Source organism: Pseudarthrobacter sp. NPDC058196 (genome assembly GCF_042882685.1).
Classification (GTDB): domain Bacteria; phylum Actinomycetota; class Actinomycetes; order Actinomycetales; family Micrococcaceae; genus Arthrobacter.
In genome coordinates, this window is record NZ_JBHVVN010000010.1 from 1 (window position 1) to 57090 (window position 57090).

49 protein-coding genes, 1 tRNA gene, 1 rRNA gene and 1 riboswitch (1 of these 52 only partly in view) are annotated in these 57090 nt (G+C 66.0%); of the genes, 30 read left to right on the forward strand and 21 right to left on the reverse strand.

Features of this window, described 5'->3' with window-relative positions:
* Positions 1-90, forward strand: a 5S ribosomal RNA gene (rrf, locus tag ACFVVC_RS15010); the annotation flags it as partial.
* Positions 91-308: 218 nt separating this feature from the next.
* The gene (locus ACFVVC_RS15015) at positions 309-812 is read left to right on the forward strand and encodes a hypothetical protein (RefSeq protein ID WP_387454767.1); all 504 of its coding nucleotides are present in this window, start codon (positions 309-311) and stop codon (positions 810-812) included.
* Here ACFVVC_RS15015 and ACFVVC_RS15020 read toward each other — a convergent pair.
* Positions 809-1849, reverse strand: coding sequence for a LacI family DNA-binding transcriptional regulator (locus ACFVVC_RS15020; protein WP_387454770.1), 1041 nt, complete (start codon positions 1847-1849; stop codon positions 809-811). The genes ACFVVC_RS15015 and ACFVVC_RS15020 overlap by 4 nt on opposite strands.
* Positions 1850-1851: 2 nt before the next feature.
* Positions 1852-3594, reverse strand: coding sequence for a glycoside hydrolase family 13 protein (locus ACFVVC_RS15025; RefSeq protein WP_387454773.1), 1743 nt, complete (start codon positions 3592-3594; stop codon positions 1852-1854).
* Positions 3595-3744: 150 nt separating this feature from the next.
* On the opposite strand from ACFVVC_RS15025, the gene ACFVVC_RS15030 reads away from it, so the two are divergent.
* Positions 3745-5142 carry an FAD-binding oxidoreductase gene (locus ACFVVC_RS15030; RefSeq protein WP_387454776.1) on the forward strand — a complete coding sequence of 466 codons (1398 nt, stop codon included), beginning with the start codon at positions 3745-3747 and terminating at the stop codon, positions 5140-5142.
* 3 nt (positions 5143-5145) lie between these two features.
* On the opposite strand, the gene ACFVVC_RS15035 is transcribed toward ACFVVC_RS15030, so the two are convergent.
* From ACFVVC_RS15035 to ACFVVC_RS15050, 4 genes are all read right to left on the reverse strand, one after another.
* Positions 5146-6564, reverse strand: a complete 1419-nt coding sequence (locus ACFVVC_RS15035) for a DUF4032 domain-containing protein (RefSeq protein WP_387454780.1) — start codon at positions 6562-6564, stop codon at positions 5146-5148.
* A 182-nt stretch (positions 6565-6746) separates the two neighbouring features.
* A complete protein-coding gene (locus ACFVVC_RS15040) occupies positions 6747-7829 on the reverse strand; it encodes an ABC transporter ATP-binding protein (protein ID WP_018762103.1) in 1083 nt (360 codons plus the stop codon).
* Positions 7830-8048: 219 nt separating this feature from the next.
* Positions 8049-8885 carry a trehalose-phosphatase gene (gene otsB, locus ACFVVC_RS15045; RefSeq protein ID WP_387454784.1) on the reverse strand — a complete coding sequence of 279 codons (837 nt, stop codon included), beginning with the start codon at positions 8883-8885 and terminating at the stop codon, positions 8049-8051.
* Positions 8875-10374 (reverse strand): trehalose-6-phosphate synthase, encoded by a 1500-nt coding sequence (locus tag ACFVVC_RS15050; RefSeq protein ID WP_387454787.1) that lies wholly within the window; start codon positions 10372-10374, stop codon positions 8875-8877. The genes otsB and ACFVVC_RS15050 overlap by 11 nt, the downstream gene beginning before the upstream one ends.
* A gap of 178 nt (positions 10375-10552) precedes the next feature.
* On the opposite strand from ACFVVC_RS15050, the gene ACFVVC_RS15055 reads away from it, so the two are divergent.
* From ACFVVC_RS15055 to ACFVVC_RS15075, 5 genes are all read left to right on the forward strand, one after another.
* Positions 10553-11440, forward strand: coding sequence for a DsbA family protein (locus ACFVVC_RS15055; protein ID WP_387454790.1), 888 nt, complete (start codon positions 10553-10555; stop codon positions 11438-11440).
* Positions 11441-11591: 151 nt separating this feature from the next.
* Positions 11592-11665, forward strand: a tRNA-Thr gene (locus ACFVVC_RS15060).
* Positions 11666-11784: 119 nt separating this feature from the next.
* Complete coding sequence (locus ACFVVC_RS15065; RefSeq protein ID WP_387454793.1) at positions 11785-12210, forward strand: ChaB family protein; 426 nt, start codon at positions 11785-11787, stop codon at positions 12208-12210.
* An 84-nt stretch (positions 12211-12294) separates the two neighbouring features.
* The gene (locus ACFVVC_RS15070) at positions 12295-14466 is read left to right on the forward strand and encodes an elongation factor G-like protein EF-G2 (protein ID WP_387454796.1); all 2172 of its coding nucleotides are present in this window, start codon (positions 12295-12297) and stop codon (positions 14464-14466) included.
* Between the two features lie 42 nt (positions 14467-14508).
* Positions 14509-15762 carry an MFS transporter gene (locus ACFVVC_RS15075; RefSeq protein WP_387454798.1) on the forward strand — a complete coding sequence of 418 codons (1254 nt, stop codon included), beginning with the start codon at positions 14509-14511 and terminating at the stop codon, positions 15760-15762.
* Positions 15763-15865: 103 nt separating this feature from the next.
* On the opposite strand, the gene mmsB is transcribed toward ACFVVC_RS15075, so the two are convergent.
* The 3 genes from mmsB to chvE form a co-directional block, all read right to left on the reverse strand.
* Positions 15866-17146: a multiple monosaccharide ABC transporter permease gene (mmsB, locus tag ACFVVC_RS15080; RefSeq protein WP_387454801.1), complete on the reverse strand. Its 1281-nt coding sequence runs from the start codon at positions 17144-17146 to the stop codon at positions 15866-15868.
* A 4-nt stretch (positions 17147-17150) separates the two neighbouring features.
* Positions 17151-18680, reverse strand: coding sequence for a multiple monosaccharide ABC transporter ATP-binding protein (mmsA, locus tag ACFVVC_RS15085; RefSeq protein ID WP_387454804.1), 1530 nt, complete (start codon positions 18678-18680; stop codon positions 17151-17153).
* Between the two features lie 108 nt (positions 18681-18788).
* Positions 18789-19916 (reverse strand): multiple monosaccharide ABC transporter substrate-binding protein, encoded by a 1128-nt coding sequence (gene chvE / locus ACFVVC_RS15090; RefSeq protein ID WP_387454806.1) that lies wholly within the window; start codon positions 19914-19916, stop codon positions 18789-18791.
* A gap of 270 nt (positions 19917-20186) precedes the next feature.
* Between chvE and araB the strand changes: the two genes are divergently transcribed.
* The 6 genes from araB (at position 20187) to ACFVVC_RS15120 (ending at position 25917) form a co-directional block, all read left to right on the forward strand.
* Positions 20187-21935: a ribulokinase gene (gene araB, locus ACFVVC_RS15095; RefSeq protein ID WP_387454809.1), complete on the forward strand. Its 1749-nt coding sequence runs from the start codon at positions 20187-20189 to the stop codon at positions 21933-21935.
* Positions 21932-22660 (forward strand): L-ribulose-5-phosphate 4-epimerase, encoded by a 729-nt coding sequence (locus ACFVVC_RS15100; protein WP_387454811.1) that lies wholly within the window; start codon positions 21932-21934, stop codon positions 22658-22660. Before araB ends, ACFVVC_RS15100 begins: the two co-directional genes overlap by 4 nt.
* A 28-nt stretch (positions 22661-22688) precedes the next feature.
* On the forward strand, positions 22689-24209 hold the full coding sequence (araA, locus tag ACFVVC_RS15105; RefSeq protein ID WP_387454814.1) for an L-arabinose isomerase: 1521 nt from the start codon (positions 22689-22691) through the stop codon (positions 24207-24209).
* Positions 24210-24213: 4 nt separating this feature from the next.
* A complete protein-coding gene (locus ACFVVC_RS15110) occupies positions 24214-25236 on the forward strand; it encodes a LacI family DNA-binding transcriptional regulator (RefSeq protein WP_387454817.1) in 1023 nt (340 codons plus the stop codon).
* A gap of 81 nt (positions 25237-25317) precedes the next feature.
* Positions 25318-25509 carry a hypothetical protein gene (locus ACFVVC_RS15115; RefSeq protein WP_387454820.1) on the forward strand — a complete coding sequence of 64 codons (192 nt, stop codon included), beginning with the start codon at positions 25318-25320 and terminating at the stop codon, positions 25507-25509.
* 105 nt (positions 25510-25614) lie between these two features.
* Positions 25615-25917 (forward strand): DUF4193 domain-containing protein, encoded by a 303-nt coding sequence (locus tag ACFVVC_RS15120; RefSeq protein ID WP_018762118.1) that lies wholly within the window; start codon positions 25615-25617, stop codon positions 25915-25917.
* Between the two features lie 140 nt (positions 25918-26057).
* On the opposite strand, the gene ACFVVC_RS15125 is transcribed toward ACFVVC_RS15120, so the two are convergent.
* Complete coding sequence (locus ACFVVC_RS15125) at positions 26058-27614, reverse strand: APC family permease (RefSeq protein WP_387454823.1); 1557 nt, start codon at positions 27612-27614, stop codon at positions 26058-26060.
* 221 nt (positions 27615-27835) lie between these two features.
* On the opposite strand from ACFVVC_RS15125, the gene ACFVVC_RS15130 reads away from it, so the two are divergent.
* The gene (locus ACFVVC_RS15130) at positions 27836-28315 is read left to right on the forward strand and encodes a Dps family protein (RefSeq protein ID WP_387454826.1); all 480 of its coding nucleotides are present in this window, start codon (positions 27836-27838) and stop codon (positions 28313-28315) included.
* Positions 28316-28398: 83 nt separating this feature from the next.
* Here ACFVVC_RS15130 and ACFVVC_RS15135 read toward each other — a convergent pair whose 3' ends face one another.
* Entirely contained in the window at positions 28399-29958 is a 1560-nt protein-coding gene (locus tag ACFVVC_RS15135) for an MFS transporter (protein WP_387454829.1), read from the reverse strand.
* 83 nt (positions 29959-30041) lie between these two features.
* Here ACFVVC_RS15135 and ACFVVC_RS15140 point away from each other — a divergent pair, with 83 nt between their 5' ends.
* From ACFVVC_RS15140 to ACFVVC_RS15155, 4 genes are all read left to right on the forward strand, one after another.
* Positions 30042-30578: a TetR/AcrR family transcriptional regulator gene (locus ACFVVC_RS15140; protein ID WP_387454832.1), complete on the forward strand. Its 537-nt coding sequence runs from the start codon at positions 30042-30044 to the stop codon at positions 30576-30578.
* A 110-nt stretch (positions 30579-30688) separates the two neighbouring features.
* Positions 30689-30785, forward strand: a riboswitch (glycine riboswitch).
* Positions 30786-30973: 188 nt separating this feature from the next.
* Positions 30974-33820: an aminomethyl-transferring glycine dehydrogenase gene (gene gcvP / locus ACFVVC_RS15145; protein ID WP_387454835.1), complete on the forward strand. Its 2847-nt coding sequence runs from the start codon at positions 30974-30976 to the stop codon at positions 33818-33820.
* A 71-nt stretch (positions 33821-33891) separates the two neighbouring features.
* On the forward strand, positions 33892-35040 hold the full coding sequence (gene gcvT / locus ACFVVC_RS15150; RefSeq protein ID WP_387454838.1) for a glycine cleavage system aminomethyltransferase GcvT: 1149 nt from the start codon (positions 33892-33894) through the stop codon (positions 35038-35040).
* Positions 35041-35110: 70 nt separating this feature from the next.
* Complete coding sequence (locus ACFVVC_RS15155; RefSeq protein WP_387454841.1) at positions 35111-36550, forward strand: L-serine ammonia-lyase; 1440 nt, start codon at positions 35111-35113, stop codon at positions 36548-36550.
* A 37-nt stretch (positions 36551-36587) separates the two neighbouring features.
* Here ACFVVC_RS15155 and ACFVVC_RS15160 read toward each other — a convergent pair whose 3' ends face one another.
* Complete coding sequence (locus tag ACFVVC_RS15160) at positions 36588-37130, reverse strand: TspO/MBR family protein (RefSeq protein WP_387454844.1); 543 nt, start codon at positions 37128-37130, stop codon at positions 36588-36590.
* 120 nt (positions 37131-37250) lie between these two features.
* On the opposite strand from ACFVVC_RS15160, the gene ACFVVC_RS15165 reads away from it, so the two are divergent.
* The 3 genes from ACFVVC_RS15165 to ACFVVC_RS15175 all read left to right on the forward strand — a co-directional run bounded on the left by ACFVVC_RS15165 (position 37251) and on the right by ACFVVC_RS15175 (position 41352).
* Positions 37251-38384 carry a lipid II:glycine glycyltransferase FemX gene (locus ACFVVC_RS15165; RefSeq protein ID WP_387454847.1) on the forward strand — a complete coding sequence of 378 codons (1134 nt, stop codon included), beginning with the start codon at positions 37251-37253 and terminating at the stop codon, positions 38382-38384.
* A 129-nt stretch (positions 38385-38513) separates the two neighbouring features.
* On the forward strand, positions 38514-39830 hold the full coding sequence (locus ACFVVC_RS15170) for a peptidoglycan bridge formation glycyltransferase FemA/FemB family protein (RefSeq protein WP_387454850.1): 1317 nt from the start codon (positions 38514-38516) through the stop codon (positions 39828-39830).
* 34 nt (positions 39831-39864) lie between these two features.
* The gene (locus tag ACFVVC_RS15175; protein WP_387454853.1) at positions 39865-41352 is read left to right on the forward strand and encodes a threonine/serine exporter ThrE family protein; all 1488 of its coding nucleotides are present in this window, start codon (positions 39865-39867) and stop codon (positions 41350-41352) included.
* On the opposite strand, the gene ACFVVC_RS15180 is transcribed toward ACFVVC_RS15175, so the two are convergent.
* Complete coding sequence (locus ACFVVC_RS15180) at positions 41349-42188, reverse strand: siderophore-interacting protein (protein WP_387454855.1); 840 nt, start codon at positions 42186-42188, stop codon at positions 41349-41351. The genes ACFVVC_RS15175 and ACFVVC_RS15180 overlap by 4 nt on opposite strands.
* A gap of 9 nt (positions 42189-42197) precedes the next feature.
* Positions 42198-42974, reverse strand: coding sequence for a uracil-DNA glycosylase (locus tag ACFVVC_RS15185; RefSeq protein ID WP_387454858.1), 777 nt, complete (start codon positions 42972-42974; stop codon positions 42198-42200).
* 129 nt (positions 42975-43103) lie between these two features.
* Here ACFVVC_RS15185 and ACFVVC_RS15190 point away from each other — a divergent pair, with 129 nt between their 5' ends.
* From ACFVVC_RS15190 to groL, 5 genes are all read left to right on the forward strand, one after another.
* Complete coding sequence (locus tag ACFVVC_RS15190) at positions 43104-43433, forward strand: DUF3263 domain-containing protein (RefSeq protein ID WP_387454861.1); 330 nt, start codon at positions 43104-43106, stop codon at positions 43431-43433.
* Positions 43434-43484: 51 nt separating this feature from the next.
* Complete coding sequence (locus tag ACFVVC_RS15195; protein ID WP_387454865.1) at positions 43485-44114, forward strand: LytR C-terminal domain-containing protein; 630 nt, start codon at positions 43485-43487, stop codon at positions 44112-44114.
* Positions 44115-44276: 162 nt separating this feature from the next.
* Positions 44277-44483 carry a cold-shock protein gene (locus tag ACFVVC_RS15200; RefSeq protein ID WP_123059240.1) on the forward strand — a complete coding sequence of 69 codons (207 nt, stop codon included), beginning with the start codon at positions 44277-44279 and terminating at the stop codon, positions 44481-44483.
* 5 nt (positions 44484-44488) lie between these two features.
* Positions 44489-45745: an ABC transporter substrate-binding protein gene (locus tag ACFVVC_RS15205; protein ID WP_387454868.1), complete on the forward strand. Its 1257-nt coding sequence runs from the start codon at positions 44489-44491 to the stop codon at positions 45743-45745.
* A gap of 289 nt (positions 45746-46034) precedes the next feature.
* A complete protein-coding gene (groL, locus tag ACFVVC_RS15210; protein WP_018762136.1) occupies positions 46035-47669 on the forward strand; it encodes a chaperonin GroEL in 1635 nt (544 codons plus the stop codon).
* 83 nt (positions 47670-47752) lie between these two features.
* On the opposite strand, the gene ACFVVC_RS15215 is transcribed toward groL, so the two are convergent.
* Positions 47753-49063 carry an ABC transporter substrate-binding protein gene (locus ACFVVC_RS15215; protein ID WP_387454871.1) on the reverse strand — a complete coding sequence of 437 codons (1311 nt, stop codon included), beginning with the start codon at positions 49061-49063 and terminating at the stop codon, positions 47753-47755.
* Between the two features lie 272 nt (positions 49064-49335).
* Between ACFVVC_RS15215 and ACFVVC_RS15220 the strand changes: the two genes are divergently transcribed.
* Entirely contained in the window at positions 49336-50454 is a 1119-nt protein-coding gene (locus ACFVVC_RS15220; RefSeq protein WP_387454874.1) for an RNase H family protein, read from the forward strand.
* Positions 50455-50458: 4 nt separating this feature from the next.
* On the opposite strand, the gene ACFVVC_RS15225 is transcribed toward ACFVVC_RS15220, so the two are convergent.
* The 4 genes from ACFVVC_RS15225 to ACFVVC_RS15240 all read right to left on the reverse strand — a co-directional run bounded on the left by ACFVVC_RS15225 (position 50459) and on the right by ACFVVC_RS15240 (position 53649).
* A complete protein-coding gene (locus tag ACFVVC_RS15225) occupies positions 50459-50746 on the reverse strand; it encodes a WXG100 family type VII secretion target (protein ID WP_387454877.1) in 288 nt (95 codons plus the stop codon).
* 101 nt (positions 50747-50847) lie between these two features.
* Complete coding sequence (locus ACFVVC_RS15230) at positions 50848-52362, reverse strand: sensor histidine kinase (protein WP_387454880.1); 1515 nt, start codon at positions 52360-52362, stop codon at positions 50848-50850.
* Positions 52363-52364: 2 nt separating this feature from the next.
* Positions 52365-53075 carry a response regulator transcription factor gene (locus ACFVVC_RS15235; protein ID WP_387454883.1) on the reverse strand — a complete coding sequence of 237 codons (711 nt, stop codon included), beginning with the start codon at positions 53073-53075 and terminating at the stop codon, positions 52365-52367.
* Positions 53076-53148: 73 nt separating this feature from the next.
* A complete protein-coding gene (locus tag ACFVVC_RS15240; RefSeq protein WP_387454886.1) occupies positions 53149-53649 on the reverse strand; it encodes a DUF427 domain-containing protein in 501 nt (166 codons plus the stop codon).
* A gap of 164 nt (positions 53650-53813) precedes the next feature.
* On the opposite strand from ACFVVC_RS15240, the gene ACFVVC_RS15245 reads away from it, so the two are divergent.
* Both ACFVVC_RS15245 and ACFVVC_RS15250 read left to right on the forward strand, forming a co-directional pair.
* Positions 53814-54071 carry a hypothetical protein gene (locus tag ACFVVC_RS15245; RefSeq protein WP_387454889.1) on the forward strand — a complete coding sequence of 86 codons (258 nt, stop codon included), beginning with the start codon at positions 53814-53816 and terminating at the stop codon, positions 54069-54071.
* A 5-nt stretch (positions 54072-54076) separates the two neighbouring features.
* Entirely contained in the window at positions 54077-54943 is an 867-nt protein-coding gene (locus tag ACFVVC_RS15250; RefSeq protein WP_387454892.1) for an FHA domain-containing protein, read from the forward strand.
* A gap of 21 nt (positions 54944-54964) precedes the next feature.
* On the opposite strand, the gene ACFVVC_RS15255 is transcribed toward ACFVVC_RS15250, so the two are convergent.
* Positions 54965-56611 carry a DNA repair helicase XPB gene (locus tag ACFVVC_RS15255; protein ID WP_387454895.1) on the reverse strand — a complete coding sequence of 549 codons (1647 nt, stop codon included), beginning with the start codon at positions 56609-56611 and terminating at the stop codon, positions 54965-54967.
* A gap of 13 nt (positions 56612-56624) precedes the next feature.
* Positions 56625-57090: the end of a helicase-associated domain-containing protein gene (locus ACFVVC_RS15260; protein WP_387454898.1), read on the reverse strand. Its footprint extends 2012 nt past the window's final position; 466 of the gene's 2478 nt are visible here — the last part of the coding sequence; the start codon falls outside the window, past its right edge; its stop codon occupies positions 56625-56627.

Here is a 57090-nt window from a genome sequence, read left to right on the forward strand (position 1 = left end):
CCCGGTCCCATTCCGAACCCGGAAGCTAAGACCCACAGCGCCGATGGTACTGCACCCGGGAGGGTGTGGGAGAGTAGGACACCGCCGGACACACACCACTGGTCGAGGCCCCAACCACACGGTTGGGGCCTCCCACATTTAAAAACACCACCCCACCAACCACCAACCCCCGCTCACCCCTGACAGGCAAACCACCAACCCCCGCTCACTTCTTGCGGGTCGTCCGGCGACGCCCGCTCACTTCCGGCAGTGGAACGGGGCACCATCCGCTAATAACGAGCGGGTGCCCGCGGGTAGAGTTGTTCCCCATGAGCAGCATCTTCAGCCATGCCCAGGACCCCTTTGAAACGGAGGGAAGTCCCGGTGGCGAATCCCTGGAACCGTTGGTCAACACGGTGGTGGTTCCTGGACCCGTGGCCCGGGCCTTCGCCGGTTTTACGGACCACGCCCACCTGTGGTGGCCGCTGGAGCCGTATGGCGTCTACGGGGCAGCGTCGTATGTCGAATTCGAAGAGAACCTGATCCTTGAGACCTCAGACGACGGACGGTCCAGCATCTGGGGCACCCTTGATGACTGGCAGCCGCCGCTGTCCTTCCACGCCGCGTGGCACCCGGGCACCACTGCGATGTGGTCCACCGAGCTCCTGGTGGCCTTCCGCGCCGTCGACGGCGGGACAGAGGTCCGGGTCGTCCACGACGGCTGGGAGGGCGCCGAGGCCCCTGCCGGTGTCCGGGGGCACTACGTGCAGGCCTGGCCCGTGATCCTCGACAAGTACGCCCGCTTCATGGGCGCCCCGGACGCTGTGGACTAATTTCCGGCTGACGGCACCGCGGTGCTGGTTCGGATCAGGAACTCTGTTGGATACTCCTGGTCTTGGACTGCCGCGGCCGGCTGACCGCCGTCGGAATCCCTGCTCGCATTCAGCAGCGCCAGGGCGGTGGCGGCGGCCAGGTTGCCTTGCCCGCGAGGATCCTGCTTGATGGTGGTGAGGCCAAACGTCTCGCTGAGCTCGTGCCCGTCCATTCCCACGACCGAGAGATCCTGCGGGATCTGCAGGCCGAAGTCGCGCGCGGCGAGCATGATCCCTATGGCCATCTCGTCGGACGCGGCGAACACCGCGGTTGGACGTTCCGCCGCCGTTCCCAGCAGCTGGCGCCCCACCGCGTATGCGCCCTGGATGGTGAAGTCCGCGTTCACCACCCATTCGTCCCGGACAGGCAAGCCTGCCTCGGCCATGGCAGCGGCAAAGCCCTTCTGCCGCAGTTTGGGAAGCTTGAAGTCCCGGTTCAGTCCCGCGTCCCCGGTGATGTGCGCAATCCGGGTATGGCCAAGCCGGATCAGGTGGCCGGCCGCGCGCCTGGCAAGGCCTTCGTCATCGATCCGGATGGTGGAGGCTCCCCGCAGGACACCCCCAATGCCCACAATGGGACGATGCACCGCCAGCAGCTGGCCGATCTCATCCTCGCGAAGGACCAGCGCCACTGCGATGACCGCGTCCAGGCGCTTGCGCAACAGAAAGTCGTTCAGGATGCTGCTGCGCCGCTCAGGTTGCTCGCCCACGTTGTACAGGGTGAGGTCGTACCCGGCATCCAGAAGCGTTTCCGAGACCCCTTCCAGCACTGAGGAGAAATACCAGCGCTGGACATTGGGCACCACCAGCCCAATGTTGCGGTTGCGGCCCGACGCCAGGCTTGATGCGTGGTAAGACGGAACGAACCCGAGCTCCCTGGCCGCCTCCTGCGCCAGGCGGCGGCTTTTTGACGACACATTGGACTTGCCGCTCAGGGCCCGCGAAACGGTGGCCACCGACAGGCCGGCACGGCTGGCAACTTCTTTGATGCCCGCCAACGTCAGTCCGCCGTGGCGTCAGGCCCAAGCTGCAGCCAGGCAGTCTCCCCGGAGGCGAGGGCGCTGCCCATGGATCCCGGCAGGCTGCGGAGGATTACGTGGCCGGCCGGCATCTCCAGCGGCGCATGGTCCAGGTTCATAAGCACCAGCGTAGTGCCGTTCACATAGCCGAGGGAGGACCCGGTGCACCAGTCCTCGGCCCAGGACAGGGATCCCCGGCCCAGGTCCAGTTCCCGGCGCCGGGCCAGGGCTTCGCGGTAGAGGGCCAGGTGCGACGACGGTGATTCCGCCTGCACGTCACGGGCAAGTTCCGCGAAGGACGACGGAATCGGCAGCCAGGGATCGCTCCCGGAGCCGAATCCCAGGTGCTGGTCGTCGGCCCGCCAGGGCAGCGGCACCCGGCAGCCGTCGCGGCCAAGGCGCTGGCCGCCGGTTCGGGCGAACGTCGGGTCCTGCCGCAGGTGGCCGGGGATGTCGATGCCGTCAGGCAGCCCCAACTCTTCTCCCTGGTAGAGGTAGGCGGCCCCGGGCAGCCCCAGCATGAACAGCGAAGCGGCTGCTGCGCGGCGCCGGCCGAGGTCCTCGTCAGGCTGGGGGTCGCCGGCCCCGATGCCGTCGCCGTCACGCGGGCCGTGGCCGTTATAGCCAAACCGGCTGGCATGCCGGACCACGTCGTGGTTGGAGAGGACCCACGTGCTCGGGGCACCCACGCCGTCCAGGACGGTCAGCGAGTCCGTGATGACCGAGCGCAGCCGGTAGACATCCAGCCCGGCATGGAGGTAGGGGAAGTTGAATGCCTGGTGCATCTCGTCCGGCCGGACCCAGTGGGCCAGCCGGTGGAGATCCACGCTCGCCTCGGCGCACAGAATCCGGTCCGGGCCGTATTCGTCCAAGATCTGCCGCCATCTCCGGTAAATATCGTGGACGGCGGGTTGACCGAACATGGGTGCCTCATGGCCTGGGTAGCCGTCGCTGCTGCCGCCGTCGGCACGGCCGCCCCACGCCGGCAGGCCCGGTGCTTTAACCAGTGCGTGGGCCACGTCCACCCGGAAGCCGGACACGCCGCGGTCCAGCCAGAACCGGAGCACCCGCTCGAATTCTGCATGCACTGCCGGGTTGTCCCAGTTGAAGTCCGGCTGGGAGGAGTCGAAGAGGTGCAGGTACCACTGGCCCGGTTCGCCGTCAGGTTCCACCACGCGCGTCCACGCAGGACCGCCGAAGTGTGACTGCCAGTTGTTCGGCGGCTCCTGGCCTTCCGGGCCGGTCCCGTCCCGGAAGATGAACATGTCCCGCTCGGGGCTCCCGGCGGGCGCTGCAAGGGCTGCCCTGAAGGCCGGATGCTGGTCCGAGCAATGGTTAGGTACCAGGTCGACGATGACCCGCAGCCCGAGCCGGTGCGATTCTGCCATCATGACGTCGAAGTCGCCCAGGGTGCCGAAGATCGGGTCCACATCGCAGTAGTCGCTGACGTCGTAGCCCGCATCGCGCTGCGGTGACCGGTAGAAGGGCGAGAGCCAGACGGCGTCCACTCCCAGGTGTGCCAGATGCGGCAGTTCCTGGGTGATCCCCGCCAGGTCGCCCACGCCGTCGCCGTTCAAGTCACGGAACGAACGGGGATACACCTGGTAGATCACGGCGGACCGCCACCAGCCGGGAATGGCGTCAGCGGCGTGGATAAGCGTCAATGGGCCAGCAACGCTTGAAGTGTCCTGGGTCACAGTTTCGACAGACATGACAGTTAGCATAACGGCAGGAAGCGGTTTAAATGAAAACGCTTCCATACTGGATAGACATGCTGTTCAGGGTTATAAGGGTGCGTAATACGCCACATTATGGAAGCGATTACAGTCCGGTAACGGCGGGGCGGTCCGGCGGACGGCGCCTAAACTTGGTGGATGTGTCCGACGACGGGTGGAGGCTTTGTGGGAAGCATCGTGGACGAACTGGAAGCCGTCTTGGCGCCCGGGCAGCTGGATCGAGGCGAGGCTGCACTCCACCGCTACGCCATAGACCAAGCACCGGTCCTGGACTTCCAGCTTCCCCTGGCCGTCGTATTCCCGGAGTCAGTGGCCGATGTCCAGGCCGTAGTGCGGGCTTGCGCGGCCGGACAAGTGGCGATCGTCCCGCGTGGCGCCGGTACAGGAGTGTCCGGGGGAGCGCATGCAACCAGGAACTGCGTCATCCTCTCGCTGGAACGGATGAACCGGATCCTTGCCCTGAACCCGGACGACGAAACGGCCGTGGTGGAGCCCGGCGTCGTCAATGCCGTCCTCAACGAAGCAGCCGCAGCGCATGGCCTCATGTACGCCCCGGACCCCGCAAGTTTCCGCAGCTCCACCATCGGCGGGAACGTGGCCACCAATGCCGGCGGCCTGCGCTGCGCCAAGTACGGGGTCACCAGGGATTCCGTCCTGGCCCTGGACATCATCCTGGCTGACGGCTCCCTGATCCACACCGGCCACCAAACCTTCAAGGGTGTGGCGGGCTACGACCTCACCGGCCTCTTTGTGGGATCCGAAGGAACACTCGGCATCGTCGTGGGCGTCACAGTGCGCTTGAAGTACCTGCCCCGGGAAGTCCACACCGTTGCGGCGTTCTACCCGGACTTCAGGCTCGCCGCCGCGGGCGTCCTGGCCGTGGGCAAGGCGCGCGTCCAGCCCGCCATCATGGAATTGCTCGACGGCGGCACCCTGGCCCAGCTCGACGACATCCACGGCTCAGACCTCACGGCACGCGGAAAATCCCTGCTCCTGGTACAAACAGACGGGTTCGGAGCTGCTGCCGAAGCAGACGTGGTGCGCCAGGTCCTCAGGGCAAGCGGTGCCACGGTCACCACCGAGGCCAGTGCCGAAGCGGAACGGCTGGTGGAGCTCCGGCGGCACAGCCGGGGCACCGAAGTGGACGATGAGTACAGGGTGGGCGAGGACGTCGCAGTGCCGCGGTCGCGGCTGGTGGACTACGTGGCGGCGCTTGAGGCCCTGGCAGCCACCCAGCGGGTGCACCTCAAAGTGGTGGCGCACGCCGGCGACGGCAACCTGCACCCCACCTTCTGGATCGACCGGGAGGGGGACAGTGTTGACGCCGACGCTATGGGACGCCTCCAGGCTGCCCTGGACGAGTCGATCACGGCGGCCTTGGCCATGGGCGGCACCATCACCGGGGAGCACGGCATAGGCCAGTACAAGCTGCGTTGGCTGGGCCAGGAGCAGCCCGGGCCGGTCCGGGAACTGCAGCACCGGATCAAGGACTTGTTCGATCCTGCGGGAATCCTCAATCCGGGGAAGGCGATCTAGGACTCAGTCGTCCGAGTCCGGGTATTCGTCGTCGGACTCATCGGCCCCGTACCGGGATTCCTCGCTTTCCACCTCAAGGATTTTCAGCATCTCGGTATCGGGGTTCAGCATGATCGCTGCCTCGTCCCGACGGTGCCGGAGGATCGAGTCGATGTAGGACTGCACGGCCTCGGCCAGCGGGATGTGGCGCTCCTGCTTTTCCGACATGTACCAGCGGTGTTCCAGGACTTCATGGACCACCTCGGCGTGCTCCAGCTTCCCGGACAGATCGCGCGGGATGGAGCGGACAATCGGCTCGAAGATCTGGCTCACCCACAGGTGCGCGCTGTATTCCTCGTCCATCTCCGGATTGTTGTCCGCACGGAAGGAGTCCATGTCGTTTAGGAGCCGGCGGGCCTGGTTTTCCTGGGCATCCAGGCCGGTAAGCCGCAACAGCCGGCGCTGGTGATGCCCAGCGTCCACCACTTTGGGCTGCAGCTGGATGGTGGCACCGTTCTGCGTGGTCTTGATGGCGTATTCCTCGACGTCGAAGCCGAGCTCGTTCAGGCGCCGGATCCGGGCCCCCACCCGCCAGCGTTCACCGAGTTCGAAAGATTCCTTCTCCGTCAGTTCCGCCCACAGCCGCCGGTAGCTGTCCATGATCAGCTCACTGGTGGCGACCGGGTCCACCTTCTCCTCGATCAGCCCGCCATCGAGCAGGTCCATCAACTCACCGGCGATATTGACCCGGGCTATTTCGAGGTCGTATTCGCGCTGGCCGGTGGACAGGTCCGGGTACAGCTCACCGGTTTCGGCGTCCACCAGGTAGGCGGCGAAAGCGCCGGCATCACGGCGGAACAGGGTATTGGAGAGCGAGACATCGCCCCAGTAGAAGCCGATGAGGTGCAGCCGGACCATCAGGAGTGCCTGGGCGTCGATGAGGCGGGTCAGCGTGTCCTTGCGCAGCATCTGCGAAAACAGTGCGCGGTAGGGCATGGAAAACTTCAGGTGGCGGGTCACCAGGACCGGATTGAGCGGGCGCCCGTCCGGTGTGGTGCGTCCGGTAATCACGGCCACGGGCTCCACGCACGGGACGTCCAGCCGGGCCAGCTTGCGGAGCATGTGGTACTCGTGGCGGGCCACGTGCTCCGACGTTTCCTTGATGGCGATGACCGAGCCGCCCAGGTGGGCGAAGCGCACGATGTGCCTGGAAATACCGCGGGGGAGTGCAGCCAGGTACCGGGCGGGCCACTCCTCCAGGGCAATGTGCCAGGGCAGGTCAAGCAGCTCGGGGTCGGCCGCCGCGGCCGTGATGTTCAGCGATGACGCCACCGAGGCCGCCTTGTTGTCGTCGGCACTTGCCGCCACGAACCGCGGCAGTTTACCGATCTGCGCATAGTCGGTGGGTTCGTCGTGCCACTGGGCGCTGTTTTCCTCGGTCATGGGTCAATTCTTCCGTACGCGGGGCAAGGACGATAAATCTTCGTTAAAGCCCGACGGCGGCCCGCACCTTGATGAAAGGGTGCGGGCCGCCGTCGGTTCCGTGGGGGGGCGGCCGGTTTCGACAGGCTCAACCACCGGCCAACCCGGTGGGTGGGCCCACGCCGGCAGGGTGCCGGTGGGGACTAGTCGCCCAGGCGCAGGCCGGTCTTCGTGTCGAACAGGTGCACGTGGCCGGACTGCGGACGGACGTAGATGACCTCGCCCTTCATCGGGGGACGGCGGCCGTCGACGCGGGCCACGATGTCGTGGTCCTTGCCGTCGAGGGTGGTGTGTCCGTAGACGTAGGCGTCGGCGCCGAGTTCTTCGACGACGTCGACCTCAACCTTCAGGCCCTCACCCTGCGGAGCGGTCTCAAGGTCTTCGGGACGGGAGCCCAAGGTGACCGTGGAGCCGTGCGCCTCTTCGAGGACGTCGCGCGGCACGGGGTACACGGTGCCGCCGAACTGCACGCCGCCGTCGACGACCGGGAGCTCCAGCAGGTTCATGGCGGGGGAGCCGATGAAGCCGGCAACGAAGACGTTCTTGGGACGGTCGTAGAGGTTGCGGGGGGTGTCAACCTGCTGCAGCAGGCCGTCCTTCAGCACTGCCACGCGGTCGCCCATGGTCATGGCCTCAACCTGGTCGTGGGTCACGTAGACGGTGGTGACGCCCAGGCGGCGGGTCAGCGATGCGATCTGGGTGCGGGTCTGGACGCGGAGCTTCGCGTCCAGGTTGGACAGCGGCTCATCCATAAGGAAGACCTGGGGGTTACGGACGATTGCGCGGCCCATGGCAACGCGCTGGCGCTGGCCACCGGAGAGAGCCTTCGGCTTGCGGTCCAGGTACTGCTCAAGGTCAAGAAGCTTGGCGGCTTCACGGACGCGCTCGGCGCGCTCTTCCTTGGAGACGCCGGCGATCTTGAGTGCGAATCCCATGTTGTCCGCAACAGTCATGTGCGGGTACAGGGCGTAGTTCTGGAAGACCATGGCGATGTCGCGGTCCTTCGGCGGCACATCGGTGACGTCGCGGTCACCAATGAGGATGCGGCCTGCGTTGACGTCCTCGAGGCCTGCGAGCATGCGCAGCGAGGTGGACTTACCGCAACCGGAGGGTCCAACGAGGACCAGGAATTCGCCATCGGCGATGTCGATGTTGAGCTTATCGACGGCGGGCTTATCTGTGCCCGGGTACAGACGCGTAGCGTTATCAAAAGTAACTGTAGCCACAGTTATCAATCCCTTCACCGGCAGGTACGTGCCGGACGATCCGTTGTGAATGGTTCATGTTTATTCAGTTGTGTTCCAGCAAAGTGCTCCGGGTCTTTGCCCGGAGCACTCAATGACGCCGCACGGTGTTTGTGCGCCACATCACATCAAAGAGTATGCCAGAGCGGGCTTCCTTTTGTGCAAATGTTACGAACGTCACATGCGGCGTTGGTCACTGCCCTAGCCGGAGGCGGCCTCGGGATCCTCCTCAGCCACGGCGATGCTCCGCTCCTGCAGCAGCACCTCCAGCAGTTCGGCGATGTGCACGGGAGCTTCCACCCGGTACTGGGCCTGGGTGAAATCAAGGCCCACTTTGACCCCCACGTCGCCCGGCTCCAACCTGCCGAATGCGTCCTCGTCCGTCACGTCGTCGCCGGCGAACAGGACGGCGGTGGCGCCGGTGGCCTGCCGAAGGAAGGCGACGCCCTCGCCCTTGGAGGCGTTGACCACAGAGGTCTCCAGGACGCGCTTGCCCTCCTTCAGGAACAGGCCCTTGCGGTCCTGCAGCGACGCGCGGGCGGCCGCCACGGCGTCCTCGGCAACGTCGTCGTCAGCCTGGCGGGTGTGGAGGACGACGCCGGCGGGCTTGTCCTCCAGGGACGTCCCGGGAGCCTCGGCAACGATCTCTGCCAGCACCGCCCGGACTTCGGCGAGAAGCGCTTTCTGGTCCTCCTCCAGTGCCAGCTCAGTGGAACCCGGTCCCAGCCACGCTTCGGCGCCGTGGCTTCCGATGAGGAGGGTGTCCACCGGCGGCGACGCGACCTGCCGCAGGCTGGCGAGGGCACGGCCCGAGATGAGTGCCGTCGTCGTCCGTGGAAGCACCGCAAGTCCGGCGAAGGCTGCTGCCGAGCGGGGCAGCGGCCGCGCGTCCTGTGCGCTGTCCACGATGGGCGCCATGGTGCCGTCGAAATCCATGGCCACCAGCAGGTGCCCGGTTCCGGCGATCCGGCGCAGCGCCTCCCTCAGCTCGGGGGGCAGTGCCAGCGGCCGCTTGGTGCGGTGGCCTTCAGGAGTCATCGCGGACCACCTTTTCATTCAACGCGCGCAGGAAGTCCGCGGACCAGTGGTCGACGTCGTGGTCCAGGATCTGGCGGCGCATGGACCGCATGCGGCGTGAGGCTTCCCGGGGCGTCAGTTCCACCGCGTTCATGATCGTGTTCTTGAGGCCCGCGATATCGTGCGGGTTGACCAGGAGCGCCTGCTTGAGCTGGTCCGCGGCGCCGGCGAATTCGCTCAGGACCAGGGCGCCGTCGTTATTGTTCCGGGCGGTGACGTATTCCTTGGCCACCAAGTTCATCCCGTCCCGGAGGGCGGTGACCAGCATGACGTCCGCGGCCAGGTAGAGGGCCACCATTTCCTCCACCGGGTAGCTGTGGTGCAGGTAGCGGACCGCGGTGTTCTCGAGGGTGTCATAGGTGCCGTTGATGTGGCCCACGGTCCCTTCCACCTCCTCGCGGAGAAGCCGGTACTGTTCCACCCGCTCCCTGCTGGGCGATGCCACCTGGATCAGCGTTGCCTCGCCAACGGTGAGCCGGCCGTCCGCCAGGAGCTCTTCGAAGGCCTTCAGCCGGTGGCGGATGCCCTTGGTGTAATCCAGCCGGTCCACACCCAGCAGGATCGTCTTCGGGTTGCCCAGGTCCTGCCGGATCTGCCGCGCCCGTTCGATGATTTCGGGCCTGGCGGCGAGCTCGCTGATCTGCTTGACGTCGATGGAGATGGGGAAGGCCTGCGCCCTCGCAATGTGCGTGATCCGGCCGTCCTGGCCTTTGACATGCACTTGCTGCTGCTTGACGCTGGCGCCGAGGAACCGGCGGGCCGACCGCATAAAGTTCCCGGCGTCGCTGACGCGCTGGAAGCCCACCAGATCCGCGCCGAGCAGGCCGTCGATGATGGCCTGCCGCCACGGGAGCTGGGCAAAAATTTCCGGCGGCGGGAACGGGATGTGGTTAAAGAACCCGATCCGGAGGTCGGGCCGTGCTTCGCGCAGCATCCGTGGAACCAGCTGCAACTGGTAGTCCTGGACCCAGACGGTGGCGCCGTGGTCCGCGTGCCGCACCACGGCATCGGCGAAGCGGCGGTTGACCTTGCGGTAGGCATCCCACCAGGCCCGGTGGAATTCCGGCGGGGCGATGACGTCGTGGTACAGCGGCCAGAGGGTGGCGTTGGAGAAGCCCTCGTAGTACAGCTCAACATCGTCTGTGCTGAGCTGGACCGGGACCAGGTCCATCCCGCCGTGGCTGAACGGCTTGACGGTCTCGTCAGGTGCTCCGTGCCAGCCCACCCAGGCACCGTCCGTCTTGGTCATCATCGGTGCGAGGGCAGTCACCAGGCCGCCGGGGGACCGCCGCCAGCCGGATTCGTCGCCGCCGTCGGCGGGCGCCACGCGGTCAACCGGCAGCCTATTCGAGACCACCATGAAGTCGTACTTCGTGTGCGCGGCATGGCTGGAATCGGTACCTGCGGCCTGTGCCGTGCCGGCGGGTTTTTCCTGGACGGGTGTTTGCATTGCGGCCCCCTGGGGTTGCTTGTGCCTCTAAGCCACACTAGCCGGACGGAATCATCGGGGCTATTCGCCCGTTGGTCAACCCGGAGGAATGGTTGAAACCGCAAGCTCTCAGTTTTCTCCCCTAAAATGTGGGGGTGCCACCTAGTGGTCCCCCTTCGTCGACCGACCCAAGGAATTCATGAGCCCCGCAAACGAAGAACGTAAGTCCAAGGCTGAGCGAACCGCGGAGGCGCGCGAAAAGGCGCGCCTGATCCGTGAAGCACAGGCAAAAAAGGACAAGCGCAACAAGCTGCTGATCGGCTGGGGCATTGTCGCGGCTGTGGTGGCCATCCTGGTGGTGGTGGCCCTGGTGGTCACCAGCAGCCTGAAGCAGAACGCCCCGATTGCGGATCAGGGGCCCACACCGGCCAACGCCAACATCCATGGCGGCGTTACCCTGCTTGCCAACTCGGATGTGGCCAAGACCGACCCGGCAACCGTGGACGCCAACTCCGTGGGCGATGCACCGAAAACTCCGCCGGCCGAGGTAGCTGCCCCGGGCGCGGAGGCGGAAGCCGGCAAGCCGGTCAAGGTGGTCCTCTACGTCGACTTCATCTGCCCCATCTGCAAGAACTTCGAAACGCAGTACAACGACCAGCTCACGTCCCTGCGCAACGACGGCAAGATCACCGTGGAGTACCGGCCGCTGGGCTTCCTGGACAGCCGGTCCACCACCAACTACTCATCACGCGCCGCCAATGCGGCCGCCTGCGTTGCCAACACCGCGCCGCAGAAGTACGCAGACTACTTCAATGCCCTGTATGCCCAGCAGCCCGCTGAAGGCAGTGCAGGCCTCTCGGACAACGACCTGAAGAAGATGGCCTCCGACATGGGAGTGGACATCGGTTCCTGCGTGGATGACAAGACCTACCGCCCGTACGTGAAGTACACGACGAAAGAAGCCTCGGCCATCGGGGTCAGCGGGACGCCCACCGTCTTCGTCGACGGCAAGCAGTGGGGCAAGGGAGACAGCGCCCAGACGCCGTTCCCGGACTTCCTGCAGGCAGCCATCACCGCCAAGGGCTAAAGGCCAGGAACCTGTGAAAGGGCCCGTTCCGGAACGTATCCGGGGCGGGCCCTTTCCATGTCCGCTGCCGGGGTGCGCCGCGTTTTTACCCCCGGCGGGAGTTGGGCTAACCTTATCTAGCGCCGTGACGGCGCAGGCCCCAAGGGGCCGCGCCTCCTTAGCTCAGTTGGCCAGAGCACCGCTCTTGTAAAGCGGGGGTCGTCGGTTCGAATCCGACAGGGGGCTCCGGTGCGACGGCCCCGGCTTGAGGTTCCAGGAACCCCGGGCCGGGGCTTTACGTTTCTCCGGGGTTAAGCTGGATCCATCCCAATAATCAGCGTGCTGACTAAAGGAGGATGGGTGCCATGCCCAAGACCGGCAAAAATGACCACGCCCGCAAGGAAGAACTCCCCTCGACCCTGCAGCGGTCCGGTCGAAAAGCCCAGGACACGTTCGCCAAGACCTACGATTCGGCCCTCGAGTCCTACGACCACGACGAGGAACGGGCGGCCCGCACGGCGTACGCGTCCCTGAAGCACAGCTACGAAAAGGTGGGCGACCACTGGGAGCCCAAGGAAAACCGCGGTCCGTCGGACAAGCACGCTGAGCAGGGCGTGGGCTCGACCGAACCCACCGCCGGCGGCGTTGACGCCAACGCCTCCAAGGAACACCTCTACACACTGGCCAAGGAACTGGACGTCAAGGGCCGCTCGAGGATGGACAAGGCCCAACTGGTGGAGGCACTCCAAAAGGCGAACGCCAAGGCAACCCGCAAAGCCCGCAGCAAATAGCCTGCACTCTTGCCGTCCCGCCGCACAAGGTGTCGAATCAGAGGATACGTCCGGTCCGGCCGGCAATGATGCCAGGAGGTTCCCATGTCGGTGAAGAGCACCAAGGAGTCAGTGCGGGCGGCGGGCGGCAAGAACGGCCCCGATGCCCGCCGCGCCGATCAAAACGCCGGCATTGCCGCCTCGGACCCTGGCCGAATCCGCAACGTGGCCCTCGTGGGGCACTCCGGCGCCGGAAAGACGATGCTGATCGAGGCGCTGCTCGCCGCCAACGGCATGATCACCCGCAAGGGCTCCATCGTGGACGGAACAACGGTCAGCGACTCCGACCCGGCGGCCGTGCACCAGCAGCGCTCGGTCACGCTGTCCCTGGTGCCGCTGATGGTGGACGACGTCAAAGTGAACCTGATGGACACCCCGGGCTACCCGGACTTCATCGGGGAGCTGCGGGCCGGGCTGCGGGCCTCGGATGCTGCCTTGTTCGTCGTCTCCGCTGTGGACGGCATCGATGCCACCACCACCGCGCTGTGGGGCGAGTGTGAACATGTAAGGCTGCCGCGCGCCGTCGTGATCACCCGGATGGACCATCCGCGCGCAGACTACGGACGGACCCTGGCCGCCTGCCAACAGGCCTTCGGCGACAGCGTCTTGCCACTGTGCGTACCGGTGCAGGGGGACGGGGCTTATGCCGGTTTGCTGGGCCTGCTGTCCCGCGAGGTCACCGATTACTCGTCGGGCGATGCCTCGCCCGCGACCCGCCCGGCCGACCCTGACGAGCTCGTGGCCGCCGGCCCGGCCCGAGGCACCCTTATCGAGGGAATCATCGCCGAAAGCGAAGACGAGACACTCATGGACCGCTACTTGGACGGTGAGGACATCGACCCCGCAGCGCTCGCAACCGACCTTGAAACCGCCGTCGCCCGTGGCTCATTCTTTCCGGTGCTGCCTACGTCCGCCGTCACCGGCCTCGGCACGGCCGAGCTGCTGGAACTGCTGGTCCGTGCTTTCCCGCCGCCGGGAGAGCGCAGCCTGCCGGACATGACCGACCTCGCGGGAGAGCCTGCCGGAAACCTGTCCTGTGACCCGTCCGGTCCGCTTGCCGCGGAGGTGGTGCGGACATCCAATGATCCCTTCCTGGGCCGCATCTGCCTCGTGCGGGTCTTCTCCGGGACCCTGCGTGAAGATTCGCCCGTCCACGTGGGGGGCCACGGCCTGGCCGACCGGGGCCACCAGGACCACGACACCGACGAACGCGTAACCCATATCTACTCGCCGTTGGGTGCCAGCCTGCGTCCCGTGCCCTACTGTGTGGCAGGGGACCTCTGCGCCCTGGCCAAGCTGGGGAGCGCCGAAACGGGAGACACCATTTCCGCGCGGGACATGCCGCTGCTGCTCGCCACCTGGGAAATGCCCGAGCCGCTGCTGCCGGTTGCCGTGGAAGCGGACTCCCGCAGTGACGAGGACGCGCTGGCCCGCAGCCTGGGCAGGATTGCGGCGGGCGATCCCACGCTGAGGGTGGACCGGAACGCCGAAACGCACCAGCTGGTGCTGTGGTGCATGGGTGAGGCGCATGCGGAGGTGGTTCTCGACAGGTTGCGCGAGCAAGGCGTGAAACTCCACACCGTTGACGTGGTGACGCCGCTGCGGGAAACCTTCGCGGCGCCAGCCACAGGCCACGGCCGCCATGTCAAACAATCCGGCGGCCACGGCCAGTACGCCGTGTGCGACATCGAAGTTGAGCCCCTGGAACGCGGTGCCGGGTTCGAATTCGTGGATAAGACCGTGGGTGGCGTCATTCCGGGAACGTTCATCCCCTCGATCGAGAAAGGCGTCCGGGCGCAGATGGAGCGGGGCGTCTCCGCAGGCTTCCCCGTTGTGGACCTGCGGGTGACCGTGGTGGGCGGCAAGGCCCACAGCGTGGATTCATCCGACGCCGCCTTCCAGTCAGCGGGGGCCCTGGCGCTCCGCGAAGCCGCGGCGGCGGGAAAGATCCAGCTCCTCGAACCGGTGTCCGCGGTGGCCATCACGGTCTCGGACGAGCACGTGGGGACGGTCATGAGCGACTTGTCCGGCCGCCGCGGGCGCCTGACCGGCACCAATTCGTCCGGCCAAGGCCTCACCGAGATCAGTGCCGAAGTTCCGGACCAGGAACTCTTGAGGTACGCGGTGGAGCTGCGCGCCTTGACCGCCGGCACCGGCAGGTTCTACCGGCACTACCTGCGCCACGAACCGGTGCCATCGAATTTCAGCCCCTCCTGATCCCGCCCGGGCAGGAACATCGCCAAGGAACGCCGGCCCCCCGTGAACGCCGCTACCCGAAAAATCCAGAACATCTACCTGACGTTGACGCTGGGCAATACCCTCGCGGCGTCGTTTATCTGGGGCATCAACACACTGTTCCTGCTCGATGCGGGCCTGAACAACTTTGAGGCCTTCGCCGCGAACGCGTTCTTCACGGCAGGCATGGTGCTCTTCGAAGTACCCACCGGGGTGGTCGCGGACAGTTGGGGGCGACGGGTGTCCTTCCTGCTGGGGACCGTTACCCTGGCCGGGTCCACTTTCCTCTATTACCTGCTCTGGCAGTTGTCCGCGCCGTTCTGGTGGTGGGCGGCCGTTTCGGCGCTGCTGGGGCTCGGGTTTACCTTCTTCTCCGGCGCGGTAGAAGCCTGGCTGGTGGATGCCCTTCACTTCACCGGCTACGAGGGAACCCTCGAAGCCGTCCTGGGCCGCGGCCAGATGGTTTCCGGCATCGCCATGCTGGGTGGCTCCGTGGCAGGCGGGGTGATCGCGCAGGCCACCAACCTGGGCGTGCCGTTCCTGCTGCGCGTCGCGGTGCTGGTGGCAATGTTCGCGGTTGCGTTCCTTCTCATGCACGACGTCGGCTTCACGCCTGAGCGCTCGGCCCACCCGTTGCAGGCCACCCGGGCGGTCCTTCGGGCTTCGCTGGATGGGGGGCTGAGGAATCCGCCCGTGAGGTACATGATGCTGGCCGCGCCCTTCACCGAAGGCGTGGGCTTCTACGTCTTCTATGCCCTCCAGCCCTACCTGCTGCAACTCTTCGGCGATCCGAGGGCCTACGCCATCGCGGGCCTGGCCGCGGCCATTGTGGCCGGGGCCGACATTGTGGGCGGCTGGCTGGCGCCGCAGGTCCGGAAGCTGGTGCACCGGCGCACCACCGTGCTGATTGGCTCCAACATCATCAGCTCGGTGGTCCTGGTGGTCCTGCTGGCAACCAACGTCTTTTGGCTGGCGCTGGTGCTTCTGGCGCTCTGGGCCGTGGTGGCTTCCGCCGGCACCCCGGTCCGCCAGGCCTACCTCAATGACATGATCGCCTCCCAGCAGCGGGCCACCGTCCTGAGCTTCGCCTCGCTCATGGGCTCAAGCGGCGGGGTGGTGGTGCAACCGTTGCTCGGCAGGGCAGCGGACCTTTACGGCTACCCTGCCTCCTTGGCCATGAGTGGCGCTGTGCAGCTGCTGGCGGCGCCATTCATCCTGCTGAGCCGGCGCCGGCACTCACCGGCGGATGCCGGGACGGGCCTGGCGGCCGCGCCCTGACCGGCTACGGGACGCACACACCGAAGGCCCCTGGCCCCGGACTGTATGCGTCCGGGGCCGGGAGCCTTCGAAGGAACTGCCTGCCAGGTGGCCGAAGCCGGTCCTACTTGACGCCTGCCTCCATGGTTTCGCTGGCCACCGGCGTCAGTTTTTCTTCCGCGGGCGGGGGAGTGGTCTTCAACCTGAACCGCTTTCCAAGGTCGCTGCCGCCGCCGCTGCGGTTTTTGTTGAAGATGTCGAAACCGACGGCGACCAAGAGCACCAGGCCCTTGATCAGCTGCTGGTAGTCCGTGCCCAAGCCCAGGATGGACATGCCGTTGTTGAGCACACCCATGATGAGTCCGCCGATCATGGCACCGGCAACAGTGCCGATGCCGCCGGTGACGGCCGCACCGCCAATGAATGCCGCAGCGATCGAATCCAGTTCGAAGCCGGTTCCGCCCGCCGGCTGGGCCGAGTTGAGCCGGGCCGTGAAGACCAGGCCCGCCAAGGCGGCGAGCACGCCCATGTTCACGAAGAGCCGGAACGTCACGGCCTTGGTCTTGATGCCGGACAGTTCAGCTGCATGCAGGTTGCCGCCGATTGCATAGGTGTGCCGGCCGAAAACGCTGTTGTTCATCAGTGCCGTGTACGCGATCACCAGGGCGGCCAGGACCACCAGGACGATCGGCGTGCCCCGGTACGACGCCAGCAGGAAGGTGATGATGAGCATCAGCAGCGCGGTGAAAGCGGTCTTGATGACGAACCACACCAGGGGTTCGCTTTCGAGGTCGAACTTCCTGCGGATGCGGCGTTCCTTCAGGGCCTGGATCAGGAGTGCCACGGTGGCGCCCACGCCAAGGATGACCGTGAGCCATTCCAGTACCGACGTGCCGCCGGAAAGGTCCGGGAGGAAACCCCCGCCCAAGGCCCGCAGTTCCGCGGGGAACGGCGTGATCTGCTGGTTCTTCAGGGTGATGAGCGTCAGGCCGCGGAAGATCAGCATGCCTGCCAGCGTGACGATGAAGGCCGGGATCCCCACGTAGGCGATCCAGTACCCTTGCCAGGCCCCGACGAGCGCGCCGACCAGAAGGCACGCAGGGATGGCAGCCCACCATGGCCAGCCCCAGTGCACGATCATGACGCCGGCGACGGCACCGATGAATCCCGCCACCGAGCCGACGGACAGGTCGATGTGGCCTGCGATGATCACCATCACCATGCCGATGGCCAGGATGAGGATGTAACTGTTCTGGACCACCAGGTTGGTGACGTTCTGCGGCTCGAGCAGGATCCCGCCGGTCAGTCCCTGGAACAGGAGGACGATGAGGATCAGGGCAACGAAGATGCCAACTTGGCGGAGGCGGCTTGTGAGGAATCCGAGCGATTCTCTTAAGGCTGACATTTCGCTATTCCTTCTCTTTGGTCATGTAGTGCATCAGGGATTCCTGGGTGGCCTCGGCGATGGGCACTTCACCGGTGATGTGGCCGGCGGCGAGGGTGTAGATGCGGTCGCAGATACCCAGGAGTTCGGGAAGTTCCGAGGAAATGACGATCACGGCCTTTCCTTCGGCCGCGAGCCTGGCAATGATCGTGTAGATCTCAAACTTGGCGCCGACGTCGATCCCGCGGGTGGGTTCATCGAGGATGAGGACGTCCGGGTCGGAGAACATCCATTTGCTCAGCACCACCTTCTGCTGGTTGCCGCCGGAGAGCTTCCCGGTGATGGCGGCCACGGAGGGTGCCTTGATGTTCATGCTGGTGCGGTAGCCGTTGGCCACCACTGTCTCCTGGTTCTTGTCGACGAAGCCGCGCTTGGCGAGCTTGCGCAGCGATGCCAGCGAGATGTTGCGCTTGATGTCTTCGATCAGGTTCAGGCCGTAGTGCTTGCGGTCCTCGGTGGCGTAGGCAATGCCGTGCCTGATCGCGTCAGAGACGGTGGCCGTGTTGATCTCCTCGCCGTACTTGTAAACCTTGCCCGAGGTGGCGGTGCCGTAGGTGCGGCCGAACACGCTCATGGCCAGTTCCGTCCGGCCGGCACCCATGAGCCCGGCAAGGCCTACGACTTCGCCTTTCCTGACGTGCAGGTTGGCGTTGCTTACCACCATCCGGGCGTGGTCCTGCGGGTGGCGGACGGACCAGTCTTCGATCCGGAGGACTTCCTCGCCGATATTCGGCTCGCGTTCCGGGTAGAGGCTCTCCAGGTCGCGGCCCACCATGCCGCGGATGATCCGTTCCTGGGTGATCTGGCCTTCATCGAGCCGTAGGGTCTCGATGGTCTTGCCATCCCGGATGATGGTGACGGCATCCGCCACCTTGCGGATCTCGTTGAGCTTGTGGCTGATGATGATGCTGGTGACGCCTTGGCCCTTCAAGTGGAGGATCAGGTCCAGCAGGTGGCCGGAGTCCTCGTCGTTGAGGGCGGCTGTTGGCTCGTCCAGGATGAGGAGTTTCACTTCCTTGGACAGCGCCTTGGCGATTTCCACGAGCTGCTGCTTGCCCACGCTGATGTGCTGCACGGGAGTGACGGGGTTTTCGTCGAGCCCCACCCGGGCCAGCAGTTTTGCTGCCTCCAGATTGGTCTTCCGCCAGTCCACCCATCCGTTGGTGGCCTGTTCGTTGCCCAGATAGATGTTCTCGGCGATGGAGAGGTACGGGCTCAGCGCCAGTTCCTGGTGGATGATCACGATGCCGCGCTTCTCGCTGTCCGAGATGCTCGAGAAGGTGCAGGGTTCGTTTTCGAAGAGGATTTCCCCGTCGAAGGTGTTGTGCGCATATACGCCGGACAACACCTTCATGAGCGTTGATTTGCCGGCGCCGTTTTCACCGCAGATGGCGTGGACTTCTCCACGGTTCACATCCAGCGTGACATCCTGCAGCGCTTTGACGCCCGGGAACGTCTTGGTGATTCCTCGCATTTGAAGAATGGGTGTTTTCATCGTCAATTCCCACTGACTGGTCGAAAGCTGGGCCTTCCTGCTGCTGCAGGAGGTTGCGGGAGGGGCTGTGGCCGGATGGAGGTCCGGCCACAGCCCCCCGGACGCTGACTACTTGACGTCGGAGTCCTTGTAGTAACCCGAGTCGATCAGTTCCTTCTTGTAGTTGTCCTTGGTGATGATCACGGACTTCAGCAGGTAAGCCGGGACAACCTTGACCTTGTTGTTGTAGGTCTTGGTGTCATTGGTTTCCGGTTCCTGGCCCTTGAGGACGGCGTCGACCATCTTGACGGCCTGGGCACCCAGCTGGCGGGTGTCCTTGAAGATGGTGGAGTACTGCTCGCCGGCAATGATCGACTTCACGGAGCCCTTCTCGGCATCCTGGCCGGTGACTACCGGCAGGGTTCCCTTGGCGTAGCCGCCGGTGCTGGTGAGGGCCGAGATGATGCCGATGGACAGTCCGTCATACGGGGACAGGACACCGTTCAGCTTGGTGCCCGAGCTGTACGCGGACGTGAGGATATCCTCCATGCGCTTCTGCGCCACGGGTGCCTGCCAGCGAAGGATCGCGGCCTGCTCGAACTTGGTCTGGCCGCTGGGGACCTTCAGGGTGCCCGCGTCCATGTACGGCTTGAGGGTGTCCATGGCGCCGGTCCAGAAGAAGTTGGCGTTGTTGTCGTCGGGGCTTCCGGCGAAGAGTTCGACGTTGAACGGACCCTTGCCGTCCACTTTCTTGCCACTGGCGTCAAGGAGGCCCAGGCCGGTCAGCAGCGAGGTGGCCTGCTGGACGCCGACCGTGTAGTTGTCGAACGTGGTGTAGTAGTCCACGTTCGGGGTGCCGTTGATGAGGCGGTCGTACGCGATCACCTTGACGTTCTGCTCCTTGGCCTTGGCCAGGACATCGGTCAGGGTGGTGCCATCGATGGCCGCGATGATCAGCGCCTTGGCACCCTTGGTCAGCATGTTTTCGATCTGCGACACCTGGGTTGGGATGTCGTCATTGGCGAACTGGAGGTCTGTCTTGTAGCCAAGGTCCTTGAGGGACTTCTCGACGTTGGCGCCATCGGCAATCCAGCGCTCGGATGTCTGTGTGGGCATCGAGATCCCAACCAGCGAGTCGGCGGGCTTGCCCGCGCTGCTGGGTTCCGTTGCCGCGCCACGTGAGCCGCAACCAGTGGCGCCCACCGTCAGCGCGAGGACAAGGGCCACCGCGCCCACGATTTTTTTGATTCTCACCATTTTCTCCTTCCGCGGCAGCACTGCCGCGAAGTGTTATTGGACGAGGCAGCAGCGATGCTCCCTGGTCCCGGCCACATTGTTGATGTGTCGGTTCAATATAGACTGATTTGTGAACGCTAACAAGAGGCGGCTCCCAAGTGCTTGAAACCTGCTTCGGGTTCATTGACTTCTGCTTTGTTAGCGTTCACACTTGCTGCAGCGCTTAGCTCGACCTTGACCCCTAGACAACCCCGGCAATGAGGCCCCTGCCTCCCGGGCGGAGGCAACCGAATGCCAGATACACCCTTCAGTTCCAGCCCCGACCATTGCGTCATCGGTGTGGACTACGGAACACTTTCCGGCCGCGCCGTGGTGGTGCGTGTCCGCGACGGCAAGGAGCTTGGAAGCGCGGTCCATGCGTATCCGCACGCCGTAGTCACCGACGTCCTGCCACGTGACACAGCGGGCGACGACGGGGCCCGGCTTCCCGGGGAATGGGCACTCCAGGTGCCCAACGACTACCGGGAGGTCCTTCGCACCGCGGTCCCGGCAGCTGTGGCTGACGCGGGGATCGACCCGGCGGACGTCGTCGGTATTGCCACGGACTTCACCGCCTGCACCATGGTGCCCGTCAAGGCCGACGGCACCCCACTGAACGAACTGCCGGGCTATGCCAACCGGCCGCACGCCTACGTGAAACTTTGGCGCCACCACGCCGCCCAAGGCCAGGCCGACCGGATCAACCGGCTCGCCGCAGAACGGGGCGAGGACTGGCTTCCCCGCTACGGTGGCCTGATCTCATCGGAGTGGGAGTTCGCCAAGGGGCTGCAGCTGCTGGAAGAGGACCCCGAAGCCTACTCCGCCATGGACCGCTGGGTGGAGGCGGCGGACTGGATCGTGTGGCAGCTGTGCGGCCGGTATGTGCGCAATGCCTGCACGGCCGGCTACAAGGGCATCTACCAGGACGGACGCTACCCGTCCGAGGATTTCCTGGCCGCACTGAACCCGGACTTCAAGGACTTCGTCAGCTCCAAGCTCGAGCACACCATCGGACAGCTGGGTGACGCCGCCGGCACACTGACCGCGGAGGCCGCAGCCTGGACCGGGCTGCCGGAGGGCATCGCCGTGGCGGTGGGAAACGTTGACGCGCACGTGACGGCCCCGGCAGCGAAGGCGGTGGAACCCGGCCAGCTGGTGGCCATCATGGGCACCTCCACCTGTCACGTCATGAACGGCACGGAACTGCGCGAAGTACCGGGAATGTGCGGGGCCGTTGACGGCGGCATCGTCCCCGGCCTGTGGGGCTACGAGGCGGGCCAGTCGGGTGTGGGAGACATCTTCGGCTGGTTCACCACGCATGGCGTCCCGCCCGAATACCACCAGGCGGCACAGGCGGCGGGGCTGGGGATCCACGAGTACCTCACCGAACTGGCAACCCGGCAGGTTATCGGAGAGCACGGCCTGGTAGCCCTGGACTGGCACTCGGGCAACCGCTCCGTGCTGGTGGACCATGAGCTTTCCGGCATCGTGGTGGGCCAGACCCTCGCCACCAGGCCCGAGGACACCTACCGGGCGCTGCTGGAGGCCACCGCGTTCGGCACCCGCACGATTGTTGACGCTTTCCGCGATGCAGGGGTCCCGGTCAAGGAATTCATCGTGGCGGGCGGCCTCCTGAAGAACAAACTGCTGATGCAGATCTATGCGGACGCCACCGGCCTGCAGCTCTCCACCATCGGCTCAGAGCAGGGGCCGGCCCTGGGGTCGGCGATCCACGCCGCCGTCGCGGCCGGGCGCTACGCGGATATCCGCGAAGCATCCGCCGCCATGGGGGCCGAACCCGGTGAGGTCTTCACGCCGATCCCGGAAAACGTGGCCGCGTACGAGGAACTCTTCCAGGAGTACAAAACCCTCCACGACTACTTTGGCCGCGGCAACAACGACGTGATGCACCGGCTTAAGGCCATCCAGCGACGGGCCGCAAGCGCAGTGCTGCCCGGGACGGGCTCCGCCGTCCCCTCTGCCATGGAGGTATCCGCATGAGCGTCCGGCAAGGAACCGAAGCCGCAATCCTGGAAACCATCGCCCGGATCCGGGAGGACGTGTGCGCCCTGCACGCTGAGCTGACGCGCTACGAACTGGTGGTGTGGACCGCGGGCAACGTCTCGGCCCGGGTGCCCGGCACCGACCTCATGGTCATCAAACCGTCCGGTGTCAGCTACCAGGACCTGACCCCGGAGCAAATGGTGGTGACCGACCTGCATGGCACGCCCGTGCGGGGCACCAATGTTGGTGGCGGGGGTACTGTCGATTGGGGCAACCCGCCGCTCTCGCCGTCGTCCGACACCGCCGCGCACGCCTACGTGTACCGGCACATGCCCGAGGTGGGCGGTGTGGTGCATACGCACTCCACCTACGCCACCGCGTGGGCCGCACGGGGTGAGGCCATCCCCTGTGTGCTCACCATGATGGGGGATGAGTTCGGCGGTTCCATCCCGGTGGGCCCGTTCGCGCTGATCGGCGACGATTCGATTGGCCACGGCATCGTGGAAACCCTTAAGAACTCGAACTCGCCGGCGGTCCTGATGCAGAACCACGGCCCCTTCACCATCGGCAAGGACGCCCGCTCCGCCGTGAAGGCCGCCGTGATGTGCGAGGAAGTGGCCCGCACTGTCCATATCTCGCGGCAGCTGGGTGAACCCCTTCCGATCGATGAACGCGATATCGACTCGCTCTACGCCCGGTACCAGAACGTCTACGGGCAGTAAAACCCCAAACTTTTTGACAGGAGTACGCATGAATACCGCAGCCAACACCTCCCTCGACGGCTACGAGGTCTGGTTCCTCACCGGCAGCCAGCACCTGTACGGCGAAGAAGTCCTCAAGCAGGTGGCCGCCCAGTCCCAGGAGATCGCCAACCAGCTCAACGCATCCGCTGCCGTCCCGGTGCGGATCGTGTGGAAGCCGGTCCTGACCGACTCGGACGCCATCCGCCGGACCGCGCTGGAAGCCAACGCAGACGACTCGGTCATCGGCGTGACGGCCTGGATGCACACCTTCAGCCCCGCCAAGATGTGGATCCAGGGCCTGGACCTGCTGCGCAAGCCCTTGCTGCACCTGCACACCCAGGCCAACCGGGACCTGCCCTGGGCGGACATCGACTTCGACTTCATGAACCTAAACCAGGCCGCGCACGGCGACCGCGAGTTCGGATACATCCAGTCCCGCCTGGGCATCGCCCGGAAGACCGTCGTCGGGCACGTCTCCAACCCCGAGGTGGCACGCCAGGTGGGGTCCTGGCAGCGCGCCGCCGCCGGCTGGGCCGCCGTCCGCACCCTGAAGCTCACCCGCTTCGGCGACAACATGCGCAACGTCGCCGTCACCGAAGGCGACAAGACCGAGGCCGAGCTGCGCTTCGGCGTCGCCGTGAACACGTGGTCCGTCAACGAGCTCGCCGACGCGGTGCACGGCGCAGCGGAGTCCGACGTCGACGCCCTGGTGGCTGAATACGAGGACCTTTACGACGTGGTGCCGGAGCTCCGCGCAGGCGCGGCCAGGCACGAATCCCTGCGGTACGGCGCCCGGATCGAACTGGGCCTGCGCAGCTTCCTCGAGGCGAACGGTTCGGCCGCGTTCACCACCTCCTTCGAGGACCTTGGGGCCCTTCGCCAGCTTCCCGGCCTCGCCGTGCAGCGGCTCATGGCCGCCGGGTACGGCTTTGGCGCCGAAGGCGACTGGAAGACCGCCATCCTGGTACGCGCCGCCAAGGTGATGGGTGCCGGGCTGCCCGGCGGCGCCTCCCTGATGGAGGACTACACCTACCATCTGGAACCGGGCTCGGAGAAGATCCTGGGCGCGCACATGCTCGAAGTGTGCCCCTCGCTGACCGCTGCAAAGCCGCGGCTGGAAATCCACCCTCTGGGCATCGGAGGCAAGGAAGATCCCGTCCGCCTGGTGTTCGACGCCGATGCCTCGCCAGGCGTCGTCGTCGCCCTGTCCGACATGCGCGACCGCTTCCGCCTGGTGGCCAACGCCGTCGACGTGGTTCCCCTGGATCAGCCGCTGCCCAACCTCCCCGTGGCCCGCGCGCTCTGGCAGCCGAAGCCGGACTTCGCCACGTCCGCCGCCGCCTGGCTCACCGCCGGCGCCGCCCACCACACCGTGCTCTCCACCCAGGTGGGCATGGACGTCTTCGAAGACTTCGCCGAGATCGCCAAGACCGAACTCCTGACCATCGACGACGCCACCACCATCCGCCAGTTCAAGAAGGACCTGAACTGGAACGCCGCCTACTACAGACTCGCCGGCGGGATCTGATTCGGTGGCGCAGCCCAGCTCCCGGCCCCGGCGGCTGCCAAGGCTTGAGGACGTGGCGGGGCTGGCCGGGGTTTCGCACCAAACCGTCTCGCGGGTGGTCAACAACCACCCCAACGTCAGCAAGGAGACCCGGCAAAAGGTGGAAGCGGCGATTGCCGAACTCGGCTACCGCCGCAATACTGCCGCCCGCAGCCTGGTCACCCGGCGCTCGCAAACCATCGGTGTCCTTGGCAGCGAGTTGTCGCAGTACGGCCCTGCCAACACCTTGCTGGGAGTCGAACGGGCCGCGCGGGACGCAGGATACTTCGTCAGCGTCGCTGCGCTGCGGGAGGTCACCAGGGAGACGATCCTGGACGCCGTCAGGCACTTCCTGGACCAGGCGGTGGACGGAATCGTGGTGATTGTTCCGCATTTGGCTACGTTGGCGGCACTGGCGGAACTCCCGATCGGGGTGCCGGTGGTGGCCGTTGGCTCCGACGGGAATGACGCTGTTGGCGGTGTCCGGGTGGACCAGCGCAAGGGAGCCGAACTGGCCGTCCGGCACCTCATTGCGCAGGGCCACCGCCGGATCGGGCATGTCGCCGGGCCGCAGGACTGGATTGACGCCGTGGCGCGGTCCGACGGCTGGCGGTCCGCCCTGGAGGCCGCCGGGCTCGAGGCGGATCTCCTGGTGGAGGGAGACTGGAGCGCCGGAAGCGGCTACGACATTGGCCGGCGGCTGGCGGCTGACCGGCGCGCCACTGCCCTCTTCGTGGGCAACGACCAGATGGCGTTGGGGATCCTGCGAGCCTTGAACGAAGCGGGCCTGGACGTGCCGAAGGACGTTTCCCTGGTGGGCTTCGACGACCAGCCCGAATCCGCGTACTTCAGCCCCCCGCTGACAGTGGTCCGGCAGGATTTTGAGGAACTGGGCAGGCGCTGCATGGACATGATGCTCGCGGTGCTCGGCGGTGCGGAAGGGCCCCGGACGCTGGTGGTGGAGCCCGAGCTCATCCTGCGCAGCAGCACGGCCCCGCCGCCCGCCTGAGGAAGCAGGCAGGCGCCGGAATTAATCCGGGGGAGACCGCCGCGAAACGTGGCCACAACAATTGCTGCGTAGGTTACAGGCATGACGGCTACCTTGCTTATCCGGCTCCGCGACTGGGCCGTTGATACCTTTACCTGTGAATCCGAATTCGAGGCCGCCGGCGCTATGGCCGATGCCACCCGGTGGGGTTGGCTTCCGGCCTTGAGCGGGGTCTCCGCCGGGGCCGACCACGCCCGCTCCGAACACGTGGGAAAGGTGTCCGGCCGCAACTGAATGTCTGCTTGGCCACACTATTGCGCCGGGGCCGGGATGATGCCCTAAACTGCTTCACTGAGGTGCCTGAAATGGCGCTGTGCAGCAACGAAAGTGAACACGCTAATGGCTACCGATTACGATGCTCCACGCAAGCAGGAAGAGGAGTCTCCCGCTGACTCCCTGGAGGCCCTCCAGGCGTCCCGGAGCGGCAACGCGCAGACCGCCGTCATCGATGTTGACGAGAATGACACCGCTGAAGGCATCGACCTCCCCGGCGCCGATCTGTCCAACGAGGAACTCACCGTCATTGTGGTTCCCGAGCAGTCCGACGAGTTCACCTGCTCGTCCTGCTTCCTGGTCCGCCACCGGTCTCAGGTGGCCCGCGAAAAGGACGGCCTGAAGTACTGCCGCGACTGCGAGGGCTGAGCCCCACCCGTTCTTCACAGCGCCGGCCACCTCCCCTGAGGTGGCCGGCGCTGCTTTGTCTGATCGATGTGGCGCACTGCTGGTGACAGCACAAAGGTGCCGGGCCCCGGTTGAGGGCACGGCACCTTTGTATGGGTTTCCTATTCCGGGACCACCAGGGCGGGGGTGTCCTGCTTGAGGGTTTCGCCGCGGAAGAAGCCGGGGTGGGTGCGGGACATGACAAGCATGACGACGGCGCCCAGGGCCAGGATGCCGACGCCCAGGATGAACACCAGGCCCACGCCGAAGATCTCCGAACCGCTGCCGAACTCCGGGGAGAGACTGTCCACGGCGGTCTGGGCGAACACTACGAACAAGCCCACGCCGCCCACCACCGGGCACACCAGGCGGAAGAAGAAGTGGCGAACGCTGTTGAACAGGCTGTGCCGGAAGTACCAGGTGCAGGCCACCGCAGTGAGGCCATAGTAGAAACAGATCATCAGGCCCAGCGCCAGGATGGTGTCGTTCAGGACATTGTCACTGACCACATGCATCACCGCGTAGAACCCGGCGGAGACGACGCCGGCAGCGATCGTGGCGAAGCCCGGCGTCGCAAACTTCCTGCTGATCCGGCTGAACGGTTCCGGCAGCGCGCCGTAGTGGGCCATGGCCAGCAGGCTGCGCGATGGTGACATGAACGTGGACTGCAGGGATGCGGCCGAGCTGGAGAGCACCGCCAGGGACATCAGGATGGCGAACGGGCCCATGATAGGGGAGGCCAGCGCCGTGAAGATGTTCTCGTGGTTCTCGGCGTTGTTCAATCCGTTGCCGGTATCTCCCACCCCGGCGAACATCATGGTGGCGATGCTGACCAGGAGGTAGATGGCCAGGACGATGACCGCGGTGAGGGTGCCTGCCACCCCTGCGGTCTTCTTGCCGTTGGCGGTTTCCTCATTGACCGTCAGGCAGACGTCCCAGCCCCAGTACACGAAGATCGACAGGGAGATGCCGGCGGCAACCTGGCCGAAGGTCTCGATCCTGGTGACGTCGAACCAGTCCCAGCTGAACGGGATGGCGGTTTCGGAGGTGGACCAGTTGGCGAATGCCATGGCGACGAACAGGCCCAGCACCAGCAGCTGGAATCCCACCAGGCTGTACTGCACCATCTTGGTGGTGTGCATGCCGCGGTAGCTGACCCAGACGGCCAGTGCCACGAACACGAAGCACGTGATGACGTTGAGCGCCTTGTTGTCCGCCAGGTCTGCCAGCTCGGGGGAGCCTGTGACCTGGGACAGGAAGAGGTAGAAGAAGTCGACGGCGACGCCGGCCAGGTTGGACAGCACGATGATGTTGGCGGCCAGCAGGCCCCAGCCGCCCATCCAGCCGATCCAGGGGCCGAACGCCTTGGTGACCCAGGTAAAGGTGGTGCCGCTGTCCGGGGAATCGGCGTTGAGTTCCCGGTAGGCGAGCGAGACCAGGATCATGGGGATGAAACCGATCAGGAAGATGACTGGCAGTTGGAGCCCGGCTTCGTTGACGGTGGGTCCGAGTGCGCTGGTAAGCGTGTAGGCGGGGGCAATGGTTGAGATGCCCAGGACGACGACGGCCAGCAGGCCGAGCTGACCGCCCTTGAGTCCCTTGGCGCTGACGCCGTCCGTGGACGGTGCGTGGGCGTGGGGGCCGGATATGGAGGTACTGGTGCGGATTGTCTCTGTCATGGCACCACTTTCTGGAAGGCTGTGAGACGGAGGTCACTATATGAATGGCGTTCATTTAGTATGGGGGCGCGGACCCTCCGATGCAAGATGAAATATGAATCACATTCGTTTATGACCGATTTCCGCAATTAGTAAGCTCACTGAGAAATTTCCGGATCGCCGGCTGCGGGGGAGTCCACGGCTGGTAGCGTCGGCCCTACTGGACCAATCGAGGAGGACGCATGAAAGCTTCACCGACACTGACCAATAACCTGCAGGCTGTCCTGGCCGACCTGATCGAACTCCACATCCAGGGCAAGCAGGCGCACTGGAACATCGTGGGCACCAACTTCCGTGACCTGCACCTGCAGCTCGACGAGATCGTCGACGCCGCCCGGCAGTTCGCCGACGACACTGCAGAACGCATGCGCGCCCTGCATGCCCTCCCGGACGGCCGCAGCTCCACCGTTGCCGGATCCACCAGCCTGGCCCAGTTCCCCGAGGGGCTGATCAGCACCAAGGATGCCATTGACCGGATCGTGGCCGCCCTCGAGGCCGCCGTGGGCACCATGCGCAAGGTCCATGACGAAGTGGACGAGGAAGACCCCACCTCCGCGGACCTGCTGCATGAGTTCATCGCGCGGCTGGAGCAGTTCGCCTGGATGGTGCAGGCTGAAAACATGAAGCCGACGGCCAGGGTCACCACCGCGGACTCCAAGTAAGCCAAGCGTCCCGCCGTTGGACGCTCTTGGGCGCCCGGCACCGGAATTGATCCGGCGCCGGGCGCCCTTTTGGTCCCGTGCGGTCAGGTGGCCCTGGGTACTTTGCGCAGCACGACGGCGGCAAGGACTGCCGCCGTCGCCATCAGTACCAGCCCAATCGCGGACGTGATGTGCACGCCGGAATCGAACGCGGCGGCGGCGGCTCCCCGGACGGCGTCCGCCAGCGGGCCGGGCAGGCCGGCGGCCGCCTCCATGGCGCCGGCCAGCGTTTCCCCGGCATTGTGCAGCGAGGTGCCCGGGAGTATGCCATCCAATCCTGCGGGGAGGCGCAGGTTGTGCTGGTAGGAGGCCGTCAGGATCGAGCCGAGGACTGCCGTTCCCAGCAGTGAGCCCACCTCGTAGCCTGTTTCGGAGATGGCCGCGGCGGCGCCTGACTTTTCCGGCGGGGCGGAGCCCAGGATGAGGTCATTCGAAATGGTTTCCGCCGTCCCCACGCCCAGCGCCAGGATCAGGAGCGCCGCCAGCAGCAGCGCCGGTCCACCGTCGTGGTTTCCGAACGTCACCAGGCTGTAGCCTGTGGCACTGAAAGCCAGGCCGGCACCCACCACGTACCCCGGCCGGACCTTGCGGACCAGCGGCACCACCACCAGGCCGGAAACCACCGTGGCCGCCAGCGCCGGAATCATCGCCACGCCCGCCGCTGACGGGCTCAGGCCCTCAAGGAGCTGGAGGTGTTGGGCAAGGAACAGGATGAAGCCGTTGAAGGAAAACAGGGCCAGGATGTTGGCGCTGATAGCCATGCTGAAGACCCGGTTCCGGAACAGCGACATATCCAGCAGGGGGTGTTCCAGGCGGTGCTGCCGCCGCACGAACACCACGCCCATCACCAGGCCGAACGCCATGCTGCCAAAGCCCGCCGGGCCCGGACCTTCGGTGGCAACATCCTTGATGCCGTAGACCATGGGAACCATCACCAGCATGGAAAGCAGGATGCTGGGGACATCCACCCTGCCCGGCGACGGGTCCTTGGATTCCGGGATCAAGGTCCGCCCCAGCGCCAGCAGGGGAAGCATGAGCGGGACCGCCACCAGGAAGACGGCGCCCCACCAAAAATGTTCCACCAGCCAGCCGCCGAAGATCGGCCCCAAGGCGGCCCCGCCCGAAAAGCTTGCCGCCCAGATGGCGATGGCCAACCGCCGGCGGTTGGGCTCCGGGAAGATGTTGCGGATCAGCGACAACGTGGATGGCATCAGCATCGCCCCGAAGAACCCCAGTGCGGCCCGTCCGGCGATCAGCCATTCCGCGGTGGGCGCAAAAGCCGTCGCGGCGGACAAGCCGGCAAAGCCCGTGCTGCCGATGACCAGAAGCCTGCGGCGTCCGATCCTGTCGCCAAGGCTTCCCATCGATACCAGGAGCCCGGCCAGTACCAGCGGATAGGCGTCAATAATCCACAACAGGTGTACGCCGGAGGGTTCCAGGGCGCGGGTGATGGCTGGCAGGGCGAATGTCAGGGCGGTGTTGTCCACGGCGACGAGCAGCACAGGGAACATCAGCAGCCCCAACGCGAGCCAGTCGCGCCGCGGGGAGCGTGCGGCGGCTCCGCCGGTGCGTGCGGGCGCCAGGGTCGAGAGGGGAGTCGTCATGAAATAACTATACCGTCCAGACGGTACAGTTTGAAACCTTGACATTTCCCGTTTCTCAGCCCGCGGAGGGCATGATGGGAAGCATGCCCCGAAAGCCTGTAGCCCGTGACGCGGTCCTTGACGCCTTCGAAACCCTCTTGATCGACGTGGGGGAGCGGGCGGCCACCCTGGACGCGGTGGCCAAGAAGGCCGGGGTATCCAAGGGCGGCCTGCTTTACCACTTCCCCAACAAGGAAGCGCTTATCGAAGTGCTGCTGGACCGCCTGGACGGACTGGCCAAAGAGGACGCCGATGCCATGGCTGCGGCGGGCGAGGGGGCGGCCGCCTACTTCATCCGCTCCTCCGTCTGGGCGGACACTCCGCTGGACCGGGCCATCGTCGCCGCCACCAGGCTGGCGGAGGTGGCACACCAGGAAACGCGGCGCCGTTTCGCAGCCATCCAGCAGCGGTGGCTGGACGAGATCGCGGCCGATGTGGGACCGGGCCTGGCCAAGGCGGTCCTGTACATGGGGGACGGGCTGTATTTCAATGCCATGCTGTCCGTGGGACCCGCGCCGCAAGGGGGAGCGGCCGCTGACGTGGCGGAACTCCTGGCAGCCCTGGAGCGGCTCCGCAGGTAGGCTTCGCCATTTGCCGGGAAGGGTTGCGGCGTAGGACAATTGAATGTTGTGAGGGCTGTCACCGGCCCGCATGATCCAGCACATGGCTGGTTTAACAAGTGAATAGCCTTTGATCTGCGGCGGGAGAGTTCTGCCGGTGTACAGGCAGGCGCCGTAGGAGCAAATCCTCCCCAGGAATCTCGCAGGCCCCCGTACCGCCGCGGCGAGGCGCCTCTGGAAAGCAGCAGGCGGTTCCCTTTCCCCCCATCGGGGGCGCTGGGCCGTTGTGCTCACCGACGGTGCAAGCGGGTCCTGCCAAGCAGGCACCGCGGAAACTCTCAGGTCCAATACAGAGCGGGGAGGAACCCGAATCGCTGTGGCGTACCCTTCGCCGCCTGAGTAAATGGAGTTCCTTCGTGCCGGTTAGCCCAGCCTCCACCACCTTCGTAGACCGCCATATCGGCGCGCGCCGCCAGGCCGACGTCGACACCATGCTCAAAGCCGTTGGCTACGACACTGTCGACTCCCTGGTTGACACCGCCGTCCCCAAGGTCATCCGCCAGGAAACCGCCCTCCGCCTGCAGGACGCCCTCAGCGAGGTTGAGGTCCTGGCCGAGCTGCGCAAGCTTGCCGCGAAAAACAAGACTGCCGTGCAGCTGATCGGGCAGGGCTACTACGACACCGTGACGCCGCCGGTGATCCGCCGCAACATCCTTGAATCCCCGGCCTGGTACACCGCCTACACCCCGTACCAGCCGGAGATTTCCCAGGGCCGGCTGGAGGCGCTGCTGAACTTCCAGACGATGGTCCAGGACCTGGTGGGACTGCCCATCGCCAACGCCTCCCTGCTGGATGAAGCCACCGCCGTGGCCGAGGCTGTGTTGCTGATGCGGCGGTCGAACAAGGCCAAGGATGCCAAGGACGGCCGGACGGTCCTGGATATCGATGTGCTGCCGCAGACCATCGCCATTGTCATGGGCCGCGCGGAGGCGCTCGGTTTCGAGGTTGAGGTGGCCGATCTGTCCAAGGGCCTGCCCGAGGGCGACATCAACGGCATTGTGCTGCAGCAGCCCGGCGCTTCGGGCCGGGTGTGGGACCAGGCCGGTGTGATTGCCGCCGCCAAAGAGCGCGGGGCCCTCGTGACCGTCGCCGCGGACCTGCTGGCGCTCACCCTGATCACTCCTCCGGGCGAGCAGGGCGCGGACATCGCCGTCGGCTCCACCCAGCGTTTCGGCGTGCCGCTGTTCTTCGGGGGGCCGCACGCCGCCTACATGGCCGTCCGCAAGGGCCTGGAGCGGTCGCTGCCCGGCCGCCTGGTAGGCGTATCCAAGGATGACGCCGGCGTTCCGGCTTACCGTCTGGCTTTGCAGACCCGCGAGCAGCACATCCGCCGTGAGAAGGCCACGTCCAACATCTGCACGGCCCAGGCGCTGCTGGCCATCGTGTCCTCCTTCTACGCCGTCTACCACGGCCCGGACGGGCTGAAGGCAATCGCCGAAACGGCCCACGGCCACGCCCGCAGCCTGGCGGCCGCGCTGGCGGCCGCCGGAGTCGAGGTGGTGCACCAGAGCTTCTTCGACACCCTGACGGTCCGCGTTGCCGGCCGCGCGTCAGCAGTGATCTCCGATGCCGAGGCCCGCGGCATCAACCTCCGGCGCATCGATGCCGACACGGTGGGCATCTCCCTGGACGAAACCACGACGCCGGCCATCGTCGCCCAGGTTGCCGACGTCTTCGGCGCCACGGTTACCGATCACGCTGGCTTTGCGCTGGAAGCCGGCGTCGAGCGTACCTCGGTCTACCTGCAGCATCCGGTGTTCAATACACACCGGTCCGAAACCCAGCTGCTGCGCTACATCCGGAAGCTCTCGGACCGTGACCTGGCGCTGGACCGGACGATGATCCCGTTGGGTTCGTGCACCATGAAGCTGAACGCCACGGCGGAGATGGAAGCCATTTCCTGGCCGGAGTTCGCCTCGATCCACCCGTTCGCCCCGGACTCCCAGACCGAGGGCTGGCGCGAACTGATTTCCGGCCTGGAAGCCGACCTTGCCGAGATCACCGGGTACGACCAGGTGTCCATCCAGCCCAACGCCGGCTCCCAGGGCGAGCTCGCCGGGCTCCTCGCGATCCGGGGCTACCACCACTCCCGCGGTGAGCAGCAGCGCACCGTCTGCCTGATCCCGGCCTCGGCCCATGGCACCAACGCCGCCTCCGCCGTCCTCGCCGGGATGAAGGTCGTGGTCGTCGCCACCGCAGCCGATGGCACCATCGACCATGAGGACCTCACGGCGAAGATCGAAGCGAACAGGGACGTCCTGTCCTGCATCATGATCACCTACCCCTCCACCCACGGGGTCTACGACGGAGACGTCCGGGAAGTCTGCGACGCGATCCACGCCGCCGGCGGCCAGGTGTACATCGACGGGGCGAACCTGAACGCACTGGTCGGGCTGGCCCAGCCGGGCCGGTTCGGCGGGGACGTCTCGCACCTTAACCTGCACAAGACCTTCTGCATCCCGCACGGCGGCGGGGGACCCGGCGTCGGGCCGGTTGCCGCGAAGGCGCACCTGGCCCCGTTCATGCCAGGCGATGCGAACAAGGCCGCCCACGAGGAAGGCCACGGCGTCGCCATCAGCGCCTCCCGGTTCGGTTCGGCCGGTGTGCTGCCGATTTCCTGGGCGTACGTGAAGCTGATGGGCGGTGAGGGCCTGACCGAGGCCACCAAGTCCGCGCTGCTGGCCGCGAACTACGTCGCGTCCCGCCTGAACGAGTACTTCCCCGTTCTCTACACCGGTGAGGGCGGCCTGGTGGCGCACGAGTGCATCCTGGACCTGCGCGACCTCACAGCGAAGACGGGGGTCACGGCCGAGGACGTGGCCAAGCGGCTGATCGATTTCGGTTTCCACGCCCCCACCCTGTCCTTCCCCGTCGCGGGCACGCTGATGGTGGAACCCACCGAGTCCGAGGACCTGGCCGAGATCGACCGCTTCATCGAGGCGATGATCACCATCCGCAAGGAAATCGACCAGGTAGCGAACGGCGACTTTGCCGTGGCCGACTCGCCCCTGCGGCACGCACCCCACACGGCCGCCGCCGTCGTGAGCTCCGACTGGGACCGCGCCTACCCGCGCGAGCAGGCAGCGTTCCCGGCCCACCACAAGCAGGACAAGTACTTCCCGCCCGTCGGCCGGATCGACGGCGCAGCCGGCGACCGAAACCTCATCTGCTCCTGCCCGCCGCTTTCCGAATTCGAGAACTAAACCCGCCCCGGGGGTTGAGCTGGCCGGCCCGCGTTTCGACCAGCTCAACTACCGCTCCCAGAGGACTTTCAATGACTGAGAAGTACACCGCGCTCTACGACGAGCACAAAAAATTGGGCGCCTCCTTCACGGACTTTGGCGGCTGGCAGATGCCGCTTAAGTACAGCTCCGAACTGGCCGAACACCACGCCGTCCGCAACACTGCCGGCCTGTTCGACCTCTCCCACATGGGTGAGGTCTGGGTCACCGGCCCCGAGGCCGCCGCGTTCCTGGACTACGCCCTGGTGGGCAAGATCTCCGCCATGGCCGTGGGCAAGGCCAAATACTCGTTGATCTGCAACGAAGACGGCGGCATCATCGATGACCTCATCACCTACCGCCGTCCCGCGGCGCAGGACGGTACCGACGTCTTCCTGGTGGTCCCCAACGCAGGAAATGCAGCCACCGTCGCGGCAGCATTGCAGGACCGTGCCGCCCGGTTCGACGTGGAGGTTGAGGACGCTTCGGCCCGCACATCACTGATCGCAGTCCAAGGCCCCAAAGCCGAGTCGATTCTGCTGCGACTGGTCCCGGCAGCACAGCATGCACTGGTGACAGAGCTGAAGTACTACGCCGCCGTCGAGGTTCCCTTCCTGGTGGGCGGTGCGGGCCTTGACCTGCTGCTGGCCCGCACCGGGTACACCGGCGAAGACGGTTTTGAGATCTTCGTGGACAACGGGGACGCCGCCGGCCTTTGGCAGGCGCTGATCGCCATTGCCGACGAGGGCCAGCTCACCCCCTCAGGGCTCGCCTCCCGCGACTCGCTGCGCCTCGAAGCGGGGATGCCGCTCTACGGTAACGAACTTTCGCTGGAAGGCGACCCGTTCGCAGCCGGCCTCGGTGCCGTCGTCGCGCTGTCCAAAGAAGGAGACTTCGTCGGCAAGGCCGCGCTGGCAGCCAGGAAGGAAGCCGGTGCAGGCAGCACCTCCGGCCGCCGCCTCGTGGGGCTCAAGGGCCAGGGACGCCGCGCCGGCCGCGCGCACTACGCGGTCCTGAAAGACGGCGCCACGGTGGGCGAAGTCACCTCCGGCCAGCCCTCACCCACCCTCGGCTACCCGATCGCCATGGCCTACGTCGACGTCGAACACTCCGCACCCGGCACCGCCCTGGACGTGGACCTGCGCGGCAAGGCCGCGCCGTTCGAAGTCGTCGACCTCCCGTTCTACAAGCGCCAAAAATAGCGCCGGACAGCCGGTGGTTTTGCTTTTCGAAACCCCGCCCCACCACCCGTTTTAGTTAGGAACCAATCGCATGGCTGTTGGCGTTTTTGATCTGTTTTCGATCGGGATTGGGCCTTCGTCGTCTCATACTGTGGGGCCGATGCGGGCTGCTGCCGTTTTTGCCGCGGAACTCAAGGCCTCGGGTGTGCTGGCTCAAGTGGCGTCGTTGCGGGTGGACTTGTATGGCTCGTTGGCGGCCACGGGGCATGGGCACGGGACGATGACCGCGATCCTGTTGGGCTTGGAGGGGTTTCATCCGGAGTTGATCCTCCCCGCGGAGGTGGAGGAGCGGCTGGCTTCGATCGCGGAGACCGGGACCTTGAACCTCGCCGGCGCCGTCCCGCTGCCCTATGGGGTTAAGGACATGGTGCTGCGGCCGTTGACGGTCCTGCCGCGGCACACAAACGGGATGACGTTCACCGTCACCGATGCTGCCGGGGCCGTGGTGCATTCAGCGACGTTCTTCTCCGTCGGAGGCGGGTTCATCGTCCGGGAGGGTGAGGAGGACGCTGCGCAGCAGGAACTGGAGGCGTCCAAAGAGGAGTTGCCGCTGCCGTTCCGGACAGCCGCGGAACTGTTGGGACATTGCGCGGTGACAGGGTTGGGGATCGCCGATGTGATGCTGGTGAACGAAAAGGCCTCCCGCGGCGAGGACGAGATCCGTGCCGGGTTGCTGCACATCTGGTCGGTGATGGAAGCCTGCGTGGCAGCCTCGTTGAGGCGTGAGGGGGTGTTGCCGGGCGGCCTGAAGGTCCGCCGCCGCGCTCCTGACTGGTTTGAGCGGTTGAAGAAGGAATGCGCCGACGGGCAGGACACGGACCAGGACGCCGCGTGGGATGCCGGCCCGTTCGATCCCCGGTATTGGCAGGAGTGGGTTAACTTGGTGGCGTTGGCGGTGAACGAGGAGAACGCGTCCGGTGGCCGGGTGGTCACCGCCCCGACGAACGGGGCGGCCGGGATCATCCCCGCGGTGCTGTTCTACGCCCTGCACTTCGCCCCGGGCATGGACAAAGCCACCGGCACTGACCGCGACGACGTCGTCGTCAAATTCCTGCTCGCCGCGGCCGCTGTGGGGGTGCTCTACAAGGAACAAGCCTCGATCTCCGGGGCCGAGGTCGGCTGCCAGGGCGAGGTGGGGTCCGCGTCCTCGATGGCCGCCGCAGGCCTGGCAGAGGTCATGGGCGGCACCCCGGCGCAGGTGGAGAACGCCGCGGAAATCGCGATGGAACACAACCTGGGCCTGACCTGCGACCCGATTGGCGGGCTGGTCCAGGTCCCCTGCATCGAGCGAAACGCGATCGCGGCCGCGAAGGCGATCAACGCCGCGAAAATGGCGCTCTGGGGCGACGGGACCCACCGCGTGTCCCTCGACGAAGTCATCATCACCATGCGCGAAACCGGCAAAGACATGTCCCACAAATACAAGGAAACAGCCATGGGCGGCCTCGCCGTCAACGTCGTGGAATGCTGACCACCCACGCCAGTTCCCGGAAACCGGCGCACACTCCCTAGTTGTGGGCAGCTGCCCACCAGTTCAAGGAAGCCGCAAACACCAGCCAGGAGATATACGGCAGCAGCAGTAACCCGGCGGTCCGGCTGATGGGACCAAAGTAGAGGACCGTGACCGCAACGGCGGCAATCAGGGCGAGGATGATGGCCATCCCAAGCCACAGTGCAGCGGTCCCAAGGGCAGGGTAGAGGGCAAAGAACGCAGGGGTCCAGGCAAGGTTGAGGATCAATTGGATCCCGTAGATGGTGAGGGCGGTCCGAGTCCGTTCCGTCCGTTTGCGCCACACCAGCCAGCCCGCACCAGCCATCGCCGCGTAAAGGATTCCCCAGACCGGGCCAAATACGCCGTTGGGCGGGGACCATGGAGCCTTGTCCGCTGTGGCATACCAGCCGTTGACGTTGCTGGCCGAGGCCAGTCCGCCCAGCGCCGCCACCATCAAGGACGCCACCAGGAAGGCGGCAAGACCGGCGATTTGGGTCCCGGCGCCGTAAGGCCGGCCGCGATCCGCGGAAGTGGTGCTCTGGTCCGGGTCCGGCGTCATCCTCCAACCCTTGCCGACCCCGGGCAGCCCCGTCAAGACGCCGCCCCGCGAACCACCGGCGCCATGCCAGGCATCGCCGGGAGATGGCTCCGGTGGCTGAGGCTTTAGACTTGATGCTGCATGTCCGCACGCATCCAGACCCACCGAAACCGCGCACAAACCCGATTGGACACGGCCCCCTTGCGAGAATTCACCGCACGTTTTGCCACAGCCGAGGAAATTGAGAACTGGGACAAGCACGTCACGGCCAACCCCAACGGCGGCAACATGCTGCAGTCCGCCGCCTACGCATCGGTCAAGAACGGAACCGGCTGGAAAGTCCGCTTCCTTGTCCTGGAAGCCCCTGGAAATTCCAGCTACAACCTGGTCCTTGAAAAGTCATTTCCCGTCCTGGGCCGGCTCTGGTACCTCATCAAGGGCCCCGACGTTGCCGCCGCCGCGGACCTGAAGGCCGCCCTGGAAGCCTGCGCGGCCTTTGTCCGCAGCCAGAAACTGAACGTCTTCACCATCAAGGTGGAACCGGACATCATCGACACCGCCGAGGCACAGCAGGACATCCAGGCAGCGGGCCTCCGCAAAGCCCCTAACATCCAGTCCAACGACTCCACGGCCCTGCTGGATATCTCGGGCAGCACCGAGGAAGTGTTCAAAGCGATCTCCTCGCGCGCCCGCAACGCCATCCGGCGCGCCGAACGCGAGGGCTGCCAGGTGGTACGGCAGGAACAAGGCCCGGCAACCTACCGTGCGCTCTACGACCTGATGGCCGACACCGTCAACGCCAAAGGCTCCATGCCCCTGCGCAGCTACGACTACTACGCCAAGTTCTGGGACGAATTCTGCAACCGTGGCCAGGGCAACTTCTTCTTCGTCTACGAGGATGGCAAGCCCAGCGTCGGAGCCTTCGTGATCAACTACGGAGCCAAGGCAACCTACAAGGACGGCGGGTCCACCCAAAACCGCAAACAGTACGGGGACTCACACCTGGTGCAGTGGGAAGCCATCCGCCGCATGCAGGAACTCGGCTGCACCGAATACGACTTCTGCGGCACCCCGCCGGCGGCCCGGATCAAGGACAAAACCCACAACCTCTACGGGATGGGCATGTTCAAGACCAGCTTCACCAAGACCGTCACCGACTTTGTGGGCTGCTACGACTACGTCCTGTCCCCGCTGCGCCACAAGCTCTGGACCAGCGGCGGCGAAAAGGTGCTCCGCCGGATTGAAACCGCCCGGACCGGCCAGCAGTTCTACTGACCGGCATCCCGTGGGATGCAGTCCACCGCAGCCCACGGCCGGACCATACGCCCCGTGCAGCCCGCCCCGAACACCGTCCGCCCAGCGCGTGCCCACCAGGCCGCGAAGAGTCCAGAAGAAGGTCACCCCTTGAATCCTGTTTCCGCCGCTACCGGACTTGAATACGCCGTCCTCAGCGACGCCGAGTTTGAGGCCTTCGCCGTAAAGCACCCGCAAAACAGCTTCCTGCAGTCCCTCGATTTTGCCCGTTTCCAGCGCGCCCGGGGCCAGCAGGTGGAATTCTTCGGCGTTCGGCGCAGCGGCGAGCTCGTCGCCGCCGGAAAACTTAACTACTCCACGACCAGGCTCGGCTATACCATCTGCGAATGCGCCAAGGGACCCCTCATGGACTACGCGGACCGCAACCTGGTGAGCGGCGTCGTCGAACTTCTCCGCAAGCACGCCGCGGGCCGCAAAGCCGCTGAACTGCGGATCTCGCCGAACATCAGGTACATCGCACGGGACGCCGACGGCGCCGAGCACCCTGACGTCGAGGACAACCGCCCGCTCGTGGCAGACCTGGAACGGCTCGGGTTCCGGCACCAGGGCCTGGACATGAACTTCGTCAACGTGAACTGGATGTTCATCAAGAGCCTCGTGGGAATCCAGGACGCCGAAGAACTCATCATGGGCACCAGCTACCGGACCCGGAAGGCCATCCGCAAGGCCGAAAAGAACGGCGTCTTCCTGGAGCAGGCCACGCTGGAAACCCTTGACGACTTCTACGGGGCCTTGAGCCGGGCCGGGGACGAAAAGGGATTCACCTACCGTGAGCGCGCCTACTATGAACACCTGCTCCGGACCACCTCGGCGGAATTCACCAAGCTCATGATGGCCAAGATCGACATCCCCGCCTACCGGAAATCCATCACCGAACGCCTGGCAGCGGAGTCGGCCACCGCCGCGGAGCTCCGGCGTGAAGTGGAAGAAACCGGCAGCAAGAAAAAGGCCAACCGGCTCAAAGTGGTCCAGGACCTGGTGGACAGCTACGAGCGGAGCCTCAAGGACATCGAGAGGTTCCCTGATTCCGTGGGGACCGCCACCGTGGCAGCCATCCACTTCGTCTGCTACGGCGACGAGGTGGTCTGCGTCATTGGCGGAACCGTCCAGGACTACATCTACTTCAACGGCGCCACCTCACTGTACTGGGGCATGATGCTGCACGCGCTGGAGAAGGAGTACCCGCGGTACAACTTCTATGGCACGTTCGGCATCTCCGGCCAGGATGAGGAGGGGCACGGCGGCTACGAATTCAAGAAGGGGTTCGGCGGGGAGGTGGTCCAGCTGGTAGGTGACTTCACCATGCCGGTACGGCCTGCGGTCTTCCACGCCAACCGGCTGGCCAGGTCTGCCGCCGCCGCGGCCCGCACCCTGCTTGGCAAGCTGCCGCTGAAGCGCGCAGCCTGACCGTCCACACACCGCGCACAGGGAGGAACCGGGCATGACTGACCGCCACGAACGGCCAGGGTCCAGGCCGAAGACTGACGGCCTGCCCAGGACTGAGCCGTTGACTCCTGCACAGCTGCGGCAGGACGCAGCCGCCCGGAGGATGCTGCGCCGCCTGGTGCAGGGCGAGAACCCGCCCACCGCTCCGTTGAGCATCGTGGACCGCCTGGCCGGCAGCCCCTACGCCAACCCCACCATCCAGGTGGGCGGCGTGGACACATCGGCGCGCAAGACCCTGGACTTCGCGCTCCACCTGGCAGAGACCATGTTCCGCTACGGGGCTGGCGCCCTGGAGGTGGAGACCAGCATCATCGCCGTCACTGCCGCCCTGGGCCTGAAGAACATCGAGGTGGACATCACCAACCAGTCCGTGGGCATCAATTACGCCCCCAAGGACCAGACGCCGATCGCCCTGCTGCGCGTGGTGCGGTCCTGGACCAACAACTACGCGGGCCTGGCCAAGGTCCACCAGCTGGTCACGGACATCGTGGCCGGCGGCGTGGGCCGTGAGGAAGCCATCCGCCGGCTCAACGAGGCCATCACCAGTCCCAAACCATATCCGCGCTGGATGGTCACCGCTGCATTCGGTGTCTTCGCCGCTGTGTTCGTGGGGGTGCTGGGCGGCGGTGTGGTGTCCTCGGCGATCGCGTTCGTGGCCAACATCGGGATCAGCCTGCTGGCCCGGCAACTGGGGCGTTGGCGGGTCCCGGACTTCTTCACCACGGCCAGCTGCTCGTTCGTCGTCACCATCCTTGCTTTGTTGCTCTGGCAGTTCGGGCTAACCGCGTCGCCGTCGATCGTGGTGGTGGGCGGCATCCTGTTGCTGCTGCCGACCGGCCGGCTGGTCTCTTCCGTGCAGGACGCCATCAACGGCTTCCCGGTCACCGCCGCGGGCCGGTTCCTGTCCACCCTGCTGACCTTCGGGGCGATCGTGGCCGGCATTGCCGTCGCCTTCGTGGTGGGGGAGCTGACGGGGTTGCAGCGGATCGATGTCACGCAGACCTTCCCGCCCGCCTACGATCTGTGGGTCCTTATCCTGTTCGTCGCGGCCGCGGTGATGGCCATCGGCATCACCGAGCAGACCACCTGGCAGCTCCTGCTGCCGACGGCGGGAGTGGGCGTGGCGGGCTACCTGGTCCTGTTGGGCGGCGGACTGCTGGGGATCGGAGACCGGTTCGCTCCGGCGCTGGCGGCCGTTGTCATCGGCCTCCTGGCTCGGGTGGTGGCACTGCGGATGGGCGCGCCGCAGCTTGTGGTGGCTGTGCCCGCGGCGCTGATCCTGCTGCCAGGGCTCACCATCTTCCGGTCCATGTATGTGCTCACGGTCGAGGAATCGGAAATCCTGAACGGCGCGGGCGGCATGCTCAGCGCCGGAGCCATCGTGCTGGGAACAGCCGGCGGAATCGTCCTCGGCGACGTGCTGGCCAGGCCGCTGACCCGCAGCCTGGCGAGCAACGAGCGACGCCGCGCCCGGCGGCGCTAGATTTGGCCCACCGGCAATTTCTTCTCGGCTTGGAACACGTCTTCCACACGGCCCTGCGCCCAGTACCCGGACAATGACACCTGGCGTCGTTCCAGGCCGCGCTGTTTGAAGAAGACCTCGCGCAGGGACTTCATATAGCCCCGCTCGCCATGTGCAAAGACATCCACCGTGCCGGCAGGCCACTCCGCCCCGGCCACGGCATCCACCAGCAAAGTGCTGGAGCCTGCAGGGACGTCGCCGCGGACCAGCCAGCGGACCTCGAGCCCGGCCGGAGCGTCCAGAGGCTGGATATCGGCCTCCGACCCGACTTCCAGGAAGGCCAGCCCCACCGCGGCGGCAGGCAGCACCTCGATGGACGCGGCAATGGCCGGCAGCGCGGCCTCATCGCCGGCGAACAGATACCAGTCAGCCTCGGGATTGGGGTTGTACGCACCGCCGGGACCGGTGAACGTGAGGGCCTCCCCGGGCTGGGCGTTGGCCGCCCACGGACCGGCCAGGCCTTCGTCGCCATGGACCACGAAGTCGATGGCGAGCTCCCTGGCCCCGTGATCCACCCAGCGCAGCGTGTAGGTGCGGGTAAACGGCCACTGCTCGCGGGGCATGGTCTCCCGGACCGTCCACAGATCCAAGGGGGAGGGGTAGTCCACGCCGGGCTGCGGGAAAACGATCTTCACGTAGCGGTCCACGAATGCGTTGTTGACGAAGTCCTTGAAGCCGTCCCCACCTGCGATGATCCGGACCATGTGCGGGGACAACTGCTCCTTGCGCAGTACCGTCAGGTTGACCTGGGGGCGGTTGTTCTTCGTAGCGCTGGTGGCGGCGGGGACAGTGCTCATCAGGCAAGCCTAAGCCAGGGGCACCGGCGGAAGCTCCCAGGTTACGTCCGGCGCACCTTGTTCCCGCAGCAGCTCGTTCGCACGGCTGAACGGCCGGGAACCAAAGAAGCCGCGTGAGGCGGACAACGGGCTGGGGTGCGCGCTGGCGACGATGGGCGCACCGGCCAGCAGGGGACTGACCCCCTCTGCTTCCTTGCCCCACAAGACGGCCACCAGGGGCGCCCTGGACCCGTCCGCGGCGCGGCGTCCGGCCACTGCGCTGACCGCCGTCGTCGTAATGTCCTCCCAGCCCTTGCCCCGGTGGGAGCCCGCGGACCCGGCCCTGACGGTGAGCACCCGGTTCAGGAGCAGGACTCCCTGTTCCGCCCAGGCGGACAGGTCGCCGTGGACGCGCGGCGGAATGCCCAGGTCCGATTCGAGTTCCCGGTAGATGTTCACCAGGCTGCGGGGGAGCGGCCGCGTTCGCGCGTCCACGGAAAAGGAGAGCCCGACGGCGTGCCCCGGCGTGGGGTAGGGGTCCTGCCCCACGATGAGGACTTTCACGCCGGCGAGCGGCTGGCGGAACGCGCGCAGGACGTTCGACGGCGGCGGCAGGATTTGGTGCCCGGCCGCCTCTTCGCCGGCAAGGAAGGCCAGCACTGACCGCAGCTTTCCTTCCACACCCTGCAGTGCCGCCGCCCAGTCCGGCGCCATGAGCTCTGCCAGGGGCAGCTTGGCGAGATCGCTGAAGCGGGTGGCGTCCACCGGGTCCTGCTGCAGGTCGAACAGCGCATCCGATTCAAACATCGTTCCATTCTTGCAGGAGGCGCCTGCGGGCCGGCAAAGCGTCTCGAAGGCCAGCCCGAATGACACTGCTGTTATTCGCCCGGTAGCATGGGGGTGAGACATATACCGTAACCAGCGAAGGAGTGTGCCGTGGCGGAACCGGCCCGGGAACACCTGCCGGAGCAGGAGCCACGGAAGTCCCTGCTGGCGGATTTTCTGCTCCGTGATTCCTCCCTCACCGAGCGCGAACAGCAGATGCTGGCGCTGGAACGGCAGTGGTGGAAGTACGCCGGCGCCAAGGAACAGGCCATCCGGGAGCTGTTCGACCTCTCGGCGACCCACTACTACCAGCTCCTCAACGCATTGATCGACCGCGAGGATGCCCTGGCCCACGATCCCATGCTGGTCAAGAGATTGCGTAGACTACGTACGTCGCGCCACCGTGCACGCACCGCCCGCCGCCTGGGATCCGACGCTTAACACACCCCAGGCCGGGACCCTGGCAGCAATCAACAAGGATGTCCTTCCATCATGACCAAATACGCCCGCGATGAATTCGACAAGGTCCCCGAGGCCGCGTCGCGACAAGGTGTCCACCGGACGGCCTCGGCCCCATCCCGGGTGCGCCTGTGGCCCATCCTCGCAGTGGGCGTGGCGGCGCTGGCCATCGGCCTGGTGTCCTTCCTGATCCTCCCCAAGCTCGGCTTCAACGCCACGGCAACCGAGGCATCGGCCAGCGTGGAATCCACTGCGTTGGCCGGGACGGGTTCCACCGCTTCCTCCACTCAGGCAACCACGCCCCCAGCCGCGGCCGAACCTTCGGCCACCGCCGGGCCGTCCAGCACCAGCCCGGAGCCGACGCCTTCGGCCACCCAGCAGGCCGCCGTCGACCGGACGCAGGCAGTCGCTATCTACAACGCGGCCGGTACCGCAGGACTGGCCAGCCGCATTGGCGGAACAGTCCAGGCTGATGGTTGGCGGCTCGGACAGGTGGGCAACTGGTCCGGTGCGCCGCAGAAATCCTCCGTGATCTACTACTCCGGTCCCCAGCAACTGGCCAGCGCCCAGGAGCTCGGGGCGCTGTTGAACATCCCCACCGTCGTCAGCAGCACCGAGTTCCAGGTGCCGCTCGTGGTGGTCTTGGGCCCTGGTTACCGGTAGCCGGGCGGCCTCAGTTACGCCTGCATAACGTTCCCGGCTCCGGGCCTGCCGCTGCCCGCGACCCGCAGCGGCTGTTGGCTAGAGTGATTCCAGGCCACGGCCCGCGGGGCTGCACGCAACAGCGCCGGCCCATCCGGCCGCAACGGAAAAGAGTTGGTCACCATGGCACTGGGAACCGTCAAATGGTTCAACGCTGAAAAAGGCTACGGCTTCATCACTGTTGACGGCTCCAGTGATGACATCTTTGTCCATTGGTCTGCGATCCGGGGCGAAGGCTACCGGGCCCTCGAGGAAGGCCAACGGGTGCAGCTGGAGGTCGGCGAGGGCGACAAAGGCCCGCAGGCGGAAAACGTCCGGCCCGCCGAGTGAAGCCGATGCACCGTCCTGCGCTTTGCACTGCCTTGGCCGTTTCCCTGGCAGCCGTTCTCGGCACCACAGCGTGCTCCGGGACAGGCGGAAATGCCAGGGTGGAGTCCGCCGAGGCATCCGGCGACGGCGTCCTCCGGGTGGGCCTGGTCCTGGACAACACCGGCGACAACGCTTTCCTGAACCAGCCACAGCTCGCGGCCGCCAAGCTTGCCGTCCAGGACATCAACGCCGCGGGGGGACACAAGGGACGCCCCGTCGAACTGCTGCCCGCACATCCGGACCAGGACACCGCCGGGCAGGCGAAATCCCTGCTGGCCGCCAAGGCGGACGTGGTCATCGGACCCACCGACTCCAGCCACGCGGAGGCAGCCGTCGACGTCCTGTCCCGCGCGCACATACCGCTCATCTCGCCGGCCAACACCGCCGCCGGCCTGACCGGAATGGCCAGCGGCGGCTACTACTTCCGCACTGCGGCGGCCGACGTCGCGCAAGGCCCGGTGTTGGCCAAACTCGCCAAGGACGGCGGCGCAGCCAGCATCAGCGTGCTGTACCAGGCAGGTTCCTACGGCAAGGACCTGCAGGCGGCCGTCACGGAAGCGGCAAAGCAGTCCGGGCTTACCGTCCTTCCAGGTGCCGGCTTCACAACCGGGGACGCCGCCACGGCGGCAGGCTCCATCGCCAAAACCAAGCCGGACGCCGTCGTCCTGATAGCCCGTGAGGGCGCCCAAGGCGCACTGTCCGCGCTGAACGGTGCCGGCCTTGGCGGTTCACGCATCATCATGAGCGACGGCGCTTTCGCCCGCTACGGCTCCGGTCTCGGTCCCAAGGTCCTCGATGGTGCCCGCGCGGTGGTCCCGGGCCAGCTGCCTTCCGCCGCCTTCCAGGCAAAACTCTTAGCGGTGGACCCGACCCTGAAGGACGTCTCCTACGCTGCCGAAACCTACGACGCCGTGACCCTGGCAGCGCTGGCAGCGGCACGGGCGCAGGACGACGCCGGCCGCTCGATCGCCGCCAACCTGATCCCGGTATCGGGCGGGACAGCGGCACCAGGCGCCGGAACGGCCGCTGCGCCGTGCGTGACTTACAAGGCGTGCCTGGGCGGCCTGGCTGCCGGACCGGAGATCAATTACGACGGCGAGTCGGGCCCCATTGCCTTTGATGCGAACGGGGATATCACCATGGCGTCCTTCTCCGTCTTTACTTACGGGCCGGACAACATTCCCGCTCCGAGCGGGCGGGAGACAGCCGGACATCCGGGCTGATCGCCCTCGGCGAACCGACCGCCGCCAGCTGCCCGTCCGGGGTCATTTCGCTTGCACTCTCACCGGGGGAGTGCTAATTATGGAGTTAGCACTCTGACGTACCGACTGCTAAGCAACGCCCGGTTCCGGCCGGCCGCGCAAGGCACCGGTCGAAGAGCGAAAGAAACGCCTCACTTCAGTGAGATCCCCAGCCGGTGGCATACAGAGGCCCCTGTCGAAGGATCGTCCGTCGCGGGCACTGCAGCGAAGGTTCATTCTTAACGACTGTCCCGAAAGGACTATTGCCGTTATGGCCAAGATCATTGCATTTGATGAAGAGGCACGCCGCGGCCTTGAGCGTGGCCTGAACACCCTCGCCGACGCCGTTAAGGTCACCCTCGGCCCGCGTGGACGCAACGTCGTCCTCGAAAAGAAGTGGGGCGCCCCCACGATCACCAACGATGGTGTTTCCATCGCCAAGGAGATCGAGCTGGACGATCCCTACGAGAAGATCGGCGCAGAGCTGGTCAAGGAAGTTGCCAAGAAGACGGACGACGTCGCCGGCGACGGTACCACCACGGCAACCGTGCTGGCCCAGGCACTCGTCAAGGAAGGCCTGCGCAACGTTGCCGCAGGCGCCGACCCGCTGTCCCTCAAGCGCGGCATCGAGAAGGCCGTTGAAGCTGTCACCCGCGAACTCCTGGCCTCCGCCAAGGAGATCGAAACCAAGGAAGAGATCGCGGCCACCGCCTCCATCTCCGCCGGTGACGACGAAATTGGTGCCCTCATCGCCGAAGCCCTGGACAAGGTCGGCAAGGAAGGCGTCATCACGGTCGAGGAGTCCAACACCTTCGGCCTGGAGCTTGAACTCACCGAAGGCATGCGCTTCGACAAGGGCTACATCTCCGCCTACTTCGTCACCGACGCCGAGCGCCAGGAAACGGTCCTTGAGGATCCGTACATCCTGATCGTCAACTCCAAGATCTCCAACGTCAAGGAACTGGTTGCTGTCCTCGAAAAGGTCATGCAGTCCAACAAGCCGCTGCTGATCATCGCCGAAGACATCGAGGGCGAGGCCCTGGCCACCCTGATCGTCAACAAGATCCGTGGCACCTTCAAGTCCGTCGCCGTCAAGGCTCCGGGCTTCGGTGACCGCCGCAAGGCACAGCTGGCCGACATCGCCGTCCTCACCGGCGGCCAGGTCATCTCCGAGGAAGTCGGCCTCAAGCTCGAGACCGCAGGCCTCGAACTGCTGGGCCAGGCGCGCAAGGTTGTCGTCACCAAGGACGAGACCACCATCGTCGAAGGTGCCGGCGACGCCGACCAGATCGCCGGCCGCGTATCCCAGATCCGCGCCGAGATCGAGAACTCGGACTCCGACTACGACCGCGAGAAGCTGCAGGAACGCCTGGCCAAGCTCGCCGGCGGCGTTGCAGTCATCAAGGCCGGTGCCGCCACCGAGGTTGAGCTCAAGGAACGCAAGCACCGCATCGAGGACGCCGTCCGCAACGCCAAGGCCGCGGTTGAAGAAGGCATCGTCGCCGGTGGCGGTGTAGCCCTCATCCAGGCCGGTGCCAAGGCATTTGCCAACCTGCAGCTGTCCGGCGACGAAGCAACCGGCGCCAACATCGTCCGCGTTGCCATCGACGCCCCGCTGAAGCAGATCGCCTTCAACGCCGGCCTCGAGCCCGGCGTGGTTGTCGACAAGGTCCGTGGCCTGCCCGCAGGCCACGGCCTGAACGCAGCCACCGGCGAGTACGTCGACCTGCTGGCAGCCGGCGTGAACGATCCGGTCAAGGTCACCCGCTCTGCCCTGCAGAACGCGGCGTCCATCGCCGGTTTGTTCCTCACCACCGAAGCTGTGGTGGCAGACAAGCCCGAGAAGGCTTCTGCCCCCGCCGGTGGAGACGACATGGGCGGCATGGGCGGCATGGGCGGCTTCTAAGCCCACTGCCGGGACCTGTCCCGCTGACCTAAAAATGCGGCCCCCTCCTCAGGAGGGGGCCGCATTTTTTGTGTTCCCCGGGGCTATTTCCGGGCGGAAGCCAGCATCCCTTCCACTTCCTTCTTGAAAGCGTCCGCGGCCGCCTGCGGTGTCAGGCGGTCGTACAACACTTCATCCGTGTAGCGCTTGATGACGTTCTGGACGCTTCCCGCACCCACCGGCGGGACCGGTGGCGCGCCCTTGATGTCCGGCGCGATGTCCTTGAGGAAGCCCACCACCGTGGTGTCAGCCGGCTTGAGCGACGGAGTAATGCCCGCGACGATCGCGCTGTTGGTGGGCACGCCGCGGTCCGTCATCAGGATGCCGCCGGCCTCCGGACTGTTTGTGAGGTAGTCGATGAATTCAGCTGCCTGTTGCGCGTGCTTGGACCGTGACGACGCGGACCAGAACATGGTGGGCTTGTAGTACATCCCGTTGCTGGCTGAGGCGCCGCTGATGCTCGGGGCCCGCAGCATTCTGATGCTGCTTCCCGTGGTGGACTCCAAGGAGCCAAGCTGGTTGGTCCACCACCAGGCCATGGCCACCCGGTTGGTGCCGAACAGGCTTTCCTCGAGCCCCGCGCCCGCGTCTTCGGTGGCGACGGTGGCAGGCGGGCTGGCCTTCGAATCGCGCTGGTCCTTGAGCCGTTCCCAGAAGGAGGCGGCGGTCGCCGTCTCAAAACCGAGCTTGCCGTCACCTGAGTACAGGTCCTGTCCGTGCTGGCGGAGCCAGATGATCAAGTCTGCTTCATTGCTGCCGTAGGCGGCGCCGTAGCTCTTTCCGGCACTGGCCGCACTGATCTTCGCCGCGGTGTCCGTGAAGTCCGTCCACGTCCACGTCTTGTCGTCAGGCAGCGGAACGCCCGCCGCCGCGAACACCTTGGTGTTCGCCATGATGACGTAGGCGTTCTGGCCGGTGCTGAGACCGTACTGGGCGCCGTTGTACTGGCCAGAAGCCAGGGCCTCCGAGTCCAGCTTGGACGTGTCGATGGTGCTTTGCTTGGACAGGTCCAGGAGCGCGCCGCGGCCGCCGTACTCGGCGATGTACTTTTGGTCCATCTGGATGACGTCCGGGGCATCATTGGCGGCTGTCTTGGTTGCCAACTTGTCCCAGTAGCTGGCCCATTCGCCCGGCTCCGCCTTGATCTTGATATTCGGGTGCGACGCTTCAAACGCGGCAATGACCTTCTGGGTCTGGGCGTTCAGGTACTCGTTGCCCCACCACGCGAACCGCAGGGTCACCTGCCCGTTGTCCCCCGAGCCGGCGGGGGCGCCGCAGCCCGTTGCCAGCAGGGAGAGGGCCAAGGCGGCGGCGCCGAGCTGGAAACTGCGCCGGCTTAAGGCTGGACTCGTCATTGATGTTCCTTCCGGGTTTGTAGCCGCTGGGTCGATCCCACGTCGTTGCGGGCACCGGACTTTGCGGGAAAACGCTTTCTCACTGTGATTCTGCGATTGTTTCGTGCGCGGGCGGTGGGAGTCAAGGTTTTCGGTAAACGTTTTCCCAAATGCTGTTTCCGGCCTGCTGCCGCGGGGCTTCCGGGAGCGGTGCGCCGTGCGGCGGACAGTCGGGCGCGCTTGTGCCGCGGCGGCGGCAGCCTATTGTCATTGGCTTCTGGCAGGATGGACCGGTGACGATTACTGCAGCGGCTGACGGTTCGGCCTTGGGAAACCCGGGCCCGGCCGGCTGGGCCTGGTACGTGGATGACAACTGTTGGCGGGCCGGCGGCTGGCCCCACGGGACCAATAACCAGGGCGAGCTGATGGCTGTCCTGGATCTCCTGCGGGCCACCGCGCATCTTCCGGGGGAGGACCTTCGCATCCTCTGCGACAGCCAGTACGTCATCAACTCCATTACCAAATGGATGCCCGGGTGGAAGCGCAAGGGATGGCGCAAGGCTGACGGGAAGCCCGTCCTGAACGTTGAACTGCTGAAGGAACTGGACCGCGAGCTGGCTGGCCGGACGTACACCTTCGAATGGGTCAAGGGCCATGCCGGCCACAGCCTGAACGAGGCCGCGGATGAACGTGCCCGCGCCGCGGCAACCGCCTACCAGCAGGGCGTGGCCGCCCGGTCGGGTCCCGGATTCCCGGGGGCGCACCATCCGGGGGCATCCGGGCACAGCTTTGAGGCGCAGCAGCAGCCCGGCAGCGGCCTGCAGCCGGCTACCCTCGACATCCCTGCCCCCGCACCCGCCCGCTCTGCGGCTGCCGCCGTCCGCCCGGATGCAGGCTCCGCCCGTTCGGACACGCGCCCGGCAGCGGCCGGCCAAAGAGTCCCTGCAGCGGGAAGCAGCAAACCGCAGGCCATGCCTCAACCCGTATCGGCCTATGACGAGCTTGACCTGTTCAGTGAGCTGGATACGGAAGCCCAGGAGGTTGCCGAGGCAGCGCAGCAGGCCGGTGCGGTCGCGCCAGAGGCGCTGGTAGAGCAACTCGAACGTGAGCTGCTGGGTCCGCTGGTGCGCGGCGACATTGGCCGGACGGCAGTCCTCCTCCATCCGGACTTCATGGAAATTGGCAGCTCGGGAAGGGTCTGGACCCGGGACGCCATGATGATGGCCCTCGAAGAGAACCCCGGTGAACGGACCGACATCGAGGTTCTGGGCGCTGAGCGGATTGGCGCCGGCACCGTCCTGCTGACATACCGGAGCTTTGCCCGCGCCGGCACCACGCTGCGAAGCTCCCTGTGGGTCCTTGATGGCGAACGGTGGCGGCTGCGGTTCCACCAAGGAACCCCGGAAGCCTGACCTGTCAGCTGAACCGCTGCGCGTTGCCCTGCTCGGCCTGGGCATACGTGGCTGCCGCGGAGGACAGGGCCGCGTTGATGGAAGCCAGCGACGCCTCCACCCGATTCTGGGTGATGGTCCACTCGGTGACGAGGGCCTGGAAGTTGCTGGCTGCCGAGCCGCGCCACGAGCCCTGCAGCTCGTCGAGGCCACGCTTCATGGCCTGCACGTCGGCGCTGATCCTCTCCACGGTGGCCTGCACGTTGGCGGATTTCAGCTGCAGTAGCTCGGTGTCGACGGAAATGATGCTCATGGCTATGCCTTTCGGTCCTGCGGAGACGCCTCCGGCCCGGCGGTTCCGGGCTGCTGAAACGAGCCTAGGAAGCCGCGCGGGGCGGAGCCATGGCCTGAGCCCTATATGTGGATAACCGAGCTGCCGCTGCCCGCGGCACGCCTGGCGGCGCCGCCGTCCGTCGCTTCCTCTCCGTCCGCCGCGTCAGCTGCGGGTGCTTCGTCACGGTGCGGCAGGCTGACCACCAGCGTGGCCCCTCCGCCGTCGGTCCTCTCCACCCGCACTGAACCGCCGTGCGAACCAACTATTGCCGCCACGATGGCCAGGCCCAGGCCGCTGCCGCCCGTCTCCCGGGTCCGGGAGGTATCGGCACGGTAGAACCGTTCGAAGACCTTGGCCGCATCCTCTTCCGAAATGCCGGGCCCGTGGTCCCGCACCTCGATGATGGAGCGCGCCTCACCCTCCGTGCTGCGGACTCCCACGGCCAGTTCGATGGGGCTGCCGTCAGGGGTGTACCGCAGCGCGTTGCCTACGAGGTTGCCCACCACCTGGCGCAGCTTGGCCTCGTCTCCGAGAACCGGGGCAGGCCTGGCAGGGCCGCCATCGAGGCCCGCCAGCGTGATGGTCCTGGAGCGGTCGCTGGCCTGGGTGTCCACCATGGCATCGTGGGCGATCAACTGCAGGTCCACGGGCTTTTGCTGCAGCGGCCGCTGCTCATCCAGGCGGGCCAGCAGGAGGAGGTCCTCAACCATGGAACCCATGCGCTTGGCCTCGCTTTCGATCCGGCCCATCGCGGTGGCCACGTCCTCTTCCGTGGACAGCGCGCCATGGCGGTATAGCTCGGAGAAGCCGCGGATGGTCACCAGCGGTGTGCGAAGTTCATGGGAGGCGTCGGCGGCGAAACGGCGCATCCTGGCCTCGGATGCGGTCCGGGCGGCAAACGCAGTCTCAATGTGCGCCAGCATGGCATTCAACGAGCTGCTCAGCCGGCCCAGCTCGGTGGCCGGATTCTCCACCTCAACGCGGCGGGAGAGGTCACCGGCGGCGATGGCGGCCGCCGTCTTCTCCACCCTTGCCAGCGGCCGGAAGGAGCGCGACACCGTCCAGCTCGCGATGAGGGAGGCCAGCAGCAGCGTTAGCAGGCCCACCCCGGTCACCACCAGGGTAGCGTGCTTGAGGACGTCGTCGACGCTCGCCAAGGGCAGCCCGATGACCACAACGGCAGTCGTTTGGCCGTTTTGGACCGTCACCGCCACCACCCGCCAGCTTTGCCCGTCCGTCCCACGGACCTGGAAGGGGGCAAGCTCCCGGGCCTGGGCTTGGTCAACGGTGATGGACGTGATGTCCGGGTGGTCGTCAGGGTCGCCACCGAACGTGTACGGCTGCTGGCCGGGGGCGAAGAGCATCAGCGAATAGTCGGTGGGAATGGGGCTCGGCGCCTGCAACTGCGTGAACGAGCGCTGTTGCCGGGCAGAGTCGACGGCGGCGTTCAGTTTGTCGTCCACCTGGCCCTGGAGGTAGCTGTGCAGCAACGTGAGGGTGACGGCCCCGGTCACCGTCAGGGCCACGATCAGCAGGGCCATGATCATGGCCACCAGCTGCGACCTGAGCGAGGCCGACTTCCACCGCTTCAGCAAGGTCAGCGCTTTTCAGCCGTCCGCAGCACATAGCCCACGCCGCGCTTGGTCTGGATCAGGGCCGGGGCTTCGGGATCGATGTCCACCTTCCGCCGGAGGTAGGAAATGTAGGACTCCACGATGGACGCATCACCGTTGAAGTTGTACTCCCACACGTGGTCCAGGATCTGGGACTTGGACAGGACCCGGTTGGGATTGAGCATGAGGTAGCGCAGCAGCTTGAACTCGGTGGGGGAGAGTTCAATGACCGTGCCGCCGCGGCGCACCTCGTGGGCGTCGTCGTCCAGCTCAAGGTCGTCAACACGGATGATCGCGTCGTCATCCAGCATGGGCTGGGTCCGGCGCAGCACCGCGCGGATCCTGGCCACTACCTCATCGAGGCTGAACGGCTTGGTGACGTAGTCGTCGCCGCCGACGGTCAGGCCCGTGACTTTGTCTTCCGTGTCGTCCTTCGCCGTCAGGAAAAGGACAGGGAAGTGCTTTCCGGCGGCGCGCAGGCGGCGGGTGACGGTGAACCCATCCATATCCGGGAGCATGACGTCCAATACGGCCAAGTCGGGCGCCTGGGTGTCCGCGGCAGCGAGGGCGTCGCGCCCATTGGCTGCGGAGACAACTTCAAAGCCTGCGAACCGGAGGGACGTGGAGAGGAGCTCGCGGATGTTGGGTTCATCATCGACGACGAGCAGCCTGGCTTCGGGACCGTTCTTGTTCATGCTCCCATCATGCTCCCAGTATCTGGGAGTTGTCTGGATATTCGTTGTGAGCATGATGGTGGTGTGCTTGTGTTCACCAGCCCATCGTTCCCGGCTCTCCTTTGAAGGGGCCAACGATCCGCTGGGTAATCCAGCCGCCGTAGAAGCGGCCAGGCTGCGGAAGCACGCGTTCACCGTCCACCTCGCAGTAATCCATCCTGCCCGCGTAGACGGCCACCCAGCCTGCCAGGGCCTCGAATCCGGACGACGGTTCGGGATAAGACCAGGCGGCCCCGTCGGCTTCCTCGCCGCCCCCGCGGACCGTCAGGTACTCAGCGGAGCCCTTGAACTCACAAAAACTGCTGCCGGAGGCCGGCTCCAGTGACCCGGTCACGAACGCAGACCGCGGCAGGTAGTAGACCGGCGGATGGCTGGTTTCCAGGACGCGCAGCGAATCGGTGGTGTCGGCGATCCCTTCGCCGCCCAGGACGATCCGTATGTGTTCGGTACTGGGTTCGATCCGTGGCGGACGGGGGTAGTCCCAGACCGATTCCTGGCCCGGCCCGGGGACTGCGGGAATGATGCGCATGCTCATGCATCCAGTGTCCCCCGATCCGTGGCTTGCGGCACGCGACGGCGGGAACCGAAATCAGGGTGAGAACGTTCCGGGCCCCATGTCTTCCGCCGTCAGGGGCCCGGGAATACAGTGTTGATTCCCGGATTCCATCGCTCCTGGCCCATGTGAAGGGATTGACCATCATGACTGATCTGAGCGCATCTGAAAACTCCACATCCACGGACCGCAGCATCCGCGACTGGGCGGACCTGGCGGAGGAAATGTGGTCTTATCTCACCGGCAAGGGTGCTGCCATCAACTACCAGTTCGTGGACATGACCATCGAGGTGCCCCGCGATATTGGTCCTGACGCACCGCGGGCCACCTGGAAGCTCAACGGCAGCCTGCGTGTTACCACCAGCGACAAGGATGCCGCCGGATCCGATCTGAACCGTGGCTGAAAGACATGGCTGAGTACCGGTTGGATCTGGACCTTGACTTCTCCTTCTTGGATGAGTCCGGGGCAGTCACCCGGGGAAGCGCCAAGGCCGCCGGTACGGAGGTGACGGTATCCCTCGCGGACCTGGCCCCGTTGGGAGGCGGGCTCCCGTCCCTGGACGAAGTGAAGCCCTTGGCCGAGGTGCTGGCCAGGAAAGGCATCAGTGTCCACGTCTCCGGTCCGGACGGAAACCTCATCAGCCTGGGAGCCGTGGAGAGTCCTGCATCGCAGCGGCTCGTCACCAGGTCGCCTTATATCAAGCTGGGGAAGCTCGGAACCCTCCTGCCGCTCCTCCGGCAGGGACGGCGCCGGCCAAAGGGCATTGCCCTGCTGCCGCCGGCTACGCCGTTGCCCCTGCTTCCCACTGTGCGGCGGCGTATTCCCCGCCGCATCACCACCACCCATTACACCAGGGGGAGCGGCCGGCCACGGCTCATCTTTGTCCAGGACGCAACCACGTGGACCGGCCAGATCCCCCGTGAGGTGGCCTTGTCGGGCGAGGTCACCACGATTGGCAGCAGCCCGGAGTCCGACATCCGGCTCGATGGCCTGGAGGGGCTGCACGCGGAGATCAGGCACGACGAGCAGGATGAGTATGTCCTGGTGCCGCACGGCCCGGTCAGCGGAAGCGTTGCCACCGCCGGCCCTTCCCTGCTCAGGACCGGCGCCCGGATGCAGATGGGCCAGTGGTGCCTGGCGTTCTTCCGGGAAGAGTTCGCAGACCACGGCCGCCCCTACGGCGGCCGCAGCGGGGGCGAACTGGCCTACGAGCGTCCGCAGTTCGATCCGCGGACGGGAACCATGGAACGCGACAGTTCGTATGGCGTGAGCTGACGATGTGGAGGCTGCCGGATCCTATCCGGCAGCCTCCACGTCCTTGGCGTCCATGATCCGGTAGGCATACCCTTGTTCGGCCAGGAACCGCTGGCGCTTGGCGGCGAACTCCTGGTCCAGGGTGTCGCGGGCCACCAGGGAGTAGAACCGGGCGGCCCGGCCATCCTTTTTGGGCCGCAGCAGGCGCCCCAGCCGCTGTGCTTCCTCTTGCCGGGACCCGAAGGAGCCCGAGACCTGGATGGCTACCGAGGCTTCGGGCAGGTCGATCGAGAAGTTGGCCACCTTCGACACCACCAGGGTCTGCAGCTCACCGGCTCGGAACGCGTCAAAGAGCTTCTGGCGCACCTTCACGGAGGTGTCGCCCTTGATTACCGGTGCCTGCAGGCGCTCGCCGAGCTCGTCCAGCTGGTCGATGTACTGGCCGATCACCAGCAGTTGCTCACCGGCGTGGCGTGCCACCAACTGCTCCACCACCTGCGTCTTGGACTCGGAGGTGGCGCACAGCCGGTACTTGTCGGCGTCATCGGCCATGGCGTACGCAACGCGCTCGTCCTGCGGCAGGTCGACGCGAACCTCGACGCAGTCCGCCGGCGCGATGTAGCCCTGCGCCTCGATGTCCTTCCAGGGCGCGTCATAGCGTTTGGGCCCGATCAGGCTGAAGACCTCGCCTTCGCGCCCGTCCTCCCGGACCAGGGTGGCCGTCAGCCCAAGGCGGCGGCGGGCCTGGAGGTCGGCCGTCATCCTGAAGATCGGTGCCGGCAAGAGATGGACCTCGTCGTAGATGATCAGCCCCCAGTCGTGGCCGTCCACCAGCTCCAGGTGCGGATAGATGCCGCCGCGCTTGGTGGTGAGCACCTGGTAGGTGGCAATGGTTACCGGACGGACTTCCTTCACGGCGCCCGAGTATTCGCCCACCTCTTCCTCCGTAAGGGAAGTGCGCCTGATGAGTTCGTCCTTCCATTGCCGGGCAGCAACGGTGTTGGTGACCAAGATGAGCGTGGTGGTGGAACCGGTGGCCATGGCCGCGGCGCCCACCAGCGTCTTGCCGGCCCCGCAGGGCAGTACCACCACCCCGCTGCCGCCGGCCCAGAAGTTTTCGCTGGCCAGGCGCTGGTAGGGGCGCAGCTGCCAGCCGTCCTCGTTGAGCGATATCAGGTGCGGGGTGCCGTCCACGTAGCCGGCAAGGTCCTCGGCCGGCCAGCCGATCTTCAGCAGCAGCTGCTTGAGCTGGCCGCGCTGGGATGCGTGCACCACCACGGTTTCGCCGTCGATCCGCGGCCCCAGCAGCGGCGCGATCTTCTTGGCCCTGATGACTTCCTCGAGCACGGGGTAGTCGTCGGTCCGCATCACCAGCCCGTGGCGCGGGTCTTTCTCCAGGCGCAGCCGGCCGTACCGGGACATGGTTTCTGCGACGTCGACCAGCAGCGAATGGGGAACCGGGAAGCGCGAGTATTTCAGCAGGGCGTCCAGTACCTTTTCCGCATCCAGCCCGGCGGCGCGTGCGTTCCACAGGCCCAACGGGGTCAGCCGGTAGCTGTGCATGTGTTCCGGAGCCCGTTCCAGCTCGGCGAAAGGCGCAATGGCGTGCCGCGCTTCGGTGGCCAGTTCGTGGTCCACTTCGAGGAGGATGGTTTTATCGCTTTGGACGATCAGGGGTCCGTCGGTCACGCGGGGAAGTCCTTCACTGCCGCAGTTCCTCGGCGGCTTCGATATCGATGATGCGGTGGACGGACAGGACCCGTTCGGTTTCCTTGGCGGGATCGAACACCCGGACCCGGCCTCCGCTGACAGATAGCGGAACAACCACTTCCATGCTGGCATTCCCCAGGCTGTCCACAACGTTCATCTGGATCCGCTGCTTCAGCCGGATGGCCCGCTGCAGCGCTTCCAGCCCGAGCTGCGTGGCGGCTTCGCTGCCCGCGGCGGCTCCCGGGGAGTGTCCGACGGCGTCACGCGCCTGCCGCAGGAGGTGCAGCTGGGCGTCCACGTCCTCCGCCGCGGGCGCCAGCCGCGGCGCGGTATAGACGGGGCGGAGGCTTTCCTGCGGGGAAGCAGCGCGGCGAGGATGGGTGGCGGGTTCGGTGCCGTCCACCGAGGGGGAGAGGCCCAGGCTGCGGAGCGCGGCGGCAACATCGCGCTGCGGGGCC

Coding starts and splice junctions, on each gene's coding strand:
- ACFVVC_RS15035 (WP_387454780.1), bottom strand. CDS start 6,564: ATGACCGAGGAAAACAGCGCCCAGTGGCACGACGAACCCACCGACTAT.
- ACFVVC_RS15175 (WP_387454853.1), top strand. CDS start 39,865: ATGACTGACCGCCACGAACGGCCAGGGTCCAGGCCGAAGACTGACGGC.
- ACFVVC_RS15115 (WP_387454820.1), top strand. CDS start 25,318: ATGACGGCTACCTTGCTTATCCGGCTCCGCGACTGGGCCGTTGATACC.
- araB (WP_387454809.1), top strand. CDS start 20,187: ATGCCAGATACACCCTTCAGTTCCAGCCCCGACCATTGCGTCATCGGT.
- ACFVVC_RS15065 (WP_387454793.1), top strand. CDS start 11,785: ATGCCCAAGACCGGCAAAAATGACCACGCCCGCAAGGAAGAACTCCCC.
- ACFVVC_RS15180 (WP_387454855.1), bottom strand. CDS start 42,188: ATGAGCACTGTCCCCGCCGCCACCAGCGCTACGAAGAACAACCGCCCC.
- ACFVVC_RS15030 (WP_387454776.1), top strand. CDS start 3,745: ATGTGTCCGACGACGGGTGGAGGCTTTGTGGGAAGCATCGTGGACGAA.
- ACFVVC_RS15165 (WP_387454847.1), top strand. CDS start 37,251: ATGTCCGCACGCATCCAGACCCACCGAAACCGCGCACAAACCCGATTG.
- ACFVVC_RS15205 (WP_387454868.1), top strand. CDS start 44,489: ATGCACCGTCCTGCGCTTTGCACTGCCTTGGCCGTTTCCCTGGCAGCC.
- ACFVVC_RS15185 (WP_387454858.1), bottom strand. CDS start 42,974: ATGTTTGAATCGGATGCGCTGTTCGACCTGCAGCAGGACCCGGTGGAC.
- ACFVVC_RS15215 (WP_387454871.1), bottom strand. CDS start 49,063: ATGACGAGTCCAGCCTTAAGCCGGCGCAGTTTCCAGCTCGGCGCCGCC.
- mmsA (WP_387454804.1), bottom strand. CDS start 18,680: ATGAAAACACCCATTCTTCAAATGCGAGGAATCACCAAGACGTTCCCG.
- ACFVVC_RS15015 (WP_387454767.1), top strand. CDS start 309: ATGAGCAGCATCTTCAGCCATGCCCAGGACCCCTTTGAAACGGAGGGA.
- groL (WP_018762136.1), top strand. CDS start 46,035: ATGGCCAAGATCATTGCATTTGATGAAGAGGCACGCCGCGGCCTTGAG.
- mmsB (WP_387454801.1), bottom strand. CDS start 17,146: ATGTCAGCCTTAAGAGAATCGCTCGGATTCCTCACAAGCCGCCTCCGC.
- ACFVVC_RS15120 (WP_018762118.1), top strand. CDS start 25,615: ATGGCTACCGATTACGATGCTCCACGCAAGCAGGAAGAGGAGTCTCCC.
- ACFVVC_RS15050 (WP_387454787.1), bottom strand. CDS start 10,374: ATGCAAACACCCGTCCAGGAAAAACCCGCCGGCACGGCACAGGCCGCA.
- gcvT (WP_387454838.1), top strand. CDS start 33,892: ATGACTGAGAAGTACACCGCGCTCTACGACGAGCACAAAAAATTGGGC.
- araA (WP_387454814.1), top strand. CDS start 22,689: ATGAATACCGCAGCCAACACCTCCCTCGACGGCTACGAGGTCTGGTTC.
- ACFVVC_RS15235 (WP_387454883.1), bottom strand. CDS start 53,075: ATGAACAAGAACGGTCCCGAAGCCAGGCTGCTCGTCGTCGATGATGAA.
- ACFVVC_RS15195 (WP_387454865.1), top strand. CDS start 43,485: ATGACCAAATACGCCCGCGATGAATTCGACAAGGTCCCCGAGGCCGCG.
- ACFVVC_RS15155 (WP_387454841.1), top strand. CDS start 35,111: ATGGCTGTTGGCGTTTTTGATCTGTTTTCGATCGGGATTGGGCCTTCG.
- ACFVVC_RS15140 (WP_387454832.1), top strand. CDS start 30,042: ATGCCCCGAAAGCCTGTAGCCCGTGACGCGGTCCTTGACGCCTTCGAA.
- ACFVVC_RS15160 (WP_387454844.1), bottom strand. CDS start 37,130: ATGACGCCGGACCCGGACCAGAGCACCACTTCCGCGGATCGCGGCCGG.
- ACFVVC_RS15055 (WP_387454790.1), top strand. CDS start 10,553: ATGAGCCCCGCAAACGAAGAACGTAAGTCCAAGGCTGAGCGAACCGCG.
- ACFVVC_RS15125 (WP_387454823.1), bottom strand. CDS start 27,614: ATGACAGAGACAATCCGCACCAGTACCTCCATATCCGGCCCCCACGCC.
- otsB (WP_387454784.1), bottom strand. CDS start 8,885: ATGACTCCTGAAGGCCACCGCACCAAGCGGCCGCTGGCACTGCCCCCC.
- ACFVVC_RS15245 (WP_387454889.1), top strand. CDS start 53,814: ATGACTGATCTGAGCGCATCTGAAAACTCCACATCCACGGACCGCAGC.
- ACFVVC_RS15135 (WP_387454829.1), bottom strand. CDS start 29,958: ATGACGACTCCCCTCTCGACCCTGGCGCCCGCACGCACCGGCGGAGCC.
- chvE (WP_387454806.1), bottom strand. CDS start 19,916: ATGGTGAGAATCAAAAAAATCGTGGGCGCGGTGGCCCTTGTCCTCGCG.
- ACFVVC_RS15130 (WP_387454826.1), top strand. CDS start 27,836: ATGAAAGCTTCACCGACACTGACCAATAACCTGCAGGCTGTCCTGGCC.
- ACFVVC_RS15070 (WP_387454796.1), top strand. CDS start 12,295: ATGTCGGTGAAGAGCACCAAGGAGTCAGTGCGGGCGGCGGGCGGCAAG.
- ACFVVC_RS15240 (WP_387454886.1), bottom strand. CDS start 53,649: ATGAGCATGCGCATCATTCCCGCAGTCCCCGGGCCGGGCCAGGAATCG.
- ACFVVC_RS15100 (WP_387454811.1), top strand. CDS start 21,932: ATGAGCGTCCGGCAAGGAACCGAAGCCGCAATCCTGGAAACCATCGCC.
- ACFVVC_RS15025 (WP_387454773.1), bottom strand. CDS start 3,594: ATGCTAACTGTCATGTCTGTCGAAACTGTGACCCAGGACACTTCAAGC.
- ACFVVC_RS15200 (WP_123059240.1), top strand. CDS start 44,277: ATGGCACTGGGAACCGTCAAATGGTTCAACGCTGAAAAAGGCTACGGC.
- ACFVVC_RS15225 (WP_387454877.1), bottom strand. CDS start 50,746: ATGAGCATCATTTCCGTCGACACCGAGCTACTGCAGCTGAAATCCGCC.
- ACFVVC_RS15250 (WP_387454892.1), top strand. CDS start 54,077: ATGGCTGAGTACCGGTTGGATCTGGACCTTGACTTCTCCTTCTTGGAT.